The 45,691-nt window shown below is 63.0% G+C and carries 45 protein-coding genes, 1 tRNA gene, 1 rRNA gene and 1 pseudogene (2 of these 48 cut by a window edge); 28 read left to right on the forward strand and 20 right to left on the reverse strand.

Going from position 1 to position 45,691, the window contains the following annotated elements; genetic code table 11:
• Positions 1–626, reverse strand: partial view of an efflux RND transporter periplasmic adaptor subunit gene (locus tag FIU81_RS00275; protein WP_124110000.1) — the 5' portion only. 598 nt of this gene lie to the left of the window's left edge; only the first 626 of its 1,224 coding nucleotides appear in the window; it begins with the start codon at positions 624–626; its stop codon lies beyond the left edge, outside the window.
• Positions 616–1,737, reverse strand: a complete 1,122-nt coding sequence (locus FIU81_RS00280) for a fasciclin domain-containing protein (protein ID WP_124109999.1) — start codon at positions 1,735–1,737, stop codon at positions 616–618. The genes FIU81_RS00275 and FIU81_RS00280 overlap by 11 nt, the downstream gene beginning before the upstream one ends.
• 124 nt (positions 1,738–1,861) lie before the next feature.
• Here FIU81_RS00280 and FIU81_RS00285 point away from each other — a divergent pair, with 124 nt between their 5' ends.
• From FIU81_RS00285 to FIU81_RS00310, 6 genes are read left to right on the forward strand one after another with little or no spacing between them, the layout of a single operon-like run.
• On the forward strand, positions 1,862–4,720 hold the full coding sequence (locus FIU81_RS00285; protein WP_124109998.1) for a monovalent cation/H+ antiporter subunit A: 2,859 nt from the start codon (positions 1,862–1,864) through the stop codon (positions 4,718–4,720).
• A complete protein-coding gene (locus FIU81_RS00290) occupies positions 4,720–5,067 on the forward strand; it encodes a Na+/H+ antiporter subunit C (protein ID WP_124109997.1) in 348 nt (115 codons plus the stop codon). Before FIU81_RS00285 ends, FIU81_RS00290 begins: the two co-directional genes overlap by 1 nt.
• Positions 5,064–6,650, forward strand: coding sequence for a monovalent cation/H+ antiporter subunit D (locus tag FIU81_RS00295; RefSeq protein ID WP_124109996.1), 1,587 nt, complete (start codon positions 5,064–5,066; stop codon positions 6,648–6,650). Before FIU81_RS00290 ends, FIU81_RS00295 begins: the two co-directional genes overlap by 4 nt.
• Complete coding sequence (locus tag FIU81_RS00300; protein ID WP_124109995.1) at positions 6,650–7,153, forward strand: Na+/H+ antiporter subunit E; 504 nt, start codon at positions 6,650–6,652, stop codon at positions 7,151–7,153. Before FIU81_RS00295 ends, FIU81_RS00300 begins: the two co-directional genes overlap by 1 nt.
• The gene (locus tag FIU81_RS00305; protein WP_124109994.1) at positions 7,150–7,419 is read left to right on the forward strand and encodes a K+/H+ antiporter subunit F; all 270 of its coding nucleotides are present in this window, start codon (positions 7,150–7,152) and stop codon (positions 7,417–7,419) included. Before FIU81_RS00300 ends, FIU81_RS00305 begins: the two co-directional genes overlap by 4 nt.
• Entirely contained in the window at positions 7,419–7,790 is a 372-nt protein-coding gene (locus tag FIU81_RS00310) for a Na+/H+ antiporter subunit G (RefSeq protein ID WP_124110739.1), read from the forward strand. The genes FIU81_RS00305 and FIU81_RS00310 overlap by 1 nt, the downstream gene beginning before the upstream one ends.
• On the opposite strand, the gene rbsK is transcribed toward FIU81_RS00310, so the two are convergent.
• The 5 genes from rbsK to FIU81_RS00335 all read right to left on the reverse strand — a co-directional run bounded on the left by rbsK (position 7,776) and on the right by FIU81_RS00335 (position 13,959).
• A complete protein-coding gene (gene rbsK / locus FIU81_RS00315) occupies positions 7,776–8,693 on the reverse strand; it encodes a ribokinase (protein ID WP_124109993.1) in 918 nt (305 codons plus the stop codon). The genes FIU81_RS00310 and rbsK overlap by 15 nt on opposite strands.
• A 108-nt stretch (positions 8,694–8,801) precedes the next feature.
• A complete protein-coding gene (locus tag FIU81_RS00320; RefSeq protein ID WP_124109992.1) occupies positions 8,802–10,979 on the reverse strand; it encodes a xanthine dehydrogenase family protein molybdopterin-binding subunit in 2,178 nt (725 codons plus the stop codon).
• The gene (locus tag FIU81_RS00325; protein WP_124109991.1) at positions 10,976–11,944 is read right to left on the reverse strand and encodes an FAD binding domain-containing protein; all 969 of its coding nucleotides are present in this window, start codon (positions 11,942–11,944) and stop codon (positions 10,976–10,978) included. The genes FIU81_RS00320 and FIU81_RS00325 overlap by 4 nt, the downstream gene beginning before the upstream one ends.
• On the reverse strand, positions 11,941–12,471 hold the full coding sequence (locus tag FIU81_RS00330) for a 2Fe-2S iron-sulfur cluster-binding protein (protein WP_124109990.1): 531 nt from the start codon (positions 12,469–12,471) through the stop codon (positions 11,941–11,943). Before FIU81_RS00330 ends, FIU81_RS00325 begins: the two co-directional genes overlap by 4 nt.
• Before the next feature lie 78 nt (positions 12,472–12,549).
• The gene (locus tag FIU81_RS00335; RefSeq protein WP_254695952.1) at positions 12,550–13,959 is read right to left on the reverse strand and encodes an alkaline phosphatase D family protein; all 1,410 of its coding nucleotides are present in this window, start codon (positions 13,957–13,959) and stop codon (positions 12,550–12,552) included.
• A 102-nt stretch (positions 13,960–14,061) separates the two neighbouring features.
• On the opposite strand from FIU81_RS00335, the gene FIU81_RS00340 reads away from it, so the two are divergent.
• A complete protein-coding gene (locus FIU81_RS00340) occupies positions 14,062–15,141 on the forward strand; it encodes a THUMP domain-containing class I SAM-dependent RNA methyltransferase (protein ID WP_124109988.1) in 1,080 nt (359 codons plus the stop codon).
• A gap of 7 nt (positions 15,142–15,148) precedes the next feature.
• On the opposite strand, the gene FIU81_RS00345 is transcribed toward FIU81_RS00340, so the two are convergent.
• Positions 15,149–15,225, reverse strand: a tRNA-Pro gene (locus FIU81_RS00345).
• 15 nt (positions 15,226–15,240) lie between these two features.
• Positions 15,241–16,233 (reverse strand): DMT family transporter, encoded by a 993-nt coding sequence (locus FIU81_RS00350; RefSeq protein WP_124109987.1) that lies wholly within the window; start codon positions 16,231–16,233, stop codon positions 15,241–15,243.
• Here FIU81_RS00350 and FIU81_RS00355 point away from each other — a divergent pair.
• Positions 16,232–16,813, forward strand: coding sequence for a DUF421 domain-containing protein (locus FIU81_RS00355; protein WP_216644261.1), 582 nt, complete (start codon positions 16,232–16,234; stop codon positions 16,811–16,813). The genes FIU81_RS00350 and FIU81_RS00355 overlap by 2 nt on opposite strands.
• On the opposite strand, the gene leuB is transcribed toward FIU81_RS00355, so the two are convergent.
• The 5 genes from leuB to leuC form a co-directional block, all read right to left on the reverse strand.
• Positions 16,810–17,916, reverse strand: coding sequence for a 3-isopropylmalate dehydrogenase (leuB, locus tag FIU81_RS00360; RefSeq protein ID WP_124109986.1), 1,107 nt, complete (start codon positions 17,914–17,916; stop codon positions 16,810–16,812). The genes FIU81_RS00355 and leuB overlap by 4 nt on opposite strands.
• A gap of 67 nt (positions 17,917–17,983) precedes the next feature.
• The gene (locus tag FIU81_RS00365) at positions 17,984–19,009 is read right to left on the reverse strand and encodes an endonuclease/exonuclease/phosphatase family protein (RefSeq protein ID WP_124109985.1); all 1,026 of its coding nucleotides are present in this window, start codon (positions 19,007–19,009) and stop codon (positions 17,984–17,986) included.
• 17 nt (positions 19,010–19,026) lie between these two features.
• Positions 19,027–19,857 (reverse strand): hypothetical protein, encoded by an 831-nt coding sequence (locus FIU81_RS00370; protein WP_124109984.1) that lies wholly within the window; start codon positions 19,855–19,857, stop codon positions 19,027–19,029.
• Positions 19,858–20,209: 352 nt separating this feature from the next.
• The gene (gene leuD / locus FIU81_RS00375) at positions 20,210–20,815 is read right to left on the reverse strand and encodes a 3-isopropylmalate dehydratase small subunit (protein ID WP_124109983.1); all 606 of its coding nucleotides are present in this window, start codon (positions 20,813–20,815) and stop codon (positions 20,210–20,212) included.
• 11 nt (positions 20,816–20,826) lie between these two features.
• Positions 20,827–22,245 (reverse strand): 3-isopropylmalate dehydratase large subunit, encoded by a 1,419-nt coding sequence (leuC, locus tag FIU81_RS00380; protein ID WP_124109982.1) that lies wholly within the window; start codon positions 22,243–22,245, stop codon positions 20,827–20,829.
• A gap of 220 nt (positions 22,246–22,465) precedes the next feature.
• Here leuC and FIU81_RS00385 point away from each other — a divergent pair, with 220 nt between their 5' ends.
• Together FIU81_RS00385 and FIU81_RS00390 are read left to right on the forward strand one after the other, a co-directional pair.
• Positions 22,466–23,785: a mechanosensitive ion channel family protein gene (locus FIU81_RS00385; RefSeq protein ID WP_124109981.1), complete on the forward strand. Its 1,320-nt coding sequence runs from the start codon at positions 22,466–22,468 to the stop codon at positions 23,783–23,785.
• Positions 23,786–23,846: 61 nt separating this feature from the next.
• Positions 23,847–25,075 (forward strand): annotated as a pseudogene (locus FIU81_RS00390) (MFS transporter).
• Between the two features lie 46 nt (positions 25,076–25,121).
• Here FIU81_RS00390 and FIU81_RS00395 read toward each other — a convergent pair.
• Complete coding sequence (locus tag FIU81_RS00395) at positions 25,122–26,243, reverse strand: TIGR03862 family flavoprotein (RefSeq protein ID WP_124109980.1); 1,122 nt, start codon at positions 26,241–26,243, stop codon at positions 25,122–25,124.
• 97 nt (positions 26,244–26,340) lie between these two features.
• On the opposite strand from FIU81_RS00395, the gene FIU81_RS00400 reads away from it, so the two are divergent.
• The 9 genes from FIU81_RS00400 to FIU81_RS00440 all read left to right on the forward strand — a co-directional run bounded on the left by FIU81_RS00400 (position 26,341) and on the right by FIU81_RS00440 (position 34,355).
• On the forward strand, positions 26,341–27,273 hold the full coding sequence (locus FIU81_RS00400; protein WP_124109979.1) for an ABC transporter ATP-binding protein: 933 nt from the start codon (positions 26,341–26,343) through the stop codon (positions 27,271–27,273).
• Positions 27,270–28,031, forward strand: coding sequence for an ABC transporter permease (locus FIU81_RS00405; protein ID WP_124109978.1), 762 nt, complete (start codon positions 27,270–27,272; stop codon positions 28,029–28,031). Before FIU81_RS00400 ends, FIU81_RS00405 begins: the two co-directional genes overlap by 4 nt.
• Before the next feature lie 54 nt (positions 28,032–28,085).
• A complete protein-coding gene (locus tag FIU81_RS00410) occupies positions 28,086–28,883 on the forward strand; it encodes a S49 family peptidase (protein ID WP_124109977.1) in 798 nt (265 codons plus the stop codon).
• Positions 28,884–29,040: 157 nt separating this feature from the next.
• The gene (locus tag FIU81_RS00415) at positions 29,041–29,973 is read left to right on the forward strand and encodes a calcium/sodium antiporter (protein ID WP_124109976.1); all 933 of its coding nucleotides are present in this window, start codon (positions 29,041–29,043) and stop codon (positions 29,971–29,973) included.
• A gap of 41 nt (positions 29,974–30,014) precedes the next feature.
• Entirely contained in the window at positions 30,015–30,740 is a 726-nt protein-coding gene (locus FIU81_RS00420) for an SDR family oxidoreductase (RefSeq protein ID WP_254696069.1), read from the forward strand.
• Positions 30,741–31,017: 277 nt separating this feature from the next.
• Positions 31,018–32,874, forward strand: coding sequence for an excinuclease ABC subunit UvrC (gene uvrC / locus FIU81_RS00425; protein ID WP_124109974.1), 1,857 nt, complete (start codon positions 31,018–31,020; stop codon positions 32,872–32,874).
• Positions 32,875–32,980: 106 nt separating this feature from the next.
• Positions 32,981–33,646: a CDP-diacylglycerol--glycerol-3-phosphate 3-phosphatidyltransferase gene (pgsA, locus tag FIU81_RS00430; protein ID WP_124109973.1), complete on the forward strand. Its 666-nt coding sequence runs from the start codon at positions 32,981–32,983 to the stop codon at positions 33,644–33,646.
• A 2-nt stretch (positions 33,647–33,648) separates the two neighbouring features.
• Positions 33,649–33,894, forward strand: a complete 246-nt coding sequence (gene moaD, locus FIU81_RS00435) for a molybdopterin converting factor subunit 1 (RefSeq protein WP_124110737.1) — start codon at positions 33,649–33,651, stop codon at positions 33,892–33,894.
• Positions 33,894–34,355, forward strand: coding sequence for a molybdenum cofactor biosynthesis protein MoaE (locus FIU81_RS00440; RefSeq protein ID WP_124109972.1), 462 nt, complete (start codon positions 33,894–33,896; stop codon positions 34,353–34,355). The genes moaD and FIU81_RS00440 overlap by 1 nt, the downstream gene beginning before the upstream one ends.
• On the opposite strand, the gene FIU81_RS00445 is transcribed toward FIU81_RS00440, so the two are convergent.
• The 3 genes from FIU81_RS00445 to ubiA all read right to left on the reverse strand — a co-directional run bounded on the left by FIU81_RS00445 (position 34,352) and on the right by ubiA (position 37,539).
• Positions 34,352–34,681 (reverse strand): hypothetical protein, encoded by a 330-nt coding sequence (locus tag FIU81_RS00445; RefSeq protein WP_124109971.1) that lies wholly within the window; start codon positions 34,679–34,681, stop codon positions 34,352–34,354. The two genes, FIU81_RS00440 and FIU81_RS00445, sit on opposite strands and share 4 nt — an antisense overlap.
• Entirely contained in the window at positions 34,678–36,522 is a 1,845-nt protein-coding gene (locus tag FIU81_RS00450) for an OmpA family protein (RefSeq protein WP_124109970.1), read from the reverse strand. Before FIU81_RS00450 ends, FIU81_RS00445 begins: the two co-directional genes overlap by 4 nt.
• Positions 36,523–36,585: 63 nt before the next feature.
• The gene (gene ubiA / locus FIU81_RS00455; protein WP_254695953.1) at positions 36,586–37,539 is read right to left on the reverse strand and encodes a 4-hydroxybenzoate octaprenyltransferase; all 954 of its coding nucleotides are present in this window, start codon (positions 37,537–37,539) and stop codon (positions 36,586–36,588) included.
• Between the two features lie 12 nt (positions 37,540–37,551).
• Between ubiA and FIU81_RS00460 the strand changes: the two genes are divergently transcribed.
• The 5 genes from FIU81_RS00460 to FIU81_RS00480 all read left to right on the forward strand — a co-directional run bounded on the left by FIU81_RS00460 (position 37,552) and on the right by FIU81_RS00480 (position 41,497).
• The gene (locus FIU81_RS00460; RefSeq protein ID WP_124109968.1) at positions 37,552–38,286 is read left to right on the forward strand and encodes a 16S rRNA (uracil(1498)-N(3))-methyltransferase; all 735 of its coding nucleotides are present in this window, start codon (positions 37,552–37,554) and stop codon (positions 38,284–38,286) included.
• Complete coding sequence (locus FIU81_RS00465; protein WP_124109967.1) at positions 38,283–39,194, forward strand: hypothetical protein; 912 nt, start codon at positions 38,283–38,285, stop codon at positions 39,192–39,194. The genes FIU81_RS00460 and FIU81_RS00465 overlap by 4 nt, the downstream gene beginning before the upstream one ends.
• Positions 39,191–39,700 (forward strand): hypothetical protein, encoded by a 510-nt coding sequence (locus tag FIU81_RS00470; RefSeq protein ID WP_124109966.1) that lies wholly within the window; start codon positions 39,191–39,193, stop codon positions 39,698–39,700. The genes FIU81_RS00465 and FIU81_RS00470 overlap by 4 nt, the downstream gene beginning before the upstream one ends.
• A gap of 53 nt (positions 39,701–39,753) precedes the next feature.
• On the forward strand, positions 39,754–41,124 hold the full coding sequence (locus FIU81_RS00475; protein WP_124109965.1) for a glutamate--cysteine ligase: 1,371 nt from the start codon (positions 39,754–39,756) through the stop codon (positions 41,122–41,124).
• A 106-nt stretch (positions 41,125–41,230) separates the two neighbouring features.
• Positions 41,231–41,497, forward strand: coding sequence for a glycine zipper 2TM domain-containing protein (locus FIU81_RS00480; RefSeq protein WP_124109964.1), 267 nt, complete (start codon positions 41,231–41,233; stop codon positions 41,495–41,497).
• 1 nt (position 41,498) lies between these two features.
• On the opposite strand, the gene FIU81_RS00485 is transcribed toward FIU81_RS00480, so the two are convergent.
• Complete coding sequence (locus FIU81_RS00485) at positions 41,499–41,780, reverse strand: hypothetical protein (protein ID WP_124109963.1); 282 nt, start codon at positions 41,778–41,780, stop codon at positions 41,499–41,501.
• Positions 41,777–42,361, reverse strand: coding sequence for a glycerol-3-phosphate 1-O-acyltransferase PlsY (gene plsY, locus FIU81_RS00490; protein ID WP_124109962.1), 585 nt, complete (start codon positions 42,359–42,361; stop codon positions 41,777–41,779). Before plsY ends, FIU81_RS00485 begins: the two co-directional genes overlap by 4 nt.
• A gap of 128 nt (positions 42,362–42,489) precedes the next feature.
• On the opposite strand from plsY, the gene msrP reads away from it, so the two are divergent.
• The 4 genes from msrP to FIU81_RS00510 form a co-directional block, all read left to right on the forward strand.
• Entirely contained in the window at positions 42,490–43,395 is a 906-nt protein-coding gene (gene msrP / locus FIU81_RS00495) for a protein-methionine-sulfoxide reductase catalytic subunit MsrP (protein ID WP_124109961.1), read from the forward strand.
• On the forward strand, positions 43,395–44,006 hold the full coding sequence (msrQ, locus tag FIU81_RS00500; RefSeq protein ID WP_124109960.1) for a protein-methionine-sulfoxide reductase heme-binding subunit MsrQ: 612 nt from the start codon (positions 43,395–43,397) through the stop codon (positions 44,004–44,006). The genes msrP and msrQ overlap by 1 nt, the downstream gene beginning before the upstream one ends.
• Before the next feature lie 10 nt (positions 44,007–44,016).
• Positions 44,017–44,883, forward strand: a complete 867-nt coding sequence (locus tag FIU81_RS00505; protein WP_124109959.1) for a histidine phosphatase family protein — start codon at positions 44,017–44,019, stop codon at positions 44,881–44,883.
• Positions 44,884–45,648: 765 nt separating this feature from the next.
• A 16S ribosomal RNA gene (locus tag FIU81_RS00510) occupies positions 45,649–45,691 on the forward strand; it runs 1,419 nt beyond the window's last position.

Below are 45,691 nucleotides of genomic sequence, written 5' to 3' on the forward strand. Positions count from 1 at the left end.
ACGTCGGCCCCGGCTGCGGTCACCAGCGCATCGAAGGGGGCTTCTATGGTGGCGTCCTCCAACTGGTTCTGCGCATCGATAAGGTCGGCCTGCGCGCTGGCCAGTTGGGCCTGCTGATTGGCAACGGCGACGATGGCATCTTGCAGAGCGGCTTCTGAGGCGAAGTTGTCGTCTTCCAACTGCGATTGACGGTCGCGATCCAGTTCGGCTGCCGCAAGGGCGGCTTGCGCCTGCGCAACCTGCGCCTCCGCTCGGCTGACAGAGGCTTCAAGACGCTGCGTTTCAAGTGTGATCAGCACGGTGCCGGCGTCGACCATCTGTCCACGCTGAAAGCTGTCGGCGACCGTTTCGATGCGGCCTGCAATCTGCGCCGCGACCGTCACTTCGGCCAGCGGACGCACGAAGCCCGTTTGCCGGATATACACTCGATCCGCGCGTTCGACTTTGGCGGCGGTGACAAGGGGCGGCGGTGGCGGTTCGGCAGCTTCGGCCTCTCCCCCAGAGGTCAGGAAAAAGTAGGCCCCGACGCCCGGCCCCAGCACGATCAGGCCAAGGATGCCGAAGATCCACCACGGCCAGCCGCCATCACCTTCGTGGGTCGCATCGCCGGTAATCTCATCGGCCATCGTCAGTTCCTTCCCGAACGATCAGCGCGGCCCCATCGCCCGCGTCGGACACCCGGTCCAACGCTGCGCTGCGTGTCGCGCCATCAGGCGTGCGGTAGATCAGCCGCCCGGTCAGGGGATCCCCGAGTGTCAGCAAAATCGTTATCGCGCGGCCAAGGTCGGTGCCGTCGGCAGAGCGGACGGGGCGACCGGGCAGCGTCGCAAGGTTCAGGCTATCGTCGGTCTGCATGTCACTCAGATCGATATCCATCCCGCCGGAAACTGTACGCGGCGGCAGCGATATGATCCGGCCCGGCGGTGTTGTGGGCGTCGGGTCCAGCGACGCGCCACGCGGCGGGCCGGGCTGGGCCTCTTCCGCTTCGGGCGGTGCTTCGATTGCGGCTTCGTCCACCGGGGAGGGGCCGCTGTCTGTTTCCAAGATATCTTCGACCGCGGTGTCGGCGTTTTCGGCGTCAGAGGTCGATTGAGGGCTGGTTTGCTCAGTGGCCTCCGACGGCTCAGTTCCCGCGACCCTGACCTGATCGTCGTCTATCTGCTCCGCGACCTCGGTCGGGTCTTCAGGGATGTCCGGCGTGTCCGGGCGCTCTTCCACCGCCGGTGTCGCCTCGGTGCCGTCCGTTCCCTGTGCCAGCAGCGCGTCCAGATCGTCGGGCCGAAGGACGGCGTCGATGCCGTGGATGGTGGCCAGCCCGCCATCAAGGTTCGGCACCACCAGCTGCGCCGTGGTTCCGGAGGGGCCGGTGAACGTGACGCCACCGCCCGCCGCGACCGTGATCGTCGCGCCGTTCTGGGCGGTCAGCTCGCGGGGCAGGGACGCCGCGTCGAGCGGGCGGCCGGGGATCAGGTGCAACTGGACGACGGCATCCAAAGCGTCCGGTGCGTCATCAAGGTTCGGGTCGAATGCTGCGACAGCGGCATCGGTCGGGGCCAGGACCATGCCTGCCAGTTCTGCATCGCGGTCCAGACCGGCTTGCCGCACCACGTCGGCGAAAGCCGGGAAGCGCGCGTCGAGCGTTTCCATGACACCCTGCGCCGTGGCCGGTGCTGCAAGCGTTATCGCGAACGAAACGACGGCCAACGCAAGTTTGAAGGATCGGGGCACGATGATCATGTTCGGCGAATTAGGACAGTGCCGGACGAAGTCAGCACGCTGCGCGACCCATTCACAGCCGTTTGCACTTGAGCCTTGGGCTAAATCGCTTGATGAATGGCAACAATTCTACGCGTGAGGTCCGATGTCGCTGATCCTGATCGTGCTTGTCCCTTTCCTGGGCGCTTTGCTTCCCGCTTTGATGTCGCGGGCGGGGCGCGGCACCTGTGCGTTGACGACACTGGGCGTCACTCTCACGGCGTTGGTCGGTCTGATCAGTCAGGCGCCAACGGTGCTGGGTGGCGAGACGGTGATGGCGCGCGTGGACTGGTTGCCCGATCTGGGGCTGAACCTGTCGCTGATGCTGGATCCGCTGGGCCTGTTCTTTGCGACGTTGATCCTGGGGATCGGCTGCCTCGTCATCATCTACGCGCGCTACTACCTGTCGCGAAACGACGATATGGGAGAATTCTTCACCTACCTGCTGCTGTTTCAAGGCGCGATGGTAGGTATCGTGCTGTCGGACAACGTATTGGTTTTGTTGATCTTCTGGGAGCTGACGTCCCTGTCGTCGTTCCTGCTGATCGGCTACTGGAAGCACACCGCCGACGGGCGACAGGGCGCGCGGATGGCACTGACCGTGACCGGCATGGGCGGTCTGGCCCTGATCGGCGGAATGCTTCTGCTGGGCCGCATCGTGGGCAGTTATGATCTGTCGGTCATCCTGGAGAACCGAGAGGCGATCCAGGCCTCGCCGCTCTACGTGCCCGCGCTGTTGCTGATCCTGCTGGGCTGCTTCACGAAATCCGCGCAGTTCCCGTTCCACTTCTGGCTGCCGCACGCTATGGCCGCACCCACGCCGGTGTCGGCCTATCTGCACTCTGCCACCATGGTGAAGGCGGGCATCTTTCTTGTCGCGCGATTGTGGCCCGTGCTGTCGGGAACCGAGATTTACTTCTGGCTGGTCGCAGGCGCGGGCCTGATCACGATGGTGATCGGCGCGGTTGTCGCGGTGTTCAAGGATGACCTGAAGGCGCTGTTGGCGTTTTCCACGATTAGCCACCTTGGCCTGATCATGTTCCTTCTGGGGACCGGCACGTCTTTCGGAGCCGTTGCCGCCGTCTTCCACATCTTCAACCACGCGACGTTCAAGGCGGCGCTGTTCATGGTCGCGGGGATCGTCGATCACGGGGCACATACGCGTGACATCAAGCGGTTGGGCGGATTGCGGGTGTTGATGCCTGTCACTTTCGTGATCGCCGCGGTCGCGTCCCTGTCGATGGCGGGGATCCCGCTGTTCAACGGCTTCGTCTCGAAAGAGATGATGCTGGAAGAGGCGGCGCATACCCAGATCTTCGATATCTACTATCTGGTCCTTGGCATAGCGACCTTCGGCGCGCTTTTCTCGGCCGCCTATTCGTTCCGCTTTTTGGGCCACACCTTCCTTGGACCCAAGCGCGACGATTATCCCGACCATCCCCATGACCCAAGCGTTGGAATGTGGGGCCCGCCCGCGTTCCTGTGCATCTTCGTTCTGCTGGTCGGTATCCTGCCGTGGGTGGCCGAACCCGGCGTGTTCTTCGTGTCCGAGGCCGTGCTGGGCAGCGCGGGTGCGATCCCCGAAGACCTGCACCTGAAGCTGTGGCACGGTCTGACGCCAGCGCTTTACGCCTCGATCATCGCGGTCGGCGGGGGCCTGCTGCTTGTTTTGCTGTTCACACCGTTCGAGAAGCTGTGGAGCGTCCTGCCGGTGCCTTTCGCCAAGTCGATCTTCGACCGGATCATCGCCGCTTTCGTGGCGCTGGCGCGGGGCATCTCTGATCCGCTGCACGACGGCGCGTTCACGCGCTTCGCTGCGATCTTCGCCGTCGCCGTGCTGGCGCTTGCGGGGCATGGCTGGCTGACCGGGACCGTGGCTCCCGCCGCGCGAGCACCACTTCCCATCGGACCGGTGGCTGCTGCGGGCTGGTTGATGCTGGTCGCGGCCGCCTTGGGACTGGTCTTCTTCCATCGCAATCGGTTGTTCGCCCTGATTCTGATGGGGATCGTCGGGTTAATGGTGTCGGTGGGCTTCGCCCTGTTCTCTGCGCCTGACCTTGCGATGACGCAGATCTCTGTCGAGGTCGTGACGATCATCCTGCTGCTTCTGGCGCTGAACTTCCTGCCCAAGGATACGCCCGTCGAATCGAGCATGTTCCGCCGTCTACGCGACGGTGGTATCGCGATTATCGGCGGTCTGCTGACGGCTGGGCTGAGCTATCACTTGATGCTGGGTGATTTCGTCGAGCAGTCGATCAGCCAGTATCATCTGGACAACAGTTACAAGGGCGGCGGTGGCACGAACGTCGTCAACGTGATCCTCGTGGATTTCCGGGGCTTCGATACCTTCGGAGAGATCATCGTGCTGGGCATTGCCGCCGTGGTCATCTTCGCGCTGACGCAGGCGCTTCTGGGGCAGGTGCGCGGCAAGCTGCTGCACCGCGCGTCGGACATGCCGCTGGCCGGCGACATGCATCCGCTGATGATGGTGGTACTGACGCGGGTGATGATGCCGGTGGTGCTGGTCGTCGGCGTGTTTATCTTTCTGCGCGGTCACAACCTGCCGGGCGGTGGCTTCATCGCCGGACTGGTCGTCGCCATCGCGGTGTTGATGCAATACATGGCTTCGGGCTTCTACTGGGCCGCCGAACGTCAACGGTATCCCTACCACGGCATTATCGGCGCGGGCGTTCTGGTGGCGGGTCTGACCGGGATCGGCGCGTGGTTCACGGGCCATCCGTTCCTGACGTCGTCCTTCACCTACCTGACGATCCCGCCCCTGCATGAGTTCGAGGTCGCCAGCGCCATCGGCTTCGATCTGGGCGTGTTCCTCGCGGTACTGGGTGCGGTGATGCTGAGCCTAGAAAGCTTCGCCCGCCTTGCCCGACGAAGAGACCAGAAAGACAGCGAGCACGCGATGGACATCGACCCAAGTCGAGACGAACAGGAAGAGGAGGACAGCTGATGGAACTGCTCGTCGCGTCCGCCATCGGGGTCCTGACCACATCGGGCCTGTATCTGACCATGCGCCTGCGCACCTTCCCGGTGATCCTTGGCATCTCTTTGCTGACCTACGCGGTGAACGTGTTTCTGTTCGCCAGCGGACGGTTGGTGTTGAACCAGCCGCCGATCCTGCAGGACGGCGTGACGCAATACACCGACCCGCTGCCACAGGCGCTGGTTCTGACGGCCATCGTGATTTCCTTTGGGATGACCGCTGTTCTGGTGGTCGTGGCGATGGGCGCCTATTTGCATGCAGAGGATGACCACGTGAACTCCCCAGCCGACCCGGACCGGGAGCCTGCGGAATGAGCCATTGGATCGTTATGCCCGTGCTGCTGCCCGGTCTTCTGGCGGCATTGATCGTTCTGGCCGCGCGGCATCATATCGTCGTGCAGCGTACCCTGTCGCTGGCCGGAACGGTGACGCTTCTTTTCATCGCCGCCGGGCTGGCGTGGGATGCCTCGGACGGATCGGTCGGCGTCTACCTTCTGGGCGATTGGCAGGCCCCCTTCGGCATCGTTCTCGTGGCCGACCGGCTGTCCACCTACATGGTGCTGCTGGCCGCGATCCTTGCCACGCTGGTTCTTTTGCACGCCATCGGCGGCGACTGGGACCAGCGCGGACGGCATTTCCACGCGCTTTACCAGTTCCAGCTGATGGGGATCATGGGGGCGTTCCTGACCGGAGACGTGTTCAACCTATTCGTCTTCTTCGAGATCCTGCTGATTGCGTCCTACGGCCTGGTCATCCACTCCGGCGGGCGCGTTCGGTTGCGGGCGGGCGTGCAGTACGTGCTGTATAACCTGCTCGGCTCGACGCTTTTCCTTTTCGCGCTGGGCACGATCTACGCGGAGACCGGAACGCTGAACATGGCGGACCTTGCAGGGCGCGTCGCGGCCATCGACGCCGACGGAAGTGCGGCGATCCGCGTCGCTTCTGTCCTGCTGCTGCTGGTCTTCGCGGTGAAGGCCGCGCTTGTGCCCCTGCACTTCTGGCTGCCGTCGGCCTATGCAAACGCGCCCGGCCCCGTGGCGGCCCTGTTCGCGATCATGACGAAAGTGGGCGCCTACGCGATCATCCGAGTCTACACCCTGATCTTCCCGTCCGATCTTGCACTGACCGAAGGATTGCACAGCACGTGGCTGCTGCCGCTGGCGATCCTGTCGCTGGCCATCGGCATGATCGGCGTGCTGGCCGCGCGCAGGTTGGATCGGTTGGTGGCGTTCTCTGTCATCGGGTCGATGGGCATGGTGATGATCGCCATCGCCTTGATGACGGCGGACGGTATCACGGCAGCGCTATATTATATCGCGCATTCCACCTTCGCGACGGCGGCGCTGTTCCTGCTGGTCGACGTGTTCGAGAACCGCCGCGGCGACGAAGGCGCGCGGATCGAGGCGGCGCGTCCCATCGCAGGCTCGGCCTATATCGCAGGGCTATTCTTCTTGGCCGCGATCGCGATGACCGGCCTGCCGCCACTGTCTGGCTTCGTCGGCAAGCTGCTGATCCTGGATGCCAGTTACGAGTCACCGCTGGTTGTCTGGGTCTGGGCAACGGTGCTGGCCACTTCGCTCATCGCCGTCGTCGGTTTTGCCCGCGCGGGATCGACAATCTTCTGGAAATCTTCCGAGGTCGAGATGACGACCGAGGACGAGTCCGAAGCCAAGAAAGCCGCGGCCGAAATCCACGAAGATGTCGGCCCACCACCTATACTGCCGGTCATCGCGACGGGCAGCTTCGTGGCCCTGCTGGCCGCGATGACGGTCTTCGCAGGCCCGATGACCGACTATCTGCGCGCGACCACCGCGCAGCTGATGTCGCCCCAGCCCTATATCTCGACCGTGCTGGGCACGCCCGGCAAAGAGATCAAGACGGAAGAGGAGGCGCACTGATGATCAAACGTCTGTTCCTTGCCGTCTTCCCGCACCCGATGCTGACGCTGATTCTCGTACTGGTCTACGTGCTGTTGACCAACAGTTTCGGCATCAATTCCTGGGTCATGGGGTTGGTTCTGGGGGTCGTGGTGCCAATTGCGACGCATGCCTATTGGCCCGACCGCCCGCGCACGCCAAAGCCATTCAAGCTTCTGGCCTACATGATCCTCGTGATCTGGGATATCCTTGTTGCCAACGTGAAGGTCGCCTTCATCGTCCTGTTCCGGTCGAACGCCAACATGCGCTCGCACTGGGTCGTCGTTCCGCTGGACCTGAAGTCTCCCGAGGCGATTACCCTTCTGGCCGGGACGATCACGCTGACGCCGGGCACGGTCTCGGCCGACCTGTCGGACACCGGGCGCTGCCTTCTGGTGCACGCGCTGGACACCGCAGACCCCGAGCAAGAGGCGAAGGACATCAAGCATCGCTACGAACGGCGCCTGAAGGAGATCTTCGAATGATGGATACAGCACTGGCCGTCGCGTTCGTTGCCGTAAGCCTGGCCCAGATCATGGCGATGGTGCGCTTGATCAAAGGCCCTGCCATCGGCGACCGCATCCTTGCCATCGACACGATGACGATCAACGCCATCGCCTTGCTTGTCCTGCTGGGCATTTGGGGTGGCACGCAGCTTTACTTCGAAGGCGCGTTGATCTTCGCGATGCTGGGCTTCATCTCGACGGTCGCTTACGCGCGGTTCGTCTTGCGCGGGGATATCATCGAATGATGCAGATCGCTGAAATCGCCGTCGTCGTGGCCCTGCTGTCCGGCGCGTTCTTCGTCTTCGTCGGCTCTATCGGCCTGTTGCGGCTGGACACGCCGATGAAGCGTCTGCATGCGCCCACGAAAGCGGGCACGCTTGGGGTGGGTTCTTTCCTGCTGGCGTCGATGATTCACTCCTTCGCCACCGGAGAGGGGTCGTTGCACGAGCTTCTCGTCATGGCGTTTATCTTCGTGACGGCACCGATCTCGGCGAATTTCATCGCCAAGGTGAACCTGCACCGCGAAGATACCGACCCGACGCCTCCGCCCCCCGCCGATCGCACCTGGGCGACCTTCGACACGGATGAGCGGACGGAAAAGCTAGTCGTCAAGTAAAGCGTCGATCTCGGACCGATCCGGCATAGACGGTGCCGCGCCCGCTCGGGTCACCGATATCGCGGCGCAGGCATTGGCGAAAGTCAAGGCCGCGTCCATGTCTCGCCCCTCGGCCAATGCTACCGCAAGCGCCCCGTTGAACGCATCTCCGGCACCCGTCGTCTCGACCACCGGCCCCGCGTTCCGCGCCGCCACGTGCAACGTGCGCGCGCCATCATGGAACAGCGCGCCCTGAGCACCCAGCGTCACGATGACCGCACCGACTCCCCGCGCGATCAAGGCCTTCGCGGCGCGTTCGGCATCGTCCGGCCCGGTGACTGTGATGCCGGTCAGCAACTCCGCTTCGCTTTCGTTCGGCGTGACCAGATCGCACAGCGCCAGCATCTCGTCGGACAATTCGGCGGCGGGGGCGGGGTTCAGGATTGTCCGCACGCCAGCCTTTCGCGCGATCTGCAACGCGTGCTGTGCGGCATCCAGCGGTTGCTCCAGCTGACAGACAAAAACGCGCGCGGCGCGGATCGTATCGCCCCAGCGATCCACATCGGCGGCAGAGATCGCACCCGCCGCGCCCGGCGCCACTATGATCGCGTTATCGCCCGTCGCGCTGTCCAGAAAGATGAACGCCGCCCCGGTTGGCTGATCCGCAACCCGATCCCCTGAAAACCCGACGCCTGCGTCGGACCACGTGGCCATCGCCATATCACCGAAGGTGTCCGTCCCGATTTTCGAGCAGAACGCCACAGATCCACCCGCGCGGGCCGCAGCCACTGCTTGGTTCGAGCCCTTGCCGCCGGGGTTCAGCGCGAAGCCATCCCCCAGCAAGGTCTCTCCCATGATCGGCAGCCGCGACGCGCGGAAAGCGACGTCGGCGGCGAAGATGCCAAGGATCGCGATGTCGGCCATGGGGCCCTCCGTGTTCAGTACGCCCGCAGTGTGCCCGCAAACAAAAGGGACCGGAACCGCTGTTGCGCGATCCCGGTCCCTTCACCGTTCTAAAAATACCTGCCCGGCTTAATCCAGATGCGGGAAGATCCGATCCGGCGTCGCCGGGTAGTCGCGGATTCGAACGCCACACGCGTTGTAGATCGCGTTGGTGATCGCGGCGCCGGCACCTGCCAGACCCAACTCGCCGATGCCCTTGGTTTGCATCGGGTTGGCGTGGTCGTCACGCTCTTCGACGAACAGTACCTCCAGGTCACCCACATCCAGGTTCACCGGGATATGGTATTCCGCCAAGTCGTTGTTCACGACGTGACCGGTGCGGTGATCGTGCTCGATCGCTTCGTGCAGCGCGGTGCCGATACCCCAGATCTGACCGCCCCAGACTTGGCTCTGCGCGGTCTTCTCATTTAGGATTCGACCGGCGGCCATGGCGGCCAGCATACGGCGTACGCGTACCTCTCCGGTAACGCTGTTCACCGCGACTTCCGCGAAATGCGCACCGTAGCCAGCCTGGTGGAAGTCTTCGGCCGTATCACCCGGCTTCAGGTGGCCTTCCTCGACCATCGGGCCGTCCATCAGTTCGGCCAGCGGGCGGCGGTTGTTGCCACCGGTCGCGACACCGTCCTGCAGGCGCAGATCATCCACCGAACAGCCCAAGCGGTCCGCCAGCTTCTTTCGGATGCCCTTGGCACCCAAGAACACGGCGGACCCGGCAGAAGACGCGCCCCAAGAACCGCCCGAACCGGGACCTTCCGGCAAATCGGTATCGCCGAGCTGGACGGTGACCTTCTCGGTCGGGATACCCAGCATCTCTGCCGCGATCTGGCCAAGGATGGCGTAGGTGCCGGTGCCGATATCGGTCATGTCCGTTTGAACAAGCGCCGTGCCATCGGGGTTCAACGTGACCAGCGCGCGGCTTTCCATCAGGATATTCGTCCGCGCGGACGAAGCAACGCCCATGCCGATATACCATTCGCCCTCACGCCGTTGCTTCGGCTCCTTACGCTCGGACCAACCGAACGCGTCGGCCCCCTGACGCAACGCGTCTTCCAGCGCACGGGACGAGAACGGCTTGCCGTTTTCGGGATGTTTCTCCGGGATGTTCTTGATGCGCAACTCGATGGGATCGATGCCGACGGCCTCGGCCAACTCATCCATCGCGTTTTCCAAAGCGAGCATGCCCACGGCTTCACCGGGCGCACGCACGGACCCACTGGCGGGGCGGTTCAACACGCCAAGGTTCTGCGCGATCTTCCGGTTCTCGCCGCCATACAGAAAATGCGTCGCGATAGAGACCGGCTCTGCCAGCCCCTCTTCCGGCAGGTTCGACTGCCAATCGTCGTGACCGATGCCGGTCAGGGTGCCGTCCTTGTCGGCGGCCAGACGCACGCGCTGCTTGGTCTCGGTGCGCTCGACGATCATCTCGAACACGTGGTTGCGGTGCAGAACGACGCGAACCGGACGGCCAAGCTGCTTGGCCGCGACGGCTGCGGCGATGCACGACACGTCGATCCCCAGTTTCGAGCCGAAACCACCGCCGATGTAGGGGGCCAACAGACGGACGTTCTTCACGTCGATCCCCAGCGAATCGGCCAGTTCCTGCTTGTTGTAGTTCAACATCTGCAAAGAGCCGCGGACGGTGACCTTATCGCCCTCCCATTCCGCGACAGCGGCATGGGGCTCCATCGCCGCCGAGTTGTGGGACGCCGTGGTGAAGGTCGCATCGACGCTGAACGCCGCGTCCGACATGGCCTGATCCAGATCACCCTGGTCGACGGTGCCATCCTGCTCTTCGAACGTGGCGTCCTCGAAGACGGCCTTCACGTCGTCATCGGTGGTGTAATCCACCTTCAGTGCCTTCGCGATGTCGCGCGCTTGTTCAAGCGTTTCGGCGACCACGACGGCGATGGGCTGGCCGAGGTAAGAGATCTTGTCGCCCGGCTGGATCGGGTTGGTGCCTGCGGTGCCCTGCGCGGAATTGCGGGGCATCTTGTCGGTGTAGACGCCAAGAAAGCCCGGCATGCCCTTCACCGAAGACTCGTCGATCGTGTAGGTGCCTTTGCTGATCCCGGCGCGGACCATGAAGCCCTCGGCCATGTTCGGCAGGTTGTATTCTGCGGCATATGTCGCGGTGCCCGACACTTTCAGCGGCCCTTCGGGACGCTCCATCGGCTTGGTAATCGCGCCTTGGCCGGTTTCATCCAGAAGGTGCGGCTGCACCTTATCCATCTTGAGTTGTTCGGTCATTGTTGGGTCACTCCCGTCAGGTCGCCCAAAACCGCCTTCAGAACGCGGCGGGTGAGCGGAATCTTGAAATCGTTGTCGCCGGAGCCCTTGGCATCGGCGAGCAGGACGTCGGCGGCTTTGTCGAAAAGCGCGTCGGACGGCTTTTCGCCGACCAGCACATCTTCGACAGCGCTGTCACGCCAAGGCCGGGGGCCAAGGCCGCCGAAAGCCAGACGCGTTTCGCCGATCGTATCGCCGTCCATCTCCAGCGAGGCGGCAACAGAGACCAGTGCGAAGGCGTAGGATGAGCGGTCACGCACCTTACGGTAAACCTGCCGACCCTTGGGCTTTTCGGGCAGATTAACGGCGACGATCAGATCGCCGTCTTCCAGCACTGTCTCTTTTTCGGGTGTGTCGCCGGGCAGAAGATACAGCTCGTCCAGCGTCAGCAGCTTGGTCTCGCCTTGCGTGCCTTCGACCTCGACCCGCGCATCAAGGGCGCGCATGGCGACGGCCATGTCGGACGGATGCGTGGCGATGCAGGATTCCGACGTGCCCAGAATTGCGAGGATGCGGTTCACGCCGTCTTTCGCGGGACAGCCAGAGCCGGGATTGCGTTTGTTGCAAGCCTGCGTGGTGTCGTAGAAATACGGGCAGCGTGTGCGTTGCAGCAAGTTGCCGCCGGTGGACGCCTTGTTGCGCAACTGGCCGGATGCACCAGCAAGCAGGGCACGAGACAGCATCTCGTAGTCGCGGCGGATCACAGGGTGGGCGGCCAAGTCGGAATTGGTGACCAGTGTACCGATACGCACCGAGTTCTCGGCTTCCTCGATCTCGGTCATATCCAGTCGGGTGATGTCGACCAGCTTTTCCGGCGTCTCGATCTGGTGCTTCATCAGGTCCAGAAGGTTCGTCCCCCCGGCGATGATGCGCCCCGATTGGGCGGCGGCGTGGTCTTCGGCGCGGACGTAATCAAACGGCTTCATTCTGCGGCCTCCTTCTTCGTCAGGCCTTCGTCGGGTGCAGCCTCTGTGATGGCATTGCAGATGCCCTGATAGGCGGAACAGCGACAAAGGTTGCCGCTCATCCGCTCTTTCAGTTCCTCACCCGTCAGCGTCGGGGCGTCTTGCAGGCTGTCCGACACGTAGGACGGCCAACCGGCCTCGATCTCTCCGATCATGCCCTTGGCGGACACGATCTGGCCAGGGGTGCAGTAGCCGCACTGGTAGCCGTCGTGCTTGACGAAAGACTTTTGCAGCGGCGACAGGTTGCCGGGCTGGCCCATGCCTTCGATGGTCGTGATCTCGTCGCCTTCGTGCATCACGGCCAGCGCGAGGCAGGCGTTGATGCGGCGGTCATTGACCAGAACCGTGCAGGCACCGCATTGGCCATGGTCGCAGCCCTTCTTCGAGCCGGTCATGTCCAAGTGATTGCGCAGCGCATCCAGCAGGGTGGTGCGGGGGTCGACGTCGAGCGGTTTTTGCTCGCCATTGATCGAAAGAGTGATCTGCATGGGGGGGGCTCCTGATGGATCGTTCACCCCGTCAAACCCACAGGCCAGTCATTGTTCCGTGCTGCGTCATGCCGTCGCCTAGATCGGCAAGGCGTTCGTCTCGCCGCTGTCTTCTAGCTGCCAACGCGCGTCCCAATTTTCCCCGGTGCGGCGCAGCAGAAGGTAGTTGCGTTCGGCGGTGTAGGGGCGGGTCTTGTCCGGCAGGCCGTGCAGCCGGATGGGATGGCCCTTCAGCGGAGCTTCTCCCAGCTTGGCCAGAAGGCTGAGGCATGTCGCCAGCGCCTCGCGGGGCGCGGGGTGCGAAATGCCGGAGGCGACGAGTTGATGCAGCGGGCCGGTGTCCGTCCTCATCGTGGCGCGCATGGCAAGGTGGATTTCGCCGGACAAGACGGTGACGCGCCGGTCGCCTTCGTCATGCAATTTCATCAACGCAGACAGGAATCTCTGCCATTCGGCGCGGTGCGCATAGCTTTGCCACTGGTCGCGCAGGTCGTCTTCGTAGTCTTCCATTCGCGGTGTCAGCTTCATCGCCCGCTCGACCAGCGACAGGCGCGGGCCAAGTGCGGGCACGGAAGAAATCACGAAGGTGCGGTTCTGCGTATCCTGCAGCGCCGGGCGGAAGGCGGCCCACGCGTCGTCCGACATGATCTTGCGCTTGTCGCGCGTGGCGCGCAGGTCCGGGGCGACGATGGTGACGCCGGGCAGATCGACACGCCAGCTAAGGGCTTCTGATCCTTGCAGGCAAATCTCGGGCCGCTCGGTCCGGGTGCAGCCGAACTGGAACAGCAGGTAGGCTTCGCGCGCGGCGGAATAGAGCACCTTTGCTACGTCACTGGTCTGCGCGCGGCGGCGCAGCGATCCCCAGCCGTCGCAGATGTCGTGGTCATCCCAGACGCACAAGCTGGGTACCCGCGCGACAACATCGGCGAATCCCGCCTGAGCCCATTGCGTGGCATACCGCTCGAAGAAGGCCTTCGCCAACGCGTCCCGCAAGTCGGACCATTCCGAGCCAGTCAGGTTATGGGGAACGTTCTTGGGCCAGCCTTCGGACAGGGAATGGGCCTGCGTCACCTCATCGGCATAGATCTGGTCGCCACCATTCAGCAGAAGCGGAATGGTCTCATCGTCTAATCGCTTTGCCAGATGCGCCCACATGGAATTTCGGTCCTCGGGCGGTCGATCCAGATCGCCACGCTCCTGTCCGTTGCACGACGCGAAGGCGATGGTCATGTCGCCGGTCGTGTCGGTGGCCACGGTATATTCGGTGCCGTCGCAGGTATAGGTCGCTCGACCGAGCGGCAGATCCATCATCACCCGCCACAGTGTAGCACCAGCGCGCGTGACCAGCGCCTCTGCCTTCAAATCGCGATCCGTGGCAAAGCGCGGAGGGGCCGCATCTTGCGGACGCAGACAGGTTGCAGCGACGCGCATGCCGTCGGGCGATGCGGCGCGCAGGAAAAGCATGGGGCCGGTGGAGGGTATGGTCATCCGCGTCATCTAGGGGGTTGCGGGCCGGGCACAAGCGATTGCGCGACGCTGGACGCTCTGCCGTACCCGCGCTACGCCGTTTCGACCTTATCAGAGAATGCCATGACCACGCCCCTGCCCATATTCCTGGCCGTTCCGCCGGGGCTGGAACCCGCCTTGGCGGACGAAGTGACGCAAGCGGGTCTTGGCCCGGCGCTGCAGGTGCCCGGCGGGGTAGAGATTATGGGCGACTGGTCAACTGTGGCCCGCGCGAACCGCGATCTGCGGGGGCCGACCCGCGTATTGGTGCGGATTGCAGAGTTCCGCGCCTTCCACCTTGCCCAGTTGGACAAGCGAGCGCGCAAGCTGGACTGGTCGGTGCTGGATGCGGCAGTGCCTGTCAGTGTCGAAACCGTCACGCGCAAGTCGAAGATCTACCACGCGGGTGCCGCGACCCAGCGGATCGAGGGCGCTTTGCAGGCGGCGGGCCTGACGGTCTCTGCCGAGGCCCCGATTGCGTTGAAGGTTCGCATCTTCGACGATCTGGTGCAGGTCTCTGTCGATACGTCCGGGGAAGGGCTGCACAAGCGCGGTCACAAGGAATGGGTCGGCAAAGCGCCGCTGCGGGAAACGATGGCGGCTCTGCTGCTGCGGATGGCGGGCTACGACGGGGCGATGCCCGTCGTGGACCCGATGTGCGGGTCCGGCACCTTCGTGCTGGAAGCGGCGGAGTGGGCGGCGGGTCTGGCGCCGGGCCGCAGCCGCGACTTCGCGTTCCGGCATTTAGGGGTAGAGGTGCCGGAAGAGGACGCCACCGCACCGCAAGAGACCAAGCCGATGTTCCACGGCTACGACCGCGATGCCGGTGCCATCCGTGGTGCCAAGGCCAATGCCGAACGCGCGGGGATCGACGGGATAGCGCAGTTCACCAATCAACCACTGTCCGAGCTACACGCCCCGGACGGCCCGCCGGGTTTGCTGATCTGCAACCCGCCCTACGGCGCGCGCATCGGCAATCGTAAGCCGCTGTTCGCCCTCTATTCCACGTTGGGAGAGGTCGCGCGCACGCGATTTTCCGGTTGGCGCATCGCGCTCGTGACGTCGGACGGCGGTTTGGCCAAGGCAACTGGCCTGAAGCTGACCGAAAGCGCGCCCATCGCCCACGGGGGGCTGCGGGTGAAGCTGTACCAAGCCGAAGTGTAAGGAATACTGGTCGGGCTGAGAGGATTCGAACCTCCGACCCCCTGCTCCCGAAGCAGGTGCGCTACCAGGCTGCGCTACAGCCCGACCGTGTCGCGCGGCCTACTGCCGTTTGTCGCGATTGGCAAGGGCTTGATAGCCCGGTGGCATCTGCGCCGCCCGCGCGCGGATCGCTGCAGCGATCCTCGGGCTGGTTCCAGTCTCCAGCCGGGTGCGCGCTTTCAAGACAGGGCTGTTTTCCGATGCGCCACCGGCCTCGCGCAGCACGACGTAAAGGCCTGACGCGATAATGATGCCCGCGCCGATCCACGTGGCGGTGTCTCCGGTTTCGTCGAAGAAAAGCCAACCGTAAAGCGCAGCCCACAGGATCTGGCTGTAGTGCATGGGGGCGACGACGGCTGCGTCGGACTGCCGAAAGGCCGTGATGATAATCAGACCGGCGGTGAATCCCAGCCCCGCGATCACCGCCGTCAGACCCAGATCGACCAAGGGCATCGGAACGTAGACTGACGGCAGCAGACAGCCCATCAGCACGACGTTCACCATCATCGGGTAGAGCACCATCACGACACCGCGCTCTTGGTTGCCGATCTTGCGAGAGATCACCGACGCGGTGGCGTGGCCCAGCGCAGCCATCAGCGCCGCAGCATGGCCCAACGTCAACGCGGTCGCTCCGGGGCGCAACACCACCATGACGCCAAACAGCCCAACCAAGACTGCAGCCCATCGGTGCCTTCCGACGCTTTCGCCCAGGATCGGGATCGACAGCACCGTAATCAGCAATGGAGAGGCGAAAATCAGCGCGTAAGCTTCAGCTAGCGGCAGGACAGTGAACGCGTAGAACCCGCTGACGCCCGTAGCGACTGCCGCGACCGTGCGCAGGGCGACCCAGCCAGGGTTCACAGGGCGCAGCGTGGCGGCGGACTTCTCCTGCATCAGCAGCAGGGTCGCCAGCGGGAACGCGAACAGAACGGAAAAGAACACGATCTGGATCGGCGAATAGCTGCCGCCCAGCAGTTTCACCACCGCGTCATGCGTAGCGTAAAGGCCGAACGACAAGAGGGCCAGCAGAGGACCGATCAGGCGGGGTGACATGGTTTCGGACATCGCATTTTTACGGGTCCGGTCAAGGGGAACCGGGGTGTCGGCACGCGGTTGGCATCCGACAGGGAAAGGTTTGAGTATGGAAATCGTCTATCTGCTGCTTCGCGCAGCCATTGCGGTCGCGGGCATGGTGCTGTTCACCAGAGTGAACGGATTGCGCAGCTTCTCGAAGATGGCCGGCTATGACTTCGGCATCACGATCGCCTTCGGTTCGGTTCTGGCCAGTATGGTCATGGCAACCGAAGCCAGCACGTTCTGGATCAATTTTGGCGCGCTACTTGCCCTTTTCGTCGTTCAGCGGACTATTTCTTATTTTCGGGTCGAGAACGACATCTTCCATGATTGGATTGGCAACGATCCCCTGTTGCTCATGCGGAACGGCGAGTTCCTTGAGCACAACTTGAGGAAAGGTCGTGTGACCCGCGCCGATGTCTACGGCAAACTACGCGAAGCGAACGCCCTGCAACTCAGCCAAGTGCGAGCTGTAATCCTGGAGGATACCGGCGATGTCAGTGTCCTGCATGGACCCGAAGACATCGACGATATCCTGTTGGAAGGCGTGCGGACCTAGTTGCCGCCCATCGCCGCGACGATGGCATCGCCCATGTCGGACGTGCTGACGGGCTGCTTGCCCTCGTCACCCAACAGATCGGCGGTGCGAAGGCCTTGCGCTAGCACCGCCTCTACCGCGCCTTCGACCAGATCGGCGTGCTCGCCCATGTCGAAGCTGTAGCGCAGCGCCATCGCGAAGCTGAGGATGCAGGCAATCGGATTGGCCTTGCCCTGACCGGCAATGTCGGGGGCAGATCCGTGCACAGGCTCATACAGGGCCTTCGGGCGCCCGTTTTCCTGCGGCGCACCCAGCGATGCAGACGGCAGCATACCCAGCGAGCCGGTCAGCATCGCGGCGGCGTCGGACAGCAGATCGCCGAACAGGTTGTCGGTGACGATCACGTCGAACTGCTTGGGCCAGCGCACCAGCTGCATCGCGCCTGCGTCGGCGTACATGTGCGACAGCTCGACGTCCTGATACTCGTTATCGTGGACCCATTGCACTTCCTCGCGCCATAGAATGCCCGATTCCATGACGTTGGCCTTTTCCATCGAGCAGACCTTGTTGCCGCGCTTGCGGGCCAGTTCGAACGCCGAGCGCGCGACGCGGCGAATCTCGTTCGTGGTGTAGCGCTGCGTGTTCACGCCAACGCGGCCGCCCTCGTTGTCGTCCATGATGCCGCGGGGCTCTCCGAAGTAGATGCCAGAGGTCAGCTCGCGGATAATCATGATATCCAGACCGGCGACGACTTCCTGCTTCAGTGAAGAGAAGTCCGACAGCGCATCGAAGCACTGGGCGGGCCGCAGGTTGGCGAACAGGTCCATTTCCTTGCGCAGGCGCAGCAGGCCACGCTCGGGCTTCACGCTGAAATCCAGATCGTCGTACTTCGGGCCGCCGACGGCACCCAGAAGTACGGCGTCGACCTTCTGGGCCAACGCCATCGTTTCGTCCGTCAGGGGCGTGCCGTGCTTGTCGTAGGCGCAGCCGCCGACAAGGTCCTCGGTCACGTCGAAGCTGAGGTTCTTGTTCGTGCCGAACCAATCGATGACCTTGCGCACCTCGGCCATGACTTCGGGGCCGATGCCGTCTCCGGGCAGGATCAGAAGGGACGGGTTGGGCATGGTGCGGCTCCTGTGAATAAAGGTTGAGCGCGAGGTAGCGGCCCCGCGCAGGTCGGTCAAGGATCGCTCAATCCAGTGCGATATCCACCCAGACAAGCCGGTGCCGGGAGAGATTTTCCGGCGCGCCGAATCGGGACAGGTCGTTCGGCCACAGGACGCCCGCATCAAGAACGGTCAGATCGGCAGAGGGCAGCACGAAACTGGTGCGCAGGTTGCCCGGTCCGTCGTAGTCGCTGGTATCCAAAGCTGGATCGCCCAGGTGGTCCGCATCGGCGGCGGCGCGCGCGCCTTCGCTGCGCGGTTCGGGGTCCGTCAGGCGTGGATCGTTCAGCAAGGCGCGGATTGCTTCGCGGCGACCTTCCCCATCTACGGGATCGACGTTGCCAACGCCAAGCACGACGAAACGTCGTTCAGGCGGGGCCATGTCCAGAGCCCCGTCCAACACACGTAGCCACAGCGCGGCCTCATCGTCCGCGCGGCGTCCGTTGCGATCTTCGGGGCCGTCGAAGACCGGTGGAGTTGCGTGCCATGTTAGTAGCGTCAGGGCGCCACCGGGCGTTTCCACGGGGACGATCCAATGTGCGACCGAAGACAGTCGCTGGATCGCGGCCACCTCTTCTGTCATCGACGGTGGGTTCGCCTCCGGCAGATCACGCCACAGAAAAGGCGACAGGTCCGTCACCGCTCCGATGGGAAACCGCGATAGCACGGCCATCCCGCCGTCTCCGGAATATTGCCCGTAGCCCTGCGCATCACGCGCATCGCCACGATAGCCGTCGCCGTCCAGATCAAGGCCGGTCGCCATGCCTGCGTTGGGGCGCGCGGCAAAGCTGTGGGGCAGGTCGATGCCTGCGTCCGCCAGCCGCTCGGTCAAGACCCCAAGCGCCGCGCCATCGGCGTCGTAGTCAATGTCCTGCAAGACGATCACATCGGGCGAGGCCTCCGTGATCATGGCGACCACCGCGTCCACGTCCGGCGCGCCCCGGTCGAGGTCGCGCAGCAGAAGGCCGGGTCCGGCGCGGGATAATTCGGTGTGGAAGGTGGCAACGCGCAAAGTCTCGGCGGCGGCGGGCGTAGCGAGCGCCGCGACCATCGCCAGAGCGCGGCAGATCAGAGCGGCACCAGGCCGGCTTGGGCCACGGTGCTTTGACGGCGGCTGACGCTGACCATCGCGGCGATTTTCTGCATCGCAAGGCCACGCATCACCAGCGAGAAAGGCAACGCACCCCAAATGGCGATGGCCCAGATGATCGTTTGCGGATCGTCCAGCGACGCGCCTGCGAACAGGTTTGAATTGGTTCCGATCAGTATCGGAAGGAAGACCGGTAGGGCGATCCCCAAGCCAATGTTGATTCGCCCGTCACGGTCCAAGCGCGTGACCACGTCACCGCCGCGCGTCGGGTCGAAGGTCGGCAGATTGATCCATACGTTGAACGTCCCGCGACGGGGCCAGCTGCCGCGATGCAGGTCGACGGCGAAGAGCGCCAGCGACGACAGGAACACCAGAAGGCAGATGCCGATGGACGCGCGCACAGTGTCGTAGGCCGCGGCAGTGGACGTTTCCGGCAGCATCAGGACCGCAAGGCGAACGGGCGACATGGGGAAGTCGATGGCGCTGCCCACGACCGATCCGACGGATGTGATCAGGGCCGTCAATGCGGTGGGGTCGGTGGCGTGACGCGACACCAGTGACAACAGCACCAATGTCAGAAGCGTCGCGCCGAAGCGGATGCGGTTGAACGGCGCGGCGTCGCGGAACTCGAAGAGGCAGGGGGAAGAGGCACCGTATTCGAAAGCGGTCAGGATCAGCCCGGCAATCGCAAGAAAGGCGACGATCTGAGCCGTCTCGGCAGGCACGGTCGGCAGGAGAAGCGACGGAGTCGCGATCATCCCGGCTACCAGTAGCCCGCGCAGAATTGCGCCTGTCAGTCGAGCGATCACCGCGTCGATACCTCGTTCCGGACGGGACCGATACGATGCCGGGCCCTTGTTCCGTTATGTGACCGCGTCTGCGCGCGGCTTGCCTCAATCTTGTCCAATTTCTGCCCCTTTTGTGCCGGGCTGTTCAAGGTTGGGTTAACCTTAACGCAGCAGGTGGGGCGTTTTCGTGGAGAGACTGGTGCGGGATTGCATCATCCTCGCGACAGGAATCCGGCACGTGAAGTTCGACACGCAAGATATTGTATTTGGCGTAAAAGCATGCGCCAGACGGATCGGGGCATAGCGGCGCTATGACTTCGGATCGCGGCGTCGTGGTAAGGAATGGCCCGACCGAAGCCGGGCCGTTCCGATATCAGACCCAAGGGCGCGCTTGGCTGGCCTGTGCTTCGAAGCTGTCGATGGCGGCGGCTTTTTCCAGCGTCAGGCCAATGTCGTCCAGACCTTCCAGCAGGCAATGCTTGCGGAACGCGTCGACGTCGAAGGTCACGACCTCACCGTCAGAGGTCGTGATCGTCTGCGCTTCCAGATCGACCTCCATGCGGGCGTTGGCACCCTTTTCGGCGTCCTTCATCAGCATATCCACCTGCTCTTGAGGCAGGGCGATGGGTAGGATGCCGTTCTTGAAGCAGTTGTTGAAGAAGATGTCGGCAAAGCTGGGCGCGATGACGCAGCGGATTCCGAAGTCCTTGATGGCCCACGGCGCGTGCTCCCGGCTGGAGCCGCAGCCGAAGTTCTCGCCTGCCACAAGAATTTCAGCGTCGCGATAGGCGGGCTGGTTCAGCACGAAGCTTTCGATCTCGTTGCCGTCATCGTCGAACCGCATCTCGTCGAACAGGTTCTTGCCCAGCCCCGTCCGCGCGATCGTCTTCAGGAACTGCTTGGGGATGATCATGTCGGTGTCGATGTTGATCAGCGGTAGCGGCGCGGCAACGCCGGTGATCTTGGTGAACTTCTCCATGCGCTCGCTCCTTATGCCATTTCCGGTTGGGTTAGTTCCCGCACGTCCGTCAGACGGCCCGTGATCGCGGCGGCTGCTGCCATCGCGGGGGACATCAGGTGGGTGCGGCCACCGCGGCCCTGGCGGCCTTCGAAGTTGCGATTGGACGTGGCGGCGCAGCGCTCGCCCGGCTCAAGCTGGTCGGGGTTCATGGCAAGGCACATGGAACAGCCCGCCATGCGCCATTCAAAACCGGCGTCCTTGAAGATATCGGCAAGGCCTTCTTCCTCGGCCTGAGCGCGGACAAGGCCCGATCCCGGAACGACCATGGCGCGCAGCCCGTCCTTGATCTTGTGACCCTTCAGGATCGCGGCAGCGGCGCGCAGGTCTTCGATGCGGCCGTTGGTGCAGGAGCCGATGAAGACGGTGTCGATCTTCACCTCGGACAGCGGCGTGCCCGCTTCCAGCCCCATGTACTCCAGCGCGCGCTTGACGGCGGCGACCTTGCCGCCGGTGAAATCGTCGGGCGAGGGCACGACCGCGCTGATCGGCAGCGCATCCTCGGGCGAGGTGCCCCAGGTCACGGTCGGCTCGATCTCTTCACCTTTTAGCGTGACGACCTTGTCCCAGTGCGCGTCGTCGTCCGAATAGAGCGTCTTCCACCAGCTCATCGCGGCTTCCCATTGGGCACCCTTCGGTGCGTGGGGGCGGCCCTCGACATAGTCGAACGTGGTCTGGTCCGGCGCGATCAGACCAGCCCGCGCGCCGCCTTCGATCGCCATGTTGCAGATGGTCATGCGGCCTTCCATCGACAGGGCGCGGATCGCTTCGCCCATGTATTCGATGACATAGCCGGTGCCGCCAGCGGTGCCGGTCTTGGCGATGATGGATAGAACGATGTCCTTGGCCGTGACACCGGGCGACAGTTTGCCCGTGATCTCGACCTTCATGTTCTTGGACTTCGACTGGATCAGCGTCTGGGTCGCCAGAACATGCTCGACCTCGGACGTGCCGATGCCGTGGGCGAGCGCACCGAAGGCGCCGTGGGTGGCGGTGTGGCTGTCGCCGCAGACGACCGTCATGCCCGGCAGGGTCCAGCCCTGCTCGGGGCCGATGATGTGAACGATGCCCTGCCGCACGTCCGAGACGGGGTAGTAGTGGATCCCGAATTCCTTGGCGTTCTTGTCCAGCGCTTCGACCTGGATGCGGGATTCTTCGTTTTCGATGCCCTTGGCGCGGTCCACCGTCGTTGGCACATTGTGGTCCGGCACGGCGATGGTCTGCTGCGGCGCGCGCACGGTGCGGCCCGCCATACGCAGACCTTCGAAGGCCTGCGGGGACGTGACCTCATGAACGAGGTGGCGGTCGATATAAAGAAGAGAGGTGCCGTCGGTCGTGTCTCCGACCATGTGGGCGTCCCAGATTTTATCGTAAAGTGTCTTGCCGGTCATGTCGGCTCTCCTGTCAGCGGAGTGAATGGGAAAGGACTCGAAGAAAGGCGCGCAGCCTTATGACCGCGCGAGAACTGCGTGGCGCGCGCCCTCGAAGCGTTCGGTCAGGCGCTGGTGATCGCCGATATCGAAGACTTGTTCCATCCTGTGAGCATATGACACCCACGGCAGGATTTGAAGCGACCTTGTGGGGCTGCGCACAATTGGGCGAAGATACCTTATGGAAACAGAATTCGCGTCCCTGACCGCCGAGCTGCAAGACATCTGGAGGCTGATCCAGATACAGGGTCAGAACCTGCTGCTGCCGTCGCGTCTGTGGCAGCTGGGGATCATCGTCGCGGTCTTCCTGGCGGCGCACCTGTTGCGCTTGTGGGCGCAGCCCCGGATGCGGGCGTGGATGAAGGGGCGCGACTGGCCGATGTGGCGGCTGCGCGCGCTTTTGGTCGTGAACCGGCGTCTGCGGATCATTTTCTTCTCGCTGCTGATGTGGGTCGCCTACTACGTGATGACGGCGATCACGCCGTTCCCGTCGCGCTCTTTCCTGCTGGAACTGGTGGCAACGCTGGCGACCGGCTGGCTCATGGTGATCTTCGGCTCGCGACTGGTGCGCAACCCGGCACTGCGAACGCTCGTGCGATGGGCGCTCTGGGCCTACGTCACACTATGGGTGCTGGGCTTGACGCAAGAGGTGTCCGACGCGCTGGATCAGATCGGCTTCGCGCTGGGCGAGACGCGACTGACGGTGCTGACGCTGTTGCAGGCGGTTGTGTTGGTCACGCTGTTCTTCGTGGCCGCCAAGTTCTTCGCCGCCGCCGGATCGGACCGCATCCAGAAAAGCGAGGATCTGTCGCCATCACTTAAGGTGCTGCTGGTCAAGATTCTGCAGATCGCGTTGTTCGGCGCGGCGCTGTTCGTGGGTCTGAAGACGGTTGGCGTCGATCTAACCGGCTTGGCGTTCTTGTCGGGTGCTATCGGCGTGGGTCTTGGCTTTGGCTTGCAAAAGGTGGTTTCGAACCTTGTGTCGGGCGTGATCATCCTGCTGGATAAGTCGATCAAGCCGGGCGACGTGATTTCCTTAGGCGAGACGTTCGGCTGGGTCGGCACACTGGGCGCGCGTTACGCCAGCGTGACCACGCGGGATGGACGCGAGTACCTGATCCCGAACGAGGATCTGATCACAGGGCAGGTGGTCAACTGGTCCCATTCCAACGATTTCGTGCGGCTCGACGTGCATTTCGGTACGGCCTACGGCGACGATCCGCACAAGGTGCGCGCGGTCGCGATTGAAGCCACGTCCAACGTGTCGCGCGTCCAGACATCTCGGCCACCGGTCTGCCATATCGTCGGCTTCGGCGATTCGAGCGTGGACTACATCCTGCGGTTCTGGATCACCGACCCGACCGGCGGGCTGACCAACATCCGCGGCAACGTCTATCTGGCGCTATGGGACGCGTTCCAGGAGAACGGTATCTCTATCCCGTTCCCGCAACGCGAGGTGACGGTTTTGAATGACCAGTTGACGGTGCGCCGCGACGATTGAGCGTGGCGCTTTGGCGTGCGGTCGGATTGAGTAATTGTGAAAACAATGAAGGGGGGCTGCCATGACCCGTGCGCCGCTTGTGACGCCTGTGCTGATCGCGGGATCGATCGTGATCCTTGTCAGTTTCGCCGTGCGCGCCAGCTTCGGCGTTTTTCAGATCCCCATCGGGACAGAATTCGGTTGGCCGCGGGCGGAGTTCAGTCTGGCCATCGCCATTCAGAACCTTGCGTGGGGCATCGGGCAGCCGATCTTTGCGGCAATCGCCGAGCGATTCGGGGATCGCAAGGCCATCGTGATGGGGGCCGTGATGTATGCCGTGGGGCTGGTGCTGACCGCCTATGCGACCTCTCCGCTGGAATGCAGGCGCTGGAAGTGCTGGTGGGCTTTGGCGTCGCTGGGACAGGCTTTGGCGTAATTCTCGCCGTTGTGGGCCGGGCAGCCGCGCCAGAGCGGCGGTCCATGGCGATGGCAATCGCCACGGCGGCGGGATCGGCGGGGCAGGTGGTGGGACCACCCTTGGCCGAGGCGCTTTTGGGCGTGATGGACTGGCAGGGGGTGTTTCTGGTGTTCGCCGCGCTGGTGCTTGCCTCGCTGATGGTGCTGCCGCTGATGCGTGCGCCCGAAAAGCAGAGCGTCGAAATCGAAGAGACGATGCGTGAACTGCTGGGCCGCGCGTTCCGCGATCCGTCCTATACGCTGATCTTCGTGGGCTTCTTTTCCTGCGGGTATCAGCTGGGTTTCATCACCGCGCATTTTCCCGCGCTGGTGACAGAGATGTGCGCCGCAATCGTGCCGGGCAGCTTGCTGTCCAACATCGGGATAAACGACACGGCGGCGCTGGGCGCTGTGGCGATCGGCGTGATCGGATTGGCCAACATCGGCGGCACGCTGTTGGCGGGGCACCTGGGCAACCTGTTTCCGCGCAAGTATCTGTTGGCCGGGATATACACCGCGCGCACCATCATCGCGGCGGCGTTCATCCTGATGCCGATCACGCCGGTGTCGGTACTGCTGTTCTCTGCCGGGATGGGTGCGCTTTGGTTGGCGACGGTGCCCTTAACGGCTGGGTTGGTCGGGCATCTCTATGGGTTGCGCTACATGGGCACGCTTTATGGCGTGGTATTCTTCAGCCACCAGCTGGGCGCGTTCATGGGCGTGTGGCTGGGCGGAGCGCTTTACGACATCTACGGCACCTATACCGCCGTCTGGTGGCTGGGTGTTGGGGTCGGAGCGTTCTCTGCCATCGTCCATCTACCGATCCGGGAGGATCGCGGGATGGTAGCGGCATAGCTGGGGCGCTGCCCCAGACCCCGAGGTATTTTTGGAACGATGAAGGTCAGCGGGCCAGCCATCTATGCGCTGCGTGCCCGGCGGCATGGCCGGTGGCAAGACAAGCGGTCAGAAGCCAGCCGCCCGTCGGCGCTTCCCAGTCCAGCATCTCTCCGGCAGCGAATGTGCCCGGCTGGTCCCTCAGCATCAGGTCCGGTGTCAGCGCGTCGAAGCGCAGGCCACCGGCGGTAGAGATCGCCTCGTCCAGCGGGCGGGGGCCTAGGTGCGGTACGGGCAGGTGTTTGATGATTGGGGCGAGGTCGTCGGGCAGGGGGCGCGCAACCTCGTGGATCAGGGCGATCTGGGCTTTCGTCAGCCCCAGCTTGCGCAGACGGTTGGTGGCAGAGCCTTTGGCTGCGCCAAGGCGGGCGCGGATGGCGTCTGCGTCGAGGTCCGGTTTCAGGTCCAGCCCAAGGGGCGCGCCGGTTCGGAATGCCGGGGTGAGGGGGTAGAGCGCGCCGCCCTCGAGTCCCCTGGCGCTGAGCACCAGCTCGCCACGATGGGCGATGCCGTTCACGATCAGTGCGACGTTCTTCAGCGGCTGGCCGAGATGCGGGGTCATGTGGTTGGACCACGCGACGGTCAGGCCTGCGTTGGAGGGGGCGAACGGGGCGGTCTCGTTGAACTTCTTGGCCCATTCGCCATCCGATCCCAGCCGCCGCCAGCTTGCGCCGCCCATGGAAAGGACTGTCGCGCGGGCGTCCACGGTGATCGGGCCATCGGGTGTGTCGAGACCACCGCCAGTCCATCGCCAGCGGGTTTTCAGGGTAACCCCGTAGCTATCCAGCCGCGCCAACCACGCGCGGAGAAGCGGGCTTGCTTTCATTGCGGTGGGGAACACCCGCCCGGTGGAGCCGGTGAACAGCTCGATCCCCAATCCACGGGCCCAATCCTGCACCGCGCCGGGGCCGAACGCGGATACATGCGCCGCAACCGGGCCGTCGTAATAGGACAGGGGGTCCGGCCCCGCGTTCGTCAGGTTCAGTCCGGACTTGCCCGCCATCAGGAACTTACGCGCGGGGCTGGGCATCTGTTCGGCAACCAGCACCGAGTGGCCCGCGGCCCCCAGAACCTCTGCCGCCATCAGGCCAGCGGGGCCTGCGCCGATGATAAGGGCATCCACCTTCATGCGCGCCTGATACGCCGCGACTGTGCGCTGATGCAAAGGCGATGTCGCTTTCTTACCGCGCTGCCCCTGCTATGTGCGACCGGGAAGGAGCCATCCCATGTCTGCAATCGTATCCGTCGAGAACCTGACCAAACGCTACGATGGCGGGGTTCATGCGTTGAAAGAGGTCAACCTGCAGATCGAGCGGGGAGAGATCCTGGCCCTGCTTGGCCCCAACGGTGCAGGCAAGACGACGCTGATTTCCTGTATCTGCGGGATCAATTCGATTTCCGACGGGCGCGTGCTGGTCGGCGGGCACGACAACGTGCGCGAGTATCGCAAGGCGCGCTCTCTGATCGGTCTTGTGCCGCAAGAGATCAACCTTGAGCCATTCGAGACGGTCATGAACACGGTGCGCTTTTCGCGCGGGTTGTTCGGGAAGTCCGGTGGGGCGGACCATATCGAGCGCGTGCTGAAACAGCTTTCCCTGTGGGACAAGAAGGACGCGCAGGTGCGCGCGCTGTCGGGCGGGATGAAGCGGCGTGTTCTGATCGCGAAGGCGCTGGCGCATGAGCCGGAGGTGCTTTTCCTGGATGAGCCGTCCGCCGGAGTGGACGTGTCCTTGCGCAAAGAGATGTGGGAGACGGTGGCCGATCTGCAAAGTCACGGCGTCACGATCATCTTGACGACCCATTACATCGAAGAGGCCGAGGCCATGGCTGACCGCATCGGCATCATCAGCCAGGGTGAGATCAAGCTGGTGCGCGAGAAGGCCGCGCTGATGGCCGAACTGGGGCGCAAGCAGTTCGTCATGGAGCTGAGCGGCTCACTGGATGCCGTGCCGCAGGGGCTGGATGACTATGATCTTTCCGTGGCCGCAGGAGGCAAAGAATTGGTCTACACCTACGATACGCGCGGTGATGGCACCGGTATCACGCGATTGCTGAGTGCACTGGCCGAGAAGGACATCCGCGTGAAGGACGTGCGCACCGAACAGTCGAGCCTGGAAGAAATCTTCGTGGATCTCGTCGAAGGGGAGGGCCGGGCATGAACCTTTATGCAATCTGGGCGATCTACCGCTACGAGATGGCGCGCGGCCTGCGCACCGTGACCCAGACCATCGTGTCACCGGTTCTGTCGACCTCGCTGTATTTCGTGGTCTTCGGCGCTGCCATCGGCAGCCGCATCCAGGAGGTCGAGGGCGTCAGCTATGGCGCCTTCATCGTACCCGGCCTGATCATGCTTTCGGTCATCACGCAGTCGATCAGCAACGCGTCCTTCGGCATCTACTTCCCGAAATTCATCGGCTCGATCTACGAACACCTCTCTGCGCCCGCCTCATTCTTGGAGATTACTGCGGGCTACGTCTTAGCAGCCGCGACCAAGTCTTTCTTCATCGGCCTGATCATCCTGATCACAGCCTTCTTCTTCGTGGACCTGACCATAGAACACCCGTTCTGGATGTTGCTGTTCCTTGTCCTGACCTGCCTGTCGTTCAGCCTGTTCGGCTTCATCGTCGGCATCTGGGCGACGAACTTCGAGCAGTTGCAGCTGGTGCCCCTGCTGCTGATCCAGCCGCTCATCTTCCTTGGTGGCACGTTCTACTCGATCAACATGCTGCCCGGCGTCTGGGCGCAGATCAGCCTGTTCAATCCGGTGGTCTATTTGGTGTCGGGCTTCCGCTGGTCGTTCTACGGATTGTCCGACGTGGCGCTGGGCTGGTCGCTGCTGGCCATCTTCGGCTTCTTTGCCGCCTGCCTGCTGTTCGTCGGCTGGATATTCCGCACCGGCTGGCGCATCCGCGACTAGGGCAATCGCAGTTGGGTCTTGGATCGTCAGCCCCCCGCGCCTAAGTCGCAAGGCATGAAACATCTGATCCCGTTCCTGAACAGTGACCCGCTGGTCGCCGTCATTCGCCTGCAAGGTGTCATCGCGGCGGGCAGCCCCGCGCGGCTGAACGACCTGACCCTTACGCCCATGATCGAAAAGGCATTCCGGCGCGGGAAGCCGAAGGCGGTGGCATTGCTGCTGAACTCGCCCGGTGGATCTCCGGTTCAGTCGTCATTGATCGCCGCGCGCATCCGGCGGCTGAGTGCTGAAAAAGGCGTGCCGGTCTTCGCCTTTATCGAAGACGTCGCAGCCTCTGGCGGCTACTGGCTGGCGGCAGCGGCGGATGAAATCTACGCAGACGAGAACTCTATCGTGGGCTCCATCGGCGTGATCTCTGCGGGCTTCGGGTTCGATAAGGCGATCAGCCGCTACGGGATCGAGCGGCGCGTCTACACGGCGGGTGAGAGCAAGAGCATGCTCGACCCCTTCCGCCCCGAACAGCCGGACGACGTGGCGCGGCTAAAAGAGTTGCAAGAGCAGATCCACGACAGCTTCAAGAACCACGTCCGCGCCCGTCGCGGCGAAAAGCTGGGTGACGCCGATGGGCTATTTACCGGCGAAATCTGGGTGGGCGAGCGCGCCAGGCAGGTGGGCCTGATCGACGGGATCGGCCATCTGGTGCCGATGATGAAGGAGCGCTTCGGCAAGAAAACCCGCTTCGTGACCTACAAGCAGAAAAAGCCGTTCCTTTCGCGTTTCGGCAGCGCCGCCATCGAGCAGGCGCTGGGCGGACTCGAAGATCGCGCGGCCTATGCCCGGTTCGGCCTTTGATAAAAGTCGTTTCTCTTTTCCTGATCGGCATGCTGGTTTTGGCCATGTTCGGCCGTCTGCGCTTTCCCGGTCAGAAGCAGCTTCAATCCATGAAGTGCGATGGCTGCGGCAAGTACCGGATCGGCAAGGGGCCGTGTAGCTGCGGGAAGGAAAAGGGATGACCTGGGCGCTGGCGATCCTTGGCTTGGTTGTGCTTGTGGTGGCGGGCGACGCATTGGTGAAGGGTGCCGTGAACTTGGCCCTGCGCCTTGGCATCCCCGCGCTGATCGTCTCGCTGACCGTGGTGGCCTTCGGCACTTCCGCGCCGGAAATGCTGGTGTCCATCGACGCGGTGCTGTCGGGCGTGCCGGGATTGGCGCTGGGCAACGTGGTCGGCTCGAACACCGCGAACGTGCTGTTGGTACTGGGTCTGCCGGCGCTGTTCTTCACGCTCGACACCAGCGTAAGCGAGGTGCGCAAGACCTATCTTGTGATGATGGCTGCATCGGTGCTGTTCGTAGCGCTGGCCTTTTTCGGCCCGTTCACATGGTGGAACGGTCTGATCCTGCTGGCCGTGCTGGCGGTGATCCTGCTGGAGCAGGCGGTCGAGGGGATGCGCACGCGCATCGTGCCAGAGGATGTGGAAGGCGCCGATCCGAACATGGCGGGTTGGAAGGTCGCGGCCTTCCTGGTCGTGGGCCTCGTAGGCCTGCCGCTGGGCGCGAACCTGTTGATCGAGAACGCGCGCGTCATCGCAACGGAGTTCGGCGTTTCGGATGCGGTCATTGGCCTGACGTTGGTGGCCATCGGTACTTCGCTGCCGGAATTGGCCACGACGCTGGCGGCGGCAAAGAACAACCAGTCGGACGTCGCGCTGGGCAACGTCATTGGCTCCAACCTGTTCAACCTGCTGGCCATCATTGGCGTGACCGCTCTGGTGGGTGACGTGCCCGTGGCGGAGTCATTCCTGCGGGTCGATCTGTGGGTGATGCTGGCCGCGTCTCTGGTGCTGGCGCCCTTCGTCTTCACACGAATGAAGATGGGCCGGATCGTCGGAACGCTCTTCTGTGGTCTCTACGTCGGGTACCTTATCGTCGTGGTGATGTCGTGACCGCGCTTGTGACAGGCGGTGGCAAGCGGCTGGGCCGCGCGATGGCGCTGCATCTGGGCGCGTGCGGGCATGATGTGGCGGTGCACTACAATACTTCATCCGGCGGTGCCGATGCTGTGGTCGCCGAACTGCGCGACATGGGAAGGCAGGCTGTGGCGGTGCAGGCCGATCTGCTGGATGAAGAGGCCACCGCCGGGCTGGTCGATCAGGCCGCGCAAGCCCTCGGCGCGCCGCTGACGGTGCTGATCAACAATGCCTCGACCTTCGAGCATGACACCATCGCGAATGCCACGCGCGACAGCTGGGACCGTCACATCGGATCGAACCTGCGTGCGCCCTTCGTGCTGACCCAAGCCTTTGCCGCGCAGGCTCCGAAGGCAGCGAACGATGGTGAGCCGCTGGCGACAGGGCTGGTCATCAACATGGTCGATCAGCGCGTCCTGAAGCCAACGCCGGAGTTCATGACCTACACCATCGCCAAGATGGCACTGTGGGCCTTCACCAAGACGGCGGCGCAGGCGCTGGCCCCCGCGATCCGGGTGAACGCCATCGGCCCCGGCCCGACGATGCAGGGTGCGCGCCAATCGGCCGAGCACTTCGCGAACCAACGCGCCGCGACGATTTTGAAGCGCGGAGCCAGCCCGGATGAGATCTGCGCGGCGTTGGATTACTTCCTGAATGCGCCGGGTGTGACCGGCCAACTTCTATGCGTGGACGGCGGTCAGCACCTGGCTTGGGAAACACCTGACATTCTGGGTGTCGAGTAGACCTGACAGATCGGGTTTTGCACTGGAAGCGTGATGTCATGGCGACACGGTCAGAGCCTGTGGCGTCGCAGAGGGGGTGACTAAAGATTCCCTACAAAACAACGACTTAAAATAATGCTTAAAAAGTGATCAATTCGATCAGGGTGTCGGAATCAATGAGGAATTCGCGAAATCCCATGATTTATACACAGCTTGATCCACAGTTTCGGTGGACGTCTTTCCCCTTGAGCCAAGCCTGCATATTTTGCAGCCATCCAACCGGAATCATGGACCCGAAATGACCGACGCGCCACCGACAGGCTATGCCTGCATCCAAGCCTATCTGAAGACGCTCGACGGCTCTCCCGGCGTCTATCGGATGCTGGATGAGAAGCAGGCCGTTCTGTACGTCGGCAAGGCGCGCAATCTGAAGGCGCGGGTGTCCAGCTATTCGCGCCCCTCGCCGCAGCACAGTCCCCGGATCGCGCGGATGATCTCTGAAACGCGGTCGATGATGTTCCTGACCACGAAGACAGAGACAGAGGCGCTGCTGCTCGAGCAGAACCTGATCAAGCAGCTCAAGCCGCGCTACAACGTGCTGCTGCGCGACGATAAATCTTTCCCGAACATCCTTGTGACCGGCGATCACGCCTATCCGATGATCCGCAAGCATCGCGGGGCGAAGACGACGAAGGGCAGCTACTACGGTCCCTTTGCAAGTGCGGGGGCCGTGAACCGGACGCTGAACCAGTTGCAGAAGGTCTTTCTGCTGCGCAACTGCACCGACGCGGTGTTCGATGGGCGCACGCGGCCCTGTCTGCTGTATCAGATCAAACGATGCTCTGGGCCGTGCGTTGGGCATATCTCTGAAGCCGACTACCGTCAGTCCGTGAAAGACGCAGAGGATTTCTTGCAAGGTCGCACGACCAAGGTGCAATCCACGCTCGCGGCCGAGATGTCTAAGGCCAGCGAAGCGATGGAGTTCGAGCGCGCCGCCGCCCTGCGCGACCGTATTCGGGCGCTGACCCATGTGCAGGGGACGCAGGGAATCAATCCGCAGGGCGTGACGGAAGCCGATGTGATCGCGTTGCATATGGATGGTGGGCAGGCCTGCGTGCAGGTCTTTTTCATCCGGGCGAACCAGAACTGGGGCAATCGCGACTACTATCCTCGCACCGGCTCTGGCGCGGGCGCGGCAGAGGTTCTGGCGGCCTTCATCGGCCAGTTCTACGACAACAAGGAGCCGCCCCGCCAGCTCTTGCTGTCCGACGAGCTTGAGGAGCAGGACCTGATGGAAGACGCGCTGGCCCAGAAAGCGGGGCGGCGCGTGCAGATCCTAGTGCCGCAACGCGGTGAGAAGAAAGACCTTGTGGCCGGTGCCCTGCGCAACGCCCGCGAATCGCTGGCCCGCAAGATGAGCGAGACGGCGACGCAAGGACGGCTGCTTGACGGCTTGGCCGAGGCGTTCGGTCTGGAATCACGTCCCGAGCGGATCGAGGTCTACGACAACTCTCACATCCAGGGCAGCGATGCCGTTGGCGCGATGATCGTAGCGGGCGCGGACGGCTTCTTGAAGTCGCAATACCGCAAGTTCAACATCAAGGGCGACGACCTGACGCCGGGCGACGATTTCGGCATGATGAAAGAGGTTCTGACACGGCGCTTCAAACGTTTGCTGAAAGAAGATCCTGACCGCGAAAAAGGCATGTGGCCCGATCTTTTGTTGATCGATGGCGGCGCGGGACAGGTCAGCGCTGTGCGCTCGATCATGACCGAGATGGGGATCGAAGATATCGAGATGGTCGGCGTCGCGAAGGGCGTGGATCGCGATGCGGGCAAGGAAGAGTTCTACCGCACGGGCCAACGCCCCTTTGCCCTGCGCCACAACGATCCTGTTCTCTATTTTGTGCAGCGAATGCGGGATGAGGCGCACCGCTTTGCTATTGGCACCCACCGCGCCAAGCGCGCCAAGTCCATGAGCAAGAACCCATTGGATGAGATCGCGGGCGTTGGTGCCACCCGCAAACGGGCGCTTCTGGCGCATTTCGGGTCGGCAAAGGCGGTGGGTCGCGCAGGTTTGGAGGATTTGAAAGCCGTTGACGGGATCAACGCCGGGCTCGCGCAGAAGGTGTACGACCACTTCCACGGGCAATGAACGAGCCGCTTTCCGAACGCGATAACACTCCCCTCGCAAGGCGCTCTTTTTGCCGCTGCACCGCGCGGCCCTTTCCCAACACCGCTTCGGGGGCTATCTGACGATCATGCAATGGAATCTTCCCAATATCCTGACCGTTCTGCGCCTTCTGGCCGCGCCCGGTGTCGCCGTCGCCTTCCTGTTCTTCGGGCGTCCGCTCGCGGACTGGTTCGCTCTGATCCTGTTCATCTCGGCTGCCGTGACCGACTGGTTCGACGGCTATCTTGCGCGCAGCTGGAAGCAGGAGAGCAAGTTCGGCGCGATGCTCGACCCCATTGCTGACAAGGCGATGGTCATCATCGCGCTGCTGGTCATCGTCGGCTATTCCTCGATGTCGCCTTGGCTGGTGCTGCCCGCGACCTTCATCGTCTTCCGCGAGGTCTTCGTCAGCGGGTTGCGCGAGTTCTTGGGCCATGAAGCCAAATTGCTGAGCGTCACCAAGCTGGCGAAGTGGAAGACCACCGCCCAGATGGTCGCCATCGCGGTGCTGTTTTCCCAGGATATCTTCTTATGGCATATGCTGGGGCTGACGCAGGGCATGGATGGGCCCACCGTGGACGGCATCATGTCTGGCGCGATCTCGGACGAGGTCGGCATCCTGTGGCTGGCGCAACTGCGCGACATCGCCGGGACAATCGGTCTGACCCTTCTGTGGATCGCCGCCGCGCTGACGCTGATCACCGGCTGGGACTATTTCCGCAAAGCGCTGCCGTTCCTGAGGGACTCGGCATGAGCTTGGATGTCGTCTATTTCGCCTGGGTTCGTGAGCGGATCGGCTTGCCGCGCGAGACGGTAGAGACCGAGGCCGCGACGGTCGCCGATCTGGTGCAGGAGCTGATCGCGCGCGAAGAGCGCTACGCGGCGGCCTTTGCTGATCTTTCCGCTCTTCGGTGTGCGGTGGATCAGGAACTGACGGACTTCGACGCGCGGCTTTCCGGCGCGAAGGAAGTCGCCTTCTTCCCGCCGATGACGGGCGGCTGATGCAAGTCCGCGTTCAGGAAGAGGCGTTCTTGCCCGGGGCAGAGGTCGACGCCTTCATCGACGGTAAGCGCGATATGGGTGCGGTCGTCACCTTCCATGGCATCGTGCGCGACACCGATGCTGGCCTGCGCCACATGGAGATCGAGCATTACCCGGCCATGACCACCCCTGCCATCGAGCGGATCGCGGCGGAAGCGCGGGATCGATGGTCGTTGGGGGATGTTCTCGTGATCCACCGTTTTGGGCGGCTGGCGCCGGGCGACATCATCATGATGGTCGCCACCGCCGCACCCCACCGTGCCGATGCGTTCGCTGCCGCTGATTTCCTGATGGATTATCTGAAGTCCCGCGCGCCCTTCTGGAAGAAGGAAGTGACGTCTGATGGGGCCGAATGGGTTGCAGCGAAAGACGAAGACGAAGACGCGCTATCGCGTTGGGACGATATGCGCCGCGCGCCTTAATTCCCGGCGTTCATCCGCTCGATATAGTCGCGCAGTTCTTCCGCTTCGGCACGGGCATCGCGTAGTCCGTCCATGGCGGCGCGCAGTTCTGCTTCTGTCGAGTGCAATTGCCCGACCATTTCGTGCTCGCGATCTTGCAGGTATTGCAGCGCCTGATCGCGGCTTTCCTCGGCCTCGTGCATCATCTGCGCCATTCGGTCCAACTCGCCCAGATCCGCTTGGGATACGCGGGTCAGTCGGTGGACCAGCCAATTTGCGAACCAACCTAGCATGAATGCCACGAACAGGATGATGGCTGTGGCAATGACAAATTCGGTGCGGTTCATTCGGTAGTCTCAGCCTCGGCGCTTGCGGTCTCTGGGTCTTGGCCTTCCGCGAGGCTGAATTCAATACGCCTGTTCGCTTCGCGTCCCTCAGCCGTGTCATTATCGGCAATCGGGTTCGCCTCACCGTATCCGACCGCAGTCAGATCGCCGACCGGCACGCGGCGCGCGAGCAAAGCGGCCAGCACCGCTTCCGCGCGCTGTTGCGAAAGCTGTTGGTTCATTTCTTCGCGCCCTTGGCTGTCGGTGTATCCAGCGACTTCCATCCCAACACCGTCGCATCGTCCAAGGATGGCAGCGATGGCCGCCACGCTATCGCGCGACTCGGTGGCGATGGTGGCCGATCCGGGGTCGAAGGTGATCTGTCTGTCAGAAAGAATAGAGTTGATCTGCGCCACACACTCTTCCGGAGTCGGCAGGGCAAGTTCGGCGTCCAGTCGCTTGTCGTAGGCGACATCGACCTCGAATCGCGCGGCATCGCCCAATTGGGTCGTCAGCAGGCGCGTGATCTGGGCCGTGGTTTCCTGACTGCCAGAGGTGCCAGAAATCGCCATCTGGTCCTCTGTCACCGTCACCGCGCCGAAGTTCATCTTCGCGAGGGCTTCCATCCCCGCGAGAACGCGCGCCCCCCATCCAGGGGGCACATCTTCTGCCACATCAAGCGATGCCGAGAGCTCGTTGCCGGCGAACAGCGCACGCCCGAAGCTGCTGACCACGGTGCGCGACAGGGGCGTCTCGACCCGTCCGCGAATCTGCACGAGGCCTTCGGGGCTGCGGGTTGCGGTGAACTCGGCAGGGCCCGCATCGGGCTCGACGGCTTCGGCGTCGGCCTGCAAGGCTGTAAGGGTGAATTCTTCTGGAAGCTCCGAGCGCAGATCGGCGGCGATGCGTCCGAAATCCTGCGTTTCCGCGTCTGCTTCGAGTCGCATCTCCAGATCGCTGATCGTCAGCGTCCCGCCTTCGACCAGACCCAGCGCGCGGATCGCGGCGCTGGCAACACGCGGCCATTCGGGTGTGGGCGCACCAAGACCAAGGGGGCAGCGAGCGTTGGTCAGGCCGATATCTTCGGCGGCGCCAAGGATCGCGTCGCGGCCTTGCTCTGTGCTGGCAGAGCAGGCGTCCAGCCGCGTGCGGTCTTCCCCCTTCGTCGCGCGCAGAACGAACGGCGTGATGACCGGACGGGGCGCGGTGATATCCAGCGTGACGGTGGTTTCTTCCGGCGCGATGGCGCGCAGGGCCGAACGCATCGTGTCCCGCTGGGCTTCGCTGTCGGCCATCGTAATAACATCTATCCGGTCCGCTGCGATCGAGATCTTTGCCTTCTCGGACCGTTCCAGCGCGCGCAGCCCAAACTCCAAAGCCTCTTCCCAGCCTTCCGGCACAGGGTAGCTGGCTGTTTGCAAAAGGTCGGTGATCGGGGCGTTTTGCGCGCGGCGGGCGATCCGCTCCATGAAGCCAAGGCGATCCATGTCAGCGGGCACAAGGCCGATCAGGCTGATGCCGTCTTCCGAACGCAGCAGTTCGACCGAGAAGCGCGGAGCCTCGATCGTGTCGCGCTTCTCAACCTCCATTCGGTCGATGACGCGTGTACCTTCGACGATGCGCCCCGCGACCGACAGCGCGCGAAAGCGCGTCGCCTCGTCGGGCGCGGTTCCGCTCAGGTCAAGCTGCAGCCCATCGGCAGAGACGGTGGCCCAGTCGTAACCCGCAGTGTTCAGCGCTTCTGACACGGCGCTGGCCGAGCGCGCCTCAATCTGGCTGACGGTCAGGATCGCACCACCGACACACAGCGCGCCTGCGGCGACGAAGGTGGCAATGGCGGGAAGTGTCGGTTTCGCTGGCATAGTGTCCCGATGTATCTTTAGCCGGTGACGGCTGGTCTAGCGAGCGCAGGCGAGCGCGTCCATTCACAGCACCGCGGCTATGGCGAGAAACAGCGCAGCCAGAAGGCCCGCGTTGCGGTTCGAGCGGAACAGCCGCAAGCAAACCTGGGGGTCGTACACATCGAAGCGCCCAAGCTGCCAAGCCATATGCCAGCCCATCGCCCATGGAGCGCCAAGGGCAAGGGCCAGCGCCAGAACGTTGCCGGTGCCGAGTGACAGGATGATGGCCAGCGTCATCAGCAGGCAGGCGCCGACCATGAAGCCGCGCAGCCAAGGGCGTGGAGTGTCGCCGAACAAGCGGGCGGTTGATTTCACGCCGATCAGGGCGTCATCCTCTGCATCCTGGTAGGCGTAGATCGTATCGTAGAACAGCGTCCATGCGATGCCGGACGCGTACAGGATCACGGCGGACCAGCCGAGGCTACCGCTCATCGCCGTCCATGCCAGAAGCGCTCCCCAGTTGAACGCAAGGCCAAGGAACACCTGCGGCCACCAAGTGAAGCGTTTGGCGAAGGGGTAGATGGCGACGGTGGCAAGCGACAGGAACCCCAAAAGAATCGCATTGATGTTGAACGTGAGCAGGATGCCGAAGGCGATCAGCGACTGTGCCACCATCCATACGAGTGCCTGTTTGACCGACACCTGACCCGACGGGATGGGCCGCGAGCGGGTGCGCGTCACGCCGCTGTCGATGTGACGGTCGGTGATGTCGTTCCACGTGCAGCCTGCGCCGCGCATCAGGAAGGCTCCGATGGCGCAACCCACCGCGATCCACAGCGTTTTCAGCCAGTTTCCGTCCGTCGCCGCGGTCGCCAGTAGCACGCCCCACCAGCACGGCAGCAGCAGAAGCCATGTGCCGATGGGCCGGTCGGCGCGGGACAGGCGTAGGTAGGGGCGGGTGGGGGAAGGGGCCAAGCGGTCCACCCAGTTGCCCTTGACGGCATCGGCTACCTGTCCTTGTGTCGCATCTGATTTCATGGGGGTTTTGCCTTGGCGTCTACGATCCGGCTTCATGTAGCCCACCCGCTTGGGGCAGGGCAAACGGTGCCTCTGGATGCGGGGCAGGCGCATTACCTGTTCGGGGTCATGCGCAAGGGCGTGGGTGAGATTGTCGAAGTTTTCGATGGGGTTAGCGGCACATGGCTGGCCGAGGTCGTCGAGGCTCGAAAGAAAGTCGGGGTGCTGGCCTGCCGTGAGCAGATCGCACCGCAGCGCGATCCGCCGGACCTGTGGCTGCTGTTCGCGCCGATCAAGAAGGTGCGGACGGACTTCATCGTTGAGAAGGCTGCGGAATTGGGCGCCAAGCGCATCGTGCCCGTGCTGACGGACTTCACCAATTCCGAGCGTGTGCGGGCGGATCGCCTTCAGGCCCACGCGGTCGAGGCCGCCGAGCAATGCGGCGGAAATTACGTGCCAGAGGTCACGGAGGCCGCAAAGCTTGACCGCGTTCTGGCCGACTGGGACCCGGCGCGACGTATCTTGTTCTGCGACGAATCGGCTGTCGGTGAAGCGTCTGACTTTCGTAGGCTCTCTCCCGGCTCCGAAGCGGGGCCTTGGGCGATCCTCATCGGCCCCGAAGGCGGGTTCTCAGAAGCCGAGCGCGCGCGACTTCTTGGCCTCGATCACGCGCACCCGGTGTCACTTGGTCCCCGTATCCTGCGAGCGGACACCGCCGCCGTCGCCGCGCTGACGCTATGGCAGGCGGCGCTGGGGGATTGGGTGTGAGCGATGACTGGCTTCTTGCGCTGGCCGAAGCGGGCGTGGCGGCACCGAATGTTCAGGCAGAGGTCGCGGCGGCGTTGCACGACGATCTGCAGATAGAGGAATGCCTGAAGGCCAGGCGCGGTGTCGTGATCTACCGCGCGAGCCTGCGCGGGCGCAGGCTCATCGTGAAGCAGGGCGTGCCCAACGCGGCCGAGGTTCTGCAGGAAATGCGGGCGGCACGGCTTAGGATGGCGGGCGGGCCGAATGATGTGGTGGCGCCCGTCGTTGCGGTCAACGACATATTGGTGATGGACGAGGCACCCGGACAACCAATGCAGCTGGCGCTGGATGACCTAGGGCCGGGCGACACGCGGAACGCACGGATGGCGCGTGTGGGCGACTGGGCGCTGAGCTATACCGGGGGAAACTACGACACAGGCGTCTTCGGCAAAACCTACTGGTTTCGCAAACGGTCGGAAGAAATCGCGAAGGCGCGCGTCGCGGAGGAGATGCGCGGTGCTTTGCAAAATGTCATGGCCTGGCTGGAACGGCACGCAGAGCGGATCGCCGGCGCTCCGGTCACGAAGGGCACGGTTCATGGGGATCTAACGCCGATGAATCTGCATCTGGACGATAAGGATATCTTGTGGGGCTTTGATGTAGGGACCGGTCCGCGGATGCCGATTGCGCGGGATCTGGCGCGCTTCATGGTAACATGGGCGCGCAGTTCGAACCTACCGGATGGGTTGGGGCTGGAAGAGGCGATGGCCTTGGCGCGTCCGGTTCTGCGCGATGACGAATTGACGACGCTGCTGCCGTTCTTCTTGGGTGAGCAGATCGCAGGCCGTCTGGCCGAGCAAATGCCCGACGGTGTTCGTGCAAGGCGTATACAGCAGATGGCCGTAACATTGATGGAAACCTACCCATGATCCGACCCGACGCCGTTCTGAACATCCTGCGCTGGCGTGAGGTTGCCGTGGGTGCGGGCGCTATCGGTCTTGGCCTGTGGCTGGCGATTGCGAATTACGGCATCACGCGGTGGATCGGTGTGCTGCTGGTTCTGGGTGGGATCGCCATCGCGCGGGAAGGGGCGGTGCGGTTGCTGCGCCCACGCGATGGTGACGGTGCCGGGATCGTCGACGTGACCGAGCGGCAGATCACCTACATGAGCGGGACGGGCGGGGGCGCGGTATCATTGGATACGCTGGCATTCGTGGCGCTGGATCGCTCGGGCGCGAGTGCTCCGGTCTGGGACATCGCGGATGAGGCTGGGCACCGCATCCAGATCCCGTCGGATGCGGCGAACGGGAATGCGATCCTTGATGCGCTGGCCTCCGATTCGCGGATCGACGGGGGGCAGGCGCTGTCTGCTCTGCGCGATCCGGGGCGGGGGCGGGTGGTGCTTTTGGACGCGACACCGAAGCGGCTTGGTTGACAGGGGGGCACCCGCGCTCCACTTCACCCAAGCACGATCAAGGAGCGCGCCCCATGTCCATTCCCCAACAAGGCGGCGGCCCGGTCGAGACCAAGGCTCAGCTGGTCGAATACCTGGAGTCAGGCTGCAAGCCCAAGGATGATTGGCGCATCGGCACCGAGCATGAGAAGTTCGGCTACTGCAAGGATACGCTGAAACCTTTGCCTTTCGAGGGAGAGAAGTCGATTCACGCGATCCTGTCCGGTCTGCGCGATCGGTTCGGTTGGGCGCCGGTCGAGGAATCGGGTCATCTGATCGGGTTGGAGAAAGACGGCGCCAACGTGTCGCTGGAGCCGGGCGGGCAGTTGGAGCTGTCGGGCGCGCCGTTGGAGACGATCCACGGCACCTGCGACGAGGTGAACGACCATCTGGCGCAGGTGAAGGCCGTGGCCGACGATATCGGCGTCGGTTTCATCGGGCTTGGGGCCGCGCCGCATTGGACGCACGACGAGATGCCTTTGATGCCCAAGGGCCGCTACAAGCTGATGGACGGCTACATGCAAAAGGTCGGCACACTGGGCACCCAGATGATGCGGCGGACCTGCACGGTTCAGGTGAACCTGGACTTCGCATCCGAGGCCGACATGGTGCAGAAGCTGCGCGTGGCGCTGGCATTGCAACCTGTGGCGACCGCGCTGTTCGGGAACTCTCCGTTCTTCGAGGGCAAGCCGAACGGGCATAAGTCGTGGCGCGCGCGGATCTGGCGCGATCTGGATCCGGCGCGGACGGGGATGCTGCCGTTCGTGTTTCAGGATGGGTTCGGGTTCGAAGCGTGGGTGGACTACGCTTTGGATGTGCCGATGTATTTCGTCTACCGCGACGGTAAGTATATCGACGCTTTGGGTCAGTCTTTTCGTGACTTCATGGTCGGCAAGCTGCCCGCTTTGCCGGGCGAGACGCCGACGATGGGCGACTGGGCGGATCATCTGACGACGCTGTTCCCCGAAGCGCGGATCAAGAAGTTTCTGGAAATGCGCGGGGCCGACGGTGGCCCGTGGCGTCGGTTGTGCGCGCTGCCTGCGTTCTGGGTCGGGCTGGAATACGACCAGACGGCGTTGGATGCCGCCTGGGATGTGGCCAAGGGCTGGGATGCCGAAACACGCGATGCTCTGCGAGTCGCGGCCTCTGTCGACGGGATGGAGGCGAACGTGGGCGATATGTCCATGCGCGATCTAGCCGCGTTGTGTGTCGATATCGCGGAGGCAGGGTTGAAGGCGCGAGCGCGTCCCGGTGCGGGCGGTCTTATTCCTGACGAGACCCATTTCCTTAACGCTTTGAAAGAAACCGTAGCCAGCGGACGCGCCCCGGCGGACGAATTGCTGGGCCGCTATCAGGGTGACTGGAATGGTGATGTGACGCGCGTGTTCAAAGAGTATGCCTACTAGAACTTAGCGGCGAAAACTGGCGCAGTTATCGAATAACACGGGTAAACACTGGACGATCCAGCTTTGCCGCGTAGTTTGTATCAAGCATCTTTTGGAGGTTCCTCGTATGCTTAAGAAATCCCTGCTCGCGCTGCCGCTCGTGGCGCTTATCGCTGGCTGCCAAGGCACCGGCATGAACAACTCGACCACGGGTGGCGCGCTTCTGGGTGCCGCAGCCGGTGCCGCGATTGCCGATGACGGCGACCGTATCGAAGGCGCTGTGATCGGTGGCGCGCTGGGCGCTGCCGCAGGTAACCTTGTTGGCCGCACGCAGTCCGGCAACTGTGTCTACCAGCGTCCCGACGGTTCGCGTTACGTGGCGACCTGCCCGTAAGCTAAGATTGGTCGGCGCGGGGTCCCGCGCCGACCGACACGCTCAGAACGAAGTCGATCACGACTTGTTCGGGCATCTCGCAGGGCTTCAGAAGTGCTCTGCCATCCGACAGGCGATACAGGTTCAGGCTGATATAGCCCTTGCCGCCCGCCTCTTCGGCCACCAGCTTCTGGCTTTTCCCATCGCTGAACACCGATTTGACCGCGCGCCATCGTGCGCCTTGGTACGTGCCTTCGAACGCCCCGATTGGCAGAGCGTCGAACGCCGCCAGAAACGCGTTCACCTAGTCTGACCGATGCGCGGCTCTGTCCCGGCGCGGATGCGCGCGATGTTCGCGGCGTGGCGTATGAAGATGACGATTGCCATCAACAAAAGTGCCACGGCCAAGGCCCAGCTGTAGCCCAAAAGCAAAGCGATCGGGGCCGCGACGGCGGCCGCGACCAGCGCGGAAAGCGATGAGATACGCGTGAAGGCGGCAACCGCCAGCCAAGTCGCGGCGGTGATCAATCCCAGCGGCCAAGCCAGTGCCAGAACGGTGCCAAGGAACGTCGCCACGCCCTTGCCGCCCTTGAACCCCAGGTAGATCGGGAAGCAATGTCCGATAAAGGCGGCCGCTCCGGCGGCGATGCCAGCCGAATCGCCCAGCAATATCCGGGCGATCACGACCGCGAAGGCGCCCTTACCCACATCACAAATCAGTGTCAGCAGGGCGGCCGGTTTGCTGCCAGTGCGCAGTACGTTGGTCGCGCCGATGTTGCCTGAACCGATGGTGCGCAGGTCTCCCAGCCCGAACAGGCGTGTGATGACAAGGCCGAACGGGACCGATCCCAGAAGGTAGGCTGCAACTGTCGACAGGATAAGCATGGTGGGCCTTCCGCTAGCATTCAACGAACGATGGCGCGCGCGTTGCGTGGCGTAAAGTGTCACCCGTCTTTCATTTGCGTTGTCGTGACGCCACGCTAGGTTCCGCACGAAGCAAGAGGGAGAGGCTTATGGCCCGCCGCTGGAAGAATGACCTGACACTGGCTGATGCGACGCCCGAATGGGCGTACATCAACCGACGCCAGATCATCGCCGGTCTTGGTGCCGCCGGTGCGGGGCTTAGCCTGCGGCCCGGTATGGCACAGGCTCAGGAAGAACTGGAGCCGAACACTTGGGAAGAGATCACCGGCTACAACAATTTCTACGAGTTCGGGACCGGCAAGACAGACCCGGTCGAGAACGCCGATCAGCTGACGATCAGTCCATGGACCGTCGAGATAGACGGCATGGTCGACAAGCCGGGTGACTATTCGTTCGAAGACATCATGGCCCAGATGGATGTCGAAGAACGCATCTACCGCCTGCGCTGTGTCGAGGCCTGGTCGATGGTGGTGCCGTGGAACGGGTTTGAGCTTGCTGACCTTCTTGCGCTGGCTGGACCAAAGCCAGAGGCGAAGTTCGTCGAGTTCCAGACCCTGTTGCGTCCCGAAGAGATGCCGGGACAGGAATTTCCGATCCTCGACTGGCCCTATATCGAAGGGCTGCGCATGGACGAGGCGATGCATCCGCTGACGATCATGGCGACGGGCATCTACGGCAAGCCGATCCCCAAGCAGAACGGCGCACCGATGCGTCTGGTCGTGCCATGGAAATACGGCTTCAAATCAATCAAATCAATCGTGCGGATCACCCTGACCGACAGGCAACCGATCACGACCTGGGCCAAGTCCGGCCCAAGCGAATACGGCTTCTATGCCAACGTGAACCCCAACGTCGATCATCCCCGGTGGAGTCAGGACAGCGAGCGGCGCGTGGGCGGTGGCCTGTTCTCACGCCGGATCGATACGATGATGTTCAACGGCTATGACGAGGTCGCGTCGCTTTACGAGGGCATGGACCTGGAGAAGAACTTCTGATGACGCATGCCCAGCGGGCGAACATGGCGCTGCGCAAGGTGCCGTCGTGGCTTGTCTACCTTGTCGGTGCGTTGATCCCCGTCTGGTATTTCTGGCTCGCGCTGAGCGGGCAGATGGGGGTGGAGCCGATCAATACGCTGGAACGTGCGTTGGGCGTCTTGGCAATGCAAGCGCTGGTGGTCGTTCTGGCTGTAACTCCGTTGCGCAAGTGGACGGGCGTGTCGCTGGTCATGCACCGCCGCGCCTTGGGCCTTCTCGCGTTCTTCTACGTGGTCTGTCACCTGCTGGCCTGGGTCGTGCTCGACATTGGCGATCTAAGCCGCGCCTGGTCGGATATTCTGAAGCGTCCCTATATCACCATCGGCATGGCCGCGTTCGTTCTGCTTTTGCCGGTGGCGATCACCTCGAACAATCGGTCGATCCGGAAGATGGGGCCTGTGCGGTGGCGCAGACTCCACATGCTCACATACGTGATTTGCGTGCTTGGGGCGGTTCACTACATCATGGTGCAGAAGGTCTGGGAGGTAGAGCCGGTTATTTACCTGGCGATCATCCTTGCGCTACTGGCGACCCGGATCCCCACGCTGCGTCGCGAGTTCGCGACTTCATAAGGAATAGAAGATGTTTCGTTTCACTCTCTCCGCGGCGATTCTCGCCCTGACTGCCGGGGCCGCTTTCGCTGATCCCGATATCGATGCAGTCGAGCCTGTCACCAAGTTCGTCGGAGAGATGGCCGTGCCGATGCCCGGTGGCGGCATCGATAAAAGCGCGATTGAGAACAGCCTGCGATTTGAACCGCTGCAAAACTTCGACGATATGTTCCTGCGTGACGACGTTGTCTTCCTGATGCGCCACGGACCCACGGACTGGAGCAAACTGGACAAAAAGGAAGTCGCGCCGACGGATTGCGACAACCAGCGGATCATGTCGGAACAGGGCCGCGAGGATATGCGCAACCTTGGCGCGCTGCTGGCCTTCAACGATATCGTCTTCGGCAAGATCGTCGTGAGTGAGTGGTGCCGCAATCAACAGACCTACGATGAGCTGAAGGCGGGCTATGACCGCGTCGATCCCGGCGTCTGGAGCTCGATCCCAGCCGAAACGGTGTCTGACCTGAATTTGCTGCTGTCTTTGCAGGGTGCGCGCAATGTGACGGTGATGCGGGATATGATCTCGACTTGGGGGGAAGAGGAAGTGGACGGCCCGCTTCTGATCATCTCCCATTTCACTAACATCCAAGAGCTGACCGAGTTCGCGGTGTATGAAGGAGAGATGCTGATCATGGACCCGGACCGTCGGAATCGGGTTCTGGGCTACCTGCGCCTACGGACCGCGAATCCCGATGTGGGCCACTTCGACACCGAAACGCAGAACGCCGTGTATAACGAAGATGGCTCCCTCAACGAGGTCGCTGCCGAAGCCTCCGGCGCGATTGTCGCCGGTGAAGAAGCGGATGATGTGTTGGAAGAGAGCGACAGCGCGAACTGACTTGCCTTGGATTCGGGTGATGCAGGGGGCGATGGCTTAGGCCATCGCCCTTTTTTCGTCTTCAGTGCGACTCACGGCTCGGTTGCCGTCGGGGCATGTTGCTCCGACGAGGCCGTAGCCTTTCATTTAGGGCGCTCCCACGGGGGTGTTATGATTTCGAAAGTTGCGCTTTGGCGGCTGATATTGGGTGTTGGGTTCTGCGGCGCGCTACATTTTGGGCCTTTTTTTGCGGGCCTGCAGAAAGTGTGATCTTTGTTTGAAAAAGCGGTTGCGGGGGTCGGTTGGTATCCGTAGAAGCCCCTTCACCGGCGGCGCTGAGGCGCTGACGGGACGCCAGACGGGGCGGACGGGACTTTCGGAAGACGCCGCAAAAAAGCGGTTGACGCCACTCTCGCCAAGCTCTAGAGACGGCGAACACGGAAATTCGAGGGACGGCAGGCGGGCGCGCCGAAGATTTGGCGCAACGGTTTGTTTTGTCTCTCACGCTCTTTGAAATCGCGAGTATCTGAAGAGATATGTGGGCGGTCACGGTTCATTTCGATGGATCAACGTCTGTATATCGACTTCCTAGGCCTTCGGGTCGATGATGGAAGGTCAGCTTCACTGTTTGTACGACTCTGAGTTGCCTTTGGTAACTGAAGCACGACAGACAGAGACTATACGGCCTTTATGGGTTGTCGTTGCGCTCAAGTAGCGAAGCGGTAGCGCGGAAAGGTCGTGTGATGTGCAGAGGTTCGAACGTCAAGGACATCGCTCGCGATGTTTCAACTTGAGAGTTTGATCCTGGCTCAGAACGAACGCTGGCGGC

The organism is Palleronia sp. THAF1, assembly GCF_009363795.1.
Lineage (GTDB): Bacteria > Pseudomonadota > Alphaproteobacteria > Rhodobacterales > Rhodobacteraceae > Palleronia.

Bases quoted from the DNA above. Each gene is read 5' to 3' on its own strand.
- FIU81_RS00400 (WP_124109979.1), top strand. From the start codon at position 26,341: ATGTCTGCAATCGTATCCGTCGAGAACCTGACCAAACGCTACGATGGC.
- FIU81_RS00395 (WP_124109980.1), bottom strand. From the start codon at position 26,243: ATGAAGGTGGATGCCCTTATCATCGGCGCAGGCCCCGCTGGCCTGATG.
- FIU81_RS00300 (WP_124109995.1), top strand. From the start codon at position 6,650: ATGATCAAACGTCTGTTCCTTGCCGTCTTCCCGCACCCGATGCTGACG.
- FIU81_RS00405 (WP_124109978.1), top strand. From the start codon at position 27,270: ATGAACCTTTATGCAATCTGGGCGATCTACCGCTACGAGATGGCGCGC.
- FIU81_RS00290 (WP_124109997.1), top strand. From the start codon at position 4,720: ATGGAACTGCTCGTCGCGTCCGCCATCGGGGTCCTGACCACATCGGGC.
- FIU81_RS00445 (WP_124109971.1), bottom strand. From the start codon at position 34,681: ATGAACCGCACCGAATTTGTCATTGCCACAGCCATCATCCTGTTCGTG.
- msrQ (WP_124109960.1), top strand. From the start codon at position 43,395: ATGACGCATGCCCAGCGGGCGAACATGGCGCTGCGCAAGGTGCCGTCG.
- FIU81_RS00325 (WP_124109991.1), bottom strand. From the start codon at position 11,944: ATGAAGCCGTTTGATTACGTCCGCGCCGAAGACCACGCCGCCGCCCAA.
- FIU81_RS00480 (WP_124109964.1), top strand. From the start codon at position 41,231: ATGCTTAAGAAATCCCTGCTCGCGCTGCCGCTCGTGGCGCTTATCGCT.
- uvrC (WP_124109974.1), top strand. From the start codon at position 31,018: ATGACCGACGCGCCACCGACAGGCTATGCCTGCATCCAAGCCTATCTG.
- FIU81_RS00440 (WP_124109972.1), top strand. From the start codon at position 33,894: ATGCAAGTCCGCGTTCAGGAAGAGGCGTTCTTGCCCGGGGCAGAGGTC.
- rbsK (WP_124109993.1), bottom strand. From the start codon at position 8,693: ATGGCCGACATCGCGATCCTTGGCATCTTCGCCGCCGACGTCGCTTTC.
- FIU81_RS00320 (WP_124109992.1), bottom strand. From the start codon at position 10,979: ATGACCGAACAACTCAAGATGGATAAGGTGCAGCCGCACCTTCTGGAT.
- FIU81_RS00385 (WP_124109981.1), top strand. From the start codon at position 22,466: ATGGAAACAGAATTCGCGTCCCTGACCGCCGAGCTGCAAGACATCTGG.
- FIU81_RS00450 (WP_124109970.1), bottom strand. From the start codon at position 36,522: ATGCCAGCGAAACCGACACTTCCCGCCATTGCCACCTTCGTCGCCGCA.
- plsY (WP_124109962.1), bottom strand. From the start codon at position 42,361: ATGCTTATCCTGTCGACAGTTGCAGCCTACCTTCTGGGATCGGTCCCG.
- FIU81_RS00340 (WP_124109988.1), top strand. From the start codon at position 14,062: ATGACCACGCCCCTGCCCATATTCCTGGCCGTTCCGCCGGGGCTGGAA.
- msrP (WP_124109961.1), top strand. From the start codon at position 42,490: ATGGCCCGCCGCTGGAAGAATGACCTGACACTGGCTGATGCGACGCCC.
- FIU81_RS00475 (WP_124109965.1), top strand. From the start codon at position 39,754: ATGTCCATTCCCCAACAAGGCGGCGGCCCGGTCGAGACCAAGGCTCAG.
- leuB (WP_124109986.1), bottom strand. From the start codon at position 17,916: ATGCCCAACCCGTCCCTTCTGATCCTGCCCGGAGACGGCATCGGCCCC.
- FIU81_RS00505 (WP_124109959.1), top strand. From the start codon at position 44,017: ATGTTTCGTTTCACTCTCTCCGCGGCGATTCTCGCCCTGACTGCCGGG.
- FIU81_RS00335 (WP_254695952.1), bottom strand. From the start codon at position 13,959: ATGACCATACCCTCCACCGGCCCCATGCTTTTCCTGCGCGCCGCATCG.
- FIU81_RS00310 (WP_124110739.1), top strand. From the start codon at position 7,419: ATGCAGATCGCTGAAATCGCCGTCGTCGTGGCCCTGCTGTCCGGCGCG.
- FIU81_RS00355 (WP_216644261.1), top strand. From the start codon at position 16,232: ATGGTTTCGGACATCGCATTTTTACGGGTCCGGTCAAGGGGAACCGGG.
- pgsA (WP_124109973.1), top strand. From the start codon at position 32,981: ATGCAATGGAATCTTCCCAATATCCTGACCGTTCTGCGCCTTCTGGCC.
- FIU81_RS00470 (WP_124109966.1), top strand. From the start codon at position 39,191: ATGATCCGACCCGACGCCGTTCTGAACATCCTGCGCTGGCGTGAGGTT.
- leuC (WP_124109982.1), bottom strand. From the start codon at position 22,245: ATGACCGGCAAGACACTTTACGATAAAATCTGGGACGCCCACATGGTC.
- FIU81_RS00285 (WP_124109998.1), top strand. From the start codon at position 1,862: ATGTCGCTGATCCTGATCGTGCTTGTCCCTTTCCTGGGCGCTTTGCTT.
- FIU81_RS00420 (WP_254696069.1), top strand. From the start codon at position 30,015: ATGGCGCTGCATCTGGGCGCGTGCGGGCATGATGTGGCGGTGCACTAC.
- FIU81_RS00305 (WP_124109994.1), top strand. From the start codon at position 7,150: ATGATGGATACAGCACTGGCCGTCGCGTTCGTTGCCGTAAGCCTGGCC.
- FIU81_RS00280 (WP_124109999.1), bottom strand. From the start codon at position 1,737: ATGATCATCGTGCCCCGATCCTTCAAACTTGCGTTGGCCGTCGTTTCG.
- FIU81_RS00350 (WP_124109987.1), bottom strand. From the start codon at position 16,233: ATGTCACCCCGCCTGATCGGTCCTCTGCTGGCCCTCTTGTCGTTCGGC.
- FIU81_RS00410 (WP_124109977.1), top strand. From the start codon at position 28,086: ATGAAACATCTGATCCCGTTCCTGAACAGTGACCCGCTGGTCGCCGTC.
- leuD (WP_124109983.1), bottom strand. From the start codon at position 20,815: ATGGAGAAGTTCACCAAGATCACCGGCGTTGCCGCGCCGCTACCGCTG.
- FIU81_RS00330 (WP_124109990.1), bottom strand. From the start codon at position 12,471: ATGCAGATCACTCTTTCGATCAATGGCGAGCAAAAACCGCTCGACGTC.
- FIU81_RS00295 (WP_124109996.1), top strand. From the start codon at position 5,064: ATGAGCCATTGGATCGTTATGCCCGTGCTGCTGCCCGGTCTTCTGGCG.
- ubiA (WP_254695953.1), bottom strand. From the start codon at position 37,539: ATGAAATCAGATGCGACACAAGGACAGGTAGCCGATGCCGTCAAGGGC.
- FIU81_RS00415 (WP_124109976.1), top strand. From the start codon at position 29,041: ATGACCTGGGCGCTGGCGATCCTTGGCTTGGTTGTGCTTGTGGTGGCG.
- FIU81_RS00365 (WP_124109985.1), bottom strand. From the start codon at position 19,009: ATGGTCGCGGCGCTCGCTACGCCCGCCGCCGCCGAGACTTTGCGCGTT.